The organism is Rhodococcus olei (assembly GCF_039540555.1).
Taxonomy (GTDB): Bacteria; Actinomycetota; Actinomycetes; order Mycobacteriales; family Mycobacteriaceae; genus Rhodococcus_G; species Rhodococcus_G olei.
Genome location: NZ_BAABFB010000070.1, coordinates 1 through 56648, shown reverse-complemented (window position 1 = coordinate 56648; position 56648 = coordinate 1). Strand labels below are relative to the sequence as shown.

Here is a 56648-nt window from a genome sequence, read left to right as displayed (position 1 = left end):
TCGGTGGGGCGCGAAACGGATCTCGCGGCGTGATTATCTCATCTGCGGACGCCGCCCAGCAGAGCCGGTCTACGGCTCCCGGCTGACCGACCACCCCGTGGTCAGGTCGCGGACGAGGGCCGGCGCACGCGCCACCACCCGCTGCCGGGCGGCGAACTCCGGGAACGGTTGCCCGAGCAGCGCCCGGACGTCGCCGGGCCGGTCCTCGGCGAGACGCCGATACGCGGGTGCGGTGTCGCCGGCGATGTAGCGCCAGCGCGGGCCTCGATCGGCCCAGTTGAAGTCGGGCAGCGGGGTCCCGACGCGGAGCCGGGTGCCGTCCGGCGTCCCCGCCGTCACGGTCAGCGGCGACACGACACCGGGGGCACGGGTGCCGGGGACCGACGGCTGCGCGGCCACCGTCGTCACGTAGCTCAGGATGCGGCCCGCGCCGGCGCGACCACGCGCGGTCGCGTCCCACTGGTCGGCGACGATCTGATTCTGCTCGCGGTCGGCCATCCGGACGACGGCCTCCGCACGACCGGCGTCGGTACCGGCGAAGATGGCCCGCCAGGCGGCGTCCGCGTTGTCGTCGAGCAGACCAGCGGCGCGCATCTCCTCGATCGCCGGCCGCCCGTCGCTGACGTACGCCTCGTGCATCGGAACCATGTCGAAGTAGATGTGCTTCTGCATCACCAACAGTCGCTGCTGGTACCAGTCGAGGTCGTCCGCGGTCAGGGCCGGCCCCGCGGACGCGAGCGCGCGCACGTCGGCGGGGAGCGCCGCCGCGGCCTCTTCCGGGAGCGCGGCGACGGCCGACGCGACGGCCAGGCCGATCCGGTGCACCGCGTCCACGGTCAGCGCCGCGCGGCCGGTGTCGATGTCCCAGAACCCGGCCGTGAACGACGCCCCGGCCATCCCGGCCATGCCCGCCCAGTTCAGCTCGGGTCGCTCCAGTTGGTACCGCCCGTAGTTGGCGTACACCCGGTCGACCAGGGTCGCGTTCGCGGCGAACCCGGCGTGCGGGTCCCAGGTCGCGAGGTCCAGTCCCGACGCCTCGGCGCCCCGAGCCAGCCAGTACTGGTGCAGCAGCGCCGCGTACCGGACGGGCGGGACCCGGTCGGCTCGCGCGGCGGTCAGCGCCGCGCCGAGGGACGCGGTGTCGGTGGGCAGCCGCGGGTCGAGCCCGCCGGGACCCTCGGCGTCGGCGTTCGCGGGAGCGATGTCGAGGAGACCGTGGTACGTCATCGGCGCGGCGACCGCCTGCACCGGCACGGCGGACAGGGCCAGGGCGGCGCCGACGAGCGCAAGGACCAGCGGTCCCAGCGGTTTCCGCCGTGCGCGACTGCGGGAAGTCATGACCGCGAACTAACCACATATGTGTAACCCGGTGTCGCGGATTCGGGCCCGGCGATACCGATCGGCACCACCAACGGCGTGGCTGGGATACTGGACGGCGTGGCTGGCGACAAACCCCGGATTCTTCAGAACAACCGCGACATCATCTGGTCGCTGATCCCGCTCGTGCTGTTCGCGATCGTGATCGCGGGAATCGCCCGGTCGTGCTCGTTCAGCCCCGGTGGCCCGACCGCCGGGCCGGTCCCCCAGTTCGACGTCGCCGCAGCGCTGAACTTCGACGCCGCCGAAATGGGCTTCCCGATCCGCAACCCGGTCGTCCCCGAAGGGTGGCAGCCGAACTCCGGCAGCCGCGGCACCGTCGCCGGCGACGGCGGTGGGGACGTCAGCACGGTCGGCTACATCACGGACGCCGGTCGCTACCTGCAGCTGAGCCAGTCCAACGCCACCGAGGACGCGTTGGTGCGCTGGGTCGCGGGCGAACCCCGCGCGTCCACCGGCGTCGAGCAGTTCGGCCCCGCCTCCTGGGTGCAGTACACCCAGGAGGGCAGCGAACCGATCTGGGTCGCCGACCTGGGCACCGTCCGCGTACTGCTCACCGGCAGCGGCTCCACCGAGGAGTTCGGCACCCTCGCGACCGCGGTCGGCGAGGCCCAGCCGCTGTCCTAGTCCTCGTCGGCGTGGGAGAGGGCGTTCTCGACCCGCGCCCGTGCCCCGGCGAGGTGCTCCTCGCACCGCTTGGCCAGGGCCTCGCCGCGCTCCCACAGTGCCAGTGAATGATCCAGATCGAGCCCACCCTGCTCGAGCAGCTTGACGACCTCCGCCAGCTGGTCGCGGGCGGCCTCGTAGCCGAGCTCGGACACCGGTTCGTTCACTTCGTCTCTCCTGACTTGTCCCTGCCCATGACCGCCGCGACCAGCGCACCGTCGGCGACCCGCACCCGCAATTGGGTGCCCGGCGGCGCGTCCTCCACCGACCGCAGCACCTCCGGATCCGAGCCCGGCACGACCCGCTGCACCACCGCGTACCCGCGGGCGAGCGTCGCCGCCGGGCCGAGTGTCGTCAGCCGGGCCGCCAGGTGCTCGAGCACCGTCGACTGACCGTCGACCAGTCGACGGACGTCCCGCCGCGCCGCGTCCCGCAGTCGCGTCACCTCCTCGGCGCGACGTTCCACCGCGGCGAGCGGGTCGGCCAGCACCGGCCGGCTGCGCAGGTCGGTCAGCGCCCGAGCCTCCCGCGCCACCCAGTTCCGCAACGCCGCGGCGCCCCGAGCCCGGAATTCCGCGACCAGGGCCTGCTCGGCAACCGCGTCGGGCACCACCTTCTTCGCGGCGTCGGTCGGTGTCGCGGCGCGCACGTCCGCGACGAGGTCGCACAACGGGTTGTCCGGTTCGTGGCCGATCGCGCTGACCACCGGGGTCGTGCACGCGGAGATCGCGCGACACAGGGTCTCGTCGGAGAACGGCAGCAGGTCCTCGACGCTGCCGCCGCCGCGGGCCAGGACGATCACCTCGACCTCGGGGTCCGCGTCGAGCGCGGCGAGGGCCTCGACGATCTGCGCGGTCGCGGTCGGACCCTGCACCGCGGTGTTGCGGATCTCGAACCGCACCGCCGGCCAGCGGGCACCGGCGACGCTGAGCACGTCGCGTTCCGCGGCGCTGGCCCGGCCGGTGATCAGGCCGACCGTGCGCGGCAGGAACGGCAGCGGACGCTTGAGGCGGGGGTCGAAGAGCCCCTCGGCCGCCAGCAGTCCGCGCAGCCGTTCGATGCGGGCCAGCAGTTCACCGATCCCGACCGGCCGGATCTCGCTGACCCGCAGCGAGACGGTGCCGCGGCCGGTGTAGAACGACAGCTTGCCGAACATCACGACCCGGCTGCCCTCGGTCAGCGGGACCGGGCTGTCGCGGAGCAGGGTGGGGGAGCACGTCACCGACAGCGACATGTCCGCGGACGGGTCGCGCAGCACCAGGAAGGCGGTCCGGGTGCCGGGCCGCACGTTGATCTGCGTGATCTGGCCCTCGACCCAGATGCTGCCGAGCCGCTCGATCCACGCCGCGACCTTCGTCGCCACCGAGCGCACCGGCCACGGGTTCTCGGCCGAGTTCGACGTCTGCGCGGAGGGGCGTGGGTTGGCCGTGGTCACTTGGCGCTGGCGGAGGTGATCCGGTTGCCCAGCATGGTCTGGAACGGGGCTCGGCCCCGGCTGCCGTTCTCGTAGTCGAGCAGCGCCGTCAGCTCCGCGACGGACAGCGTCCGCAACCGCGCCCGCAACTGCGCGAGCGTGAGATTGTCGTAGTCGAGGTAGTCCGCGATCTCGGGCCGATCGGTGGTCGTGGCGGTCGACGCGTCGGCCGGCTCCGCCGCCGCGTCGTCGGCGGCCGGGGACATCGAGTAGAGCTCGAACCGGCCCTGGTTCGCGGACGGGGTCGGCGCCGCCCCGTCGCTGCCGTTGTGCGGCGCCGGGTCGAGATCCTCGTCGAACGTCGCCCACGACGGCTGTTCCTCGTCCAGCGGGAAGAACGCGGCCAGCGCCTCGTCACCCTTGATCGCCAATGCGGTGACGGCCTGCTGGACGTGCATCGTCGTCTGCAGCACCTGGCTGACCGCGGTCATCGGCAGCGTGACCGCCGTGCTCGGCAGCTTCTGCACCTCTTCGACGATCGTGACCGCGATTCCGGCAGCCACCCGGGCCGCGAAAGGGGGACGGAACATGGTCCTAAGAGTGCACTACGACGGCGTCATTTGGTAGCCGACACCGACCCGGCCGCCTGCGCGGGTCGACCGGTACCGGGCCCCAGTACCCTGAAGGCATGTCATCCGCTGTCCCCCTGAACCTGGGAATCACCGGCTCCGGTGCGTCGAACGCGGCCACCGGGAGGCGGGTTCTGCTCGCCGAACCGCGCGGCTACTGCGCCGGGGTGGACCGTGCGGTCGAAACCGTCGAGCGTGCCCTCGAGAAGCACGGTGCCCCGATCTACGTCCGCAAGGAGATCGTGCACAACCGGCACGTCGTCGACACGCTGTCCGAGCGCGGCGTCGTCTTCGTCGACGAGACCGACGAGGTGCCCGAGGGTTCCGTGCTGGTGTTCTCCGCGCACGGTGTGTCCCCGGCGGTGCACGAGGCGGCCGCCGAGCGCAGCCTGCACACGATCGACGCGACCTGCCCGCTGGTGACGAAGGTCCACCAGGAGGCCAAGCGCTTCGCCCGCGACGACTACGACATCCTGCTGATCGGTCACGAGGGCCACGAGGAGGTCGAGGGCACCGCCGGTGAGGCTCCCGACCACGTGCAGCTCGTCGACGGGCCGGAGTCGGTCGAGGCGGTCACGGTCCGCGACGAGAACAAGGTGATCTGGCTGTCGCAGACCACCCTCAGCGTCGACGAGACGATGGCGACCGTCGCCCGCCTGCGCGAGAAGTTCCCCAAGCTGCAGGATCCGCCCAGCGACGACATCTGCTACGCCACCCAGAACCGCCAGGTGGCGGTCAAGGCGATGGCTCCGGAATGCGACCTCGTCGTCGTGGTCGGTTCCCGGAACTCGTCGAACTCGGTGCGGCTCGTGGAGGTGGCGCTCGGTGCCGGCGCGAAGACCGCGCACCTGGTCGACTACGCCCGCGAGATCGATCCGGCCTGGCTCGACGGGGTGCGGACGGTCGGCGTCACATCCGGTGCGTCGGTGCCCGAGATCCTGGTCAGTGGCGTCCTCGACCTGCTCGCCGAGCACGGTTTCGGCGACGTGCAGACGGTGACGACCGCGAACGAGACGCTCGTGTTCTCGCTGCCGCGCGAACTGCGCAAGCCGAACCCGCAGCGCTAGCGGGGGCGGGGTCCGGCGCAGGTCGGGCCCCGCTCAGCGGTAGCGGTGGGGCGGATCCTGCGGGGCCTCGCCCCGGTCGCGGTACCGAACCCGGGGGACCGGGTGCATCGGGACCTCGGAGTCGGCGCGGTACTCGTGGCGGCTCGTCCGGGAGGCCGGCTGGCCGCCGGTGTACGCCGGGCCGGTGTGCCGCGGTGCCGGGTCGTACTGGTGCACCTGGGTGTGATCGAGGGCGTCCCGGGGATCGTGGACCGGACGTGCGTGGGATGCGGCCGCGCCGTGCCGCTCGGCGACGCCGTACAGGTCGCCGGCCTCGCGGGGCGGACGCTGGTCGCCGCGCCGGCGCTCGTCGGCCGGGTACCGGTCCTGGGGCCGGGACCGGGGGGCCGGCTGCGGCCGGTCGAACGACTCGGTTCGTTCGGCGGCCGGCTCGTCGTGCGACCCCGAGACCGGGTAGCGGCCGGTGGCGAAGTTGGCCGGCGCATGCGCCGGCCGCGAGTGCGGCGTGTCCGCGGGGTGGGCGGCCGCCCGGCGGACGGGTCGCTCCGGCCGGCGCGTCCGCTCGGGCTCGGACGGCGACACCGGTTCGTCCGATCCGGCTGCCGCGTCGGTTCCCGAGTCGGAACGCGATCCGGCATCGGTGCGCCGCCGGGTGTCGCTCCGGCGTGCCGGACGCGCGATGACGCCGGCCGCCTGGCGCCGGATGTACATCCGGCCGGCGCCGAGCGCGACGACGACGAGCGTCGTGGTCAGCATCAGCGGGAACCGGTTGACCAGCGGGATCGCGACGTTGAGCAGCAGATCTTTCAGGCCCCCACCGGAGCCGGAGGAGAACTGCTGGTAGGCGAGCGGGACCGCGATGACGAGCAGCAGCGGCGGCTGCACCATCGCGGTGAACACCGCGCGGTTGCGGACCGCAAGGACGGCGGCGACGCACCCGAGGAAGTAGAAGACGGCGAACGCGGACGTCAGTTCGCTGCCGCGGACGGCATCGATCACGAACCCGAGGAACGTCGCGGCCGCGGCAATCGCGACGGCGCCCCAAGCGGGCACGCCGGGGATTGTGGGAACCGCCGATCGCTGCGCGAGCGGCACCCCGGAACGGGCGCGTTGGGTTGCGGACACGCCTAAACATTAGCGGCTCAGGGCGCGATCCCCTCGTTGGCAGGACCGTTCGCCGGGACGATCCCGGCAAGCCGGGCAGCCGACGGTCCGGCCGATCGGGGCCAGCTGTCGACCCGTCCGATCTCGAGCACCTCCGCGTCCCCGACCTCGAGATCGTGCAGCTTGCGTGCGGTGACGGTCACCCGCGACTCCATCGACGCGGCCGTGAGGTTGAACGACTCGACGGCCTTGCCGAGCTGGGCACCGAGGCGGTCGAGGTGCCCGCTGACGATCCCGATCCGGGTGTACAGCTCGCGGCCGAGACGGTGGATGGTGTCGGCCTCCTGCGAGAGGGTCTCCTGGCGCCAGGTGTGGGCGATCGTGCGCAGCAGTGCGACCAGGGTGGTCGGCGTAGCGAGGATCACGTTCTTCGCGAACGCGTGCTCGAGCAGCGTGGCGTCGGCGGTGAGTGCGGCATCGAGGAACGGGTCTCCGGGGACGAACAGCACCACGAATTCGGGACTCGGGTCGAACGCCGCCCAGTAGGTCTTGCCGGACAGCTGGTCGACGTGGGTGCGCAGCTGACGCGCGTGCCGGACGAGGAGGCCGTCCCGGACCGCGACGTCCTCCTCCTGCGCCGCGTCGAGATATGCGGCGAGCGGGACCTTCGCGTCCACGACGACGTTCTTGCCACCCGGCAGCCGGACGACGAGATCCGGGCGCACGCCCTCCCCGGTGACCTGCGTGTCGAAGTCGCAGTGTTTGACCATGCCCGCCAGCTCCACGACCCGTTCGAGTTGGATCTCGCCCCATCGGCCGCGCACCTGCGGGGCGCGCAGGGCGGTGACGAGCCGGCCGGTCCGGTCCGACAACTGCTGGGAGGTCCGATGCATGCCCGCGACCTGTTCGGCGAGCCCGGCGTACGCATGGACGCGCTGCCGCTCGACCTCCTTGACCTGGTACGCGAGCGCGTCGACGGCCTGGTGCAGGGGGCCGACCAGGTGCGCGACCTGTTCGCCTACGGCCCCGGAGGTGCGGCGCGCCGAATCCTCGTTGACCGCGGACAGGGACTGCCGAAGCAGCTTCTCGTTGTCCTGCAGCGCCGCGAGCCTGGCCTCCGCCCGGGCGGTGCGCCGGCCGGTGCGGGCGGCATGCGCCAGCCACCCGACGGCGGCGCCCAGCGCGAGTGCGACCAGCAGTCCCAGTGCGGTGGCGGCGTTCATGGTGCAGATCGTGCCGGACGGCACCGACACGAACGGTGAACCGGCCGACGGCTCGTGTCGGCGGGGCCGTCTACCGTGTCGGCTCATGCGAATCCTGCACACCTCCGACTGGCACGTCGGCCGCACCTTCCACGGCGTGGACCTGCTCGCGGACCAGGCCACGGTGCTGGACGCGATCGCACGGACGGTGGCCGAGCACGAGGTCGACGTCGTGGTGGTGCCGGGTGACGTCTACGACCGCGCGGTTCCCAGCGCGGACGCGGTGCGGGTGTGCAATCGGGGTTTCGAGGCGATCCGGGCCGCCGGTGCGGTGATCGTCGCCACCTCGGGCAATCACGACTCCCCGGTCCGGCTCGGTGCGGGCGCCGCGTTCGCCGCGGCGGGCGGCCTGCACCTGATGACGCGCGTGTCCGAGGTCGCGACACCGGTGCTGCTGACCGACGAGCACGGGCCGGTGGCCTTCTACGGAATCCCGTACCTCGAGCCGGAGACCACACGGGTGGAGTTGGGGGTCCCCGCGGCGCGCACCCACGCCGACATCCTCGCCGCCGCGATGGGCCGGATCCGCGCCGACCTGGCCGGACGTGGCGCGGGCGGTCGGCCGCCGCGGTCGGTGCTTCTGGCACATGCGTTCGTGGTCGGCGCGGAGGCGACCGGCTCGGAGCGGTCGATCTCGGTCGGTGGCGTGGAGACGGTGTCGGCGTCGGCGTTCGACGGCGTCGACTACGTCGCGCTGGGGCACCTGCACTCGCCGCAGACCCTGACCGAGACCGTCCGGTACAGCGGTTCGCCGCTGCCGTACTCGTTCGGGGAGCGCACACATCGCAAGGCGGTGTGGATCGTCGACCTCGACGCGGACGGCGTGCGCGCGGTCGACCGGCACGATCTACCGGTCGTGCGGGGTCTGAGCGAGCTGCGGGGCACCGTGGAGGACCTGCTCGGCGACCCCGCGTTCGAGCCCGCGGTCGGGGACTACGTGTCGGCGGTGCTGACCGACCCGGTCCGGCCGGTGGACGCGATGCGCACCCTGCGGGACCGGTTCCCGCACCTGGTTCACCTGGAATGGGAACGGCCCGAAGGGGATTCGGATCTGAAGTATCGGGACAAGGTGCGGGGGCGCAGCGACGTCGAGATCGTGACGAGTTTCGTCACCGACGTCCGCGCAGAGCCGACGCCCGGCGAACTGCGCTGGATCGAACGGGCACTCGGCGCTGCGGCGCGGGAAACCGACGGTGCCGCAGCCGGGGTCGGCGACCAGGAGTCCGTCGCATGAGACTGCACCACCTGGAGGTCACGGCGTTCGGCCCGTTCGGCGGGACGGTCGCGGTGGACTTCGACGCCCTCGGCGCGGACGGACTGTTCCTGCTGCACGGGCAGACGGGCGCCGGCAAGACCACGGTCCTCGACGCGGTCGCGTTCGCGCTGTACGGGCGGGTGCCCGGCGCGCGGCAGGAGGGCAAGCGCCTGCTGTCCGACCACGCGGCCCCCGGCACGCCCCCGAAAGTGGTGCTGGAGGCCACGATCGGAGGCCGGCGGCTGCGGATCACCCGGAGTCCGGAGTACCAGCGGCCCAAGCTGCGCGGCACGGGCACCACCAAGGAGAACGCCAAGGCGACCCTCGAGTGGCTCGACGGTCGGGGGGAGAACCTGACCCGTCTCGACGAGATCGGGGAGGCGGTCGGACGCCTCCTCGGGATGAGCGCCGACCAGTTCTTCCAGGTGGTACTGCTCCCGCAGGGCGACTTCGCGCGGTTCCTGCGGGCCGACACCGAGGAGCGCGGCGCGCTGCTCGAGCGGCTGTTCGACACCGGTCGGTTCGCCACCGTCGAGGAGTGGTTCGCGCAGCGGCGACGCGAGAACGAGGCCGCGGTGTCCGAGAAGAAGGCCGCCGTCGGCCGGCTGGCCGCGCAGGTGTCGGCGGCGGCCGGCATCGAGGCCGGAGCGGACGCCGATCCGGTCGCGTGGGCGCGGCGGCTCGTGGACGAGGCGAGGGAGGCGTCCGAGGTCGCGGCGGTCGCCTTCACCGCGGCCCAGGACACCGCCGAGCGGACCGACGGCGCCCTGCGCCGGACCCGCGAGGTGCGGCAGCTGCAGGACCGCGCGGCCGCGGCCCGGGATCGGCTCGCCGAGGTGGCCGCGGGACGGGGCGCCCGCGAGGTCCTCGTCGCGGAGCGGGACCGGGCGGTCCGGGCAGTTCCGGTGGCCACGGCCGAGGAACTCGCCGCGGCCGCCGCGGGCGCCGCCACCCGGGAACTGGCGCGCGTCGAGCGCCTTGCCGGCGCCGTCGCGCGCGATCCGGACGGGGCCCTGCTGCTGCGCCGGGTGAGCCGGCCGGACGCTCCGGACGACGCGCGGATCCTCGCCGATGCGGTGCGGGACTGGGGATTCGAGGTGGCGCGGCTGGCCGAGCTGATCGCCCGGGACGCGCAGCGCCGCTCGGCCCGCGCCGCCCTCGATGCCGCGCGGGCGCGGCGGACCGACCTGTCCGACGCTGCCGCGCGGGTCGCCGCGCGCCGCACCGAGGTGCCGAACGAGCTCGAGCGCGCCGACGCCGAGCTGACGAGCGTGCGGTCGGTGGCGGCGACGCTGCCCGCGCTCGCCGACCGGTGCGCTGGCGCTCGTGAACGAGTCTCGGCGGCAACGGAACTCGACCTGGTCCGGGCGGATCGGGAGACCGGGGTCGAACGGCACCGCCGGGCCCGGGACGCCCATCTCGACGCGCGCGAGGCGCTGGCGCGGGTGCGTGAGCAGCGGATCGCGGGGATGGCGGCGGAGCTGGCCGCCGGCCTCGCGGCCGGGGACCCGTGCCCGGTGTGTGGGTCCGCCGACCACCCCGAACTCGCCCGCCCCGCCTCGGGTGCCGTCTCCAAGGACGACGAGGACGCTGCACGCACCGTCGAGCAGACCCGCGCCCGGGAGCTCGACGCCGCGGGCGTCGCGCTGGCCGAGTTGGACCGGCGGCTCGGAGTGCTCGCCGACCGGGTCGGTGCGGCGGACCGGGACGAGGTGGCCGCGGCCCTGGCCGCCGCCGAGGCGGCCCACGCGGCGGCCGCGGCGGCCGCGGCCACCGAACCGGTCGCGGCGGGCGCGCTCTCGCGTCTGCGTGCGGAGGGCGACGCCCTCGGCCGCCGGGCGGAGGAACTGTCCGCCGACCTCGCGGCCCTGGACCAGCGGATCGCCGACGACACCGCACGCCTCGCCGAACTCGACGAGGCGATCACCCGCGCCGTCGGCGACGAGACCGATCTGCGGTCCCGCCACGACCGGCTCGACGCGCTGGCCGCGGCGACCACCGCGCTGCGGGATCAGCGGGCATCGGCGTCGGCGGCCGCGGTCGCGGCGACCGCCGCCGCGGAACGGGCGGCACGGGCGGCGATTGACGCGGGATTCGCGGATGCGGCCGAGGCCGGGGCCGCGGCACGCTCGCAGTCGAGGATCGCGGAGATCGACGCGATCGTCGCCGCGGCCGCGGAGGAGAAGGTGCGGGCCGACGCCGTGCTCGCCGACCCGGCGGTGATCGAGGCAATCGCGTCCGCGCCGGCGGACGTCCCGGCCGCCGAGGCGGCGCACGCGGTGGCAGCCGACGCCCGGGACCAGGCGATGCGGGTGGCGACCGCGGCGGAGGAACGCGCCGCGAAGGTCGAGCACTACGCGGACGCGCTGACCGCGAAGGTCGAGGAGCTCGGCCCGGTCCTGGCCCGCTACGAGGAACTCGCCGCACTGGCGGACGTCGTCGCCGGTCGCGGGCAGAACGCCCGGAAGATGTCACTGCGCTCCTACGTGCTCGCCGCGCGGCTCGAGGAGGTGGCGCTGTCGGCGTCGGCACGGCTGCGCCGGATGTCCGGTGGCCGTTACGAGTTCGTGCACGAGGACGGCGCCGGCCCGCGTGGCAAGCGCGGCGGTCTGGGCCTGGACATCCGCGACGACCACACCGGGGTCGTGCGGTCCGCGAAGACGCTCTCCGGCGGAGAGTCGTTCCTCGCGTCGCTGTCGCTGGCGCTCGGTCTCGCCGACGTCGTCGCCGCCGAGTCCGGGGGAGTGGTCCTCGACACCATGTTCATCGACGAGGGGTTCGGCACCCTCGACGCCGAAACGCTCGAATCGGTGATGGGGGTGCTCGACGAGTTGCGCGAGGGCGGCCGCGTCGTCGGTGTCGTCAGCCACGTCGACGAGATGCGCCAGCGGATCCCGAGCCGGCTGCACGTGGTGCGCGGCCGGGCCGGGTCGACTCTCGAGGCGGTCGCCGGGTGATCCGGCGCGCGCGCTGAGGCGCGCGGCCGCTACGCGGGGCCGCCCACCGGATCGGCGGCGGGATCGGCGGCGGGTTCGGCCCCGTCGGTCGACGTTCCGTCGCCGATCGCCGTGTCCAGGTCGGCCGCTTCCTGCTCGAGGATGTCCTGCGCTTCGAGTTTGTGGTCGATCTGTTCGCCGATGTAGCGGATCACCACCGCGACGCACGCGGCCACCGGGACGGCGAGGAACGCGCCCACGATGCCGTACAGGGAGCTGCCGCCGGTGACGGCGAGCAGCACGATCGCGGCGTGCAGGTTCATGCTGCGGCTCTGCAGCACCGGCTGCAGCACGTTGCCCTCGAGCTGCTGCACGGCGAGCACGATGATCAGGATGATCAGCGCTGTCGTCCACCCCTTCGCGACGAGCGCGACGAGCACGGCGAGGGCGCCGGCAACGAACGCGCCGACGATCGGGATGAACCCGCCGAGGAACGTCAACACCGCGAGGACCGGGGCGAGAGGGACCCCGAGGATCACCAGTCCGAGCCCGATGAAGAACGCGTCGACGAAGCTGACCAGCGCCTGCGTGCGAATGAACCCGCCGAGGGTGTCCCACACCCGCACGGCGACCGCCTCGAAGTGCCGGCCCGCGCGGCCACCGCTGACCGAGTGCAGCCAGGGCAGGAACCGGGGGCCGTCCTTGATGAAGAAGAACGCGAGCACGAGCACCAGGAACGCGGTGATCAGCAGCGAGCCGGCGGCACTGACACCGCTGAACACGCCGGTGGCGATCGACTGCGCGCTGGACTGCAGCTTCGAGGTGATCGCCTGGACCGCGGAGTCGATCTGGTCGTCGCGCAGGTTCACCGGCGGGCCCTGCAGCCAGTGCTGCACGGTCCGCAGACCCTCGCTGGCCTTGTTCGCCAGCTCGGGGGCCTGGTCGACCACCGACGGCACGATCAGCGCGACGATGCCGGACAGCACGGCGAAGAAGCCGGCGAGGGTGATGCCCGCCGCGGCCGCCGCGGGGACGCCCCGTTTCATCATCGCGCGGGTCGGCGGCCACAGGACGGTGGCGACCACGATCGCCATCAGCACCGGCAGCACCACGACCCACAGCCGGCCGAGGACCGTCCACACCACCCAGGCGCCCGCCGCGATCGCGACCAGGCACAGCGACCACTTGGCAAGCCACAGCCCGCCGTTGCCGATCACCTCGCCGCGGTCGCGGAAGCGTCGCCGCCGGGGCGTCGGGTCTGCGGTGGTGGGCGTGTCGCTCACGTTCGATCCTTCCAAGCTGGGCAGTCCGGGCGAATCTACCCCGAGGACCGCTCGTGCGAGAGGAGCCAGCGTTTCGTCGGCAATCCCCACCGGAACCCGCCGAGCCCGCCGCCGACCCGCACCACGCGGTGGCACGGCACGAACAGGGCGGCCGCGTTGCGGGCGCAGGCCGACGCCGCGCCACGCACCGCGGCGGGTCGCCCGGCGAGCGCCGCGAACTCGGTGTACGTGACCGGTTCCCCGGCCGGGACCTTCCGCAGCACCTCCCACGCGTGTTCCAGGAACTCGCCCGAGTGTTGTTTCACGGGAATCGAGTCGATGCACGTCAGGTCGCCGTCGTGGTAGGCGACGACCGCGCGGGTGACGGGCCCGAGGTCCGGGCGCGGAGCCGTCGCGCCGGGGCGCAGCGTCGGGTGGACCAGGGTGAGGAGGATGTCGGGGTCGGGGGTCCAGCCGGACGCGAGGACGACCCCGCTCTCGTCGACGACGGTGGTGAACGGTCCGGCGGGAGTGATCGTGGTCGAGTGGTGGGCGGTCATCGGATGTCCTCCGGTTCGGTGACGGGGCGGGCGGTGCGCGTGTCCACACGGCCGCGGTCCGCCGCGGTGAGTGCGGTGCGCCACAGGTGCATCGAGGCGTAGGAACGCCACGGTGTCCAGCGCGACTGGTCGGTCGGGTTCACCCCGAGCAGGCGGGCGCCCTGCTTCAGGACCAGGTCGGTGCCGAGCAGGACGTCGGGGTCGGCGAGGGTGCGCATCACGACGTAGTCGGCGGTCCAGACGCCGATTCCGCGGTGCGCGAGCAGATCCGCGCGCAGGTCGGCGGCGGTGCGTCCGGCGTGCACGGTCAGCGTGCCCTCGGCGAGGGCGGCCGCGACCGCCACGATCGCGTCGACGCGCCGGGCGGGGCCGGTGAGCACCTCGTGTCCGCGGGCCGCGACGGTGGCCGGGGTGGGGAAGGCGTGGGTCAGGTACGGGTCCGCGACCGGGTCGCCGAGTGCCGCGACCAGTCGTGCGGTGTGCGTCGCGGCCGCTGCGACGGAGATCTGCTGCCCGATCATGGTCCGCAGCAACAGCTCTCCCGGATCGACGCATCCGGGAACCCGAATACCCGGGGTGGCGGCGACGGCGGGAGCGAGATCGGGGTCGGCGCGCAACGCGTCGTCCACGGCCTGCGGGTCGGCGTCGAGATCGAGCAGGTGCCGGACGCGTGCGACGGCCGGCGCGAGGTCGCGCATGTCACCGAGCGTCAGGTCGGCGCGAACGTGGGTGTCGGCGAACCGCAGCACCGCGACACCGACCCCGTGCGGCAGCCGCAGCGTCCGCCGGTACTCGCCGTCGGACCACCGTTCGAGACCCTCGGCGGCGTGGGCGGACAGGAACCAGCCCAGCCAGTCCCGGTCGAGGGGCGGCCGGTAGGGCAGCCGCAGCGACACCGTGCCCGCGGCGGGTGGGGCGTCGGGCACGCGGCGGGCGGCGTCCGCCCGCATCCGGGACGGGGTCGCGGCGAACACGTCGCGCACGGTGTCGTTGAACTGCCGGATGCTCGCGAAGCCCGCGGCGAACGCGATGTCGGCCATCGGCATCGGGGTGGTCTCGACGAGCAGGCGGGCGGTGTGGGCGCGGTGTGCCCGGGCCAGCGCGAGGGGACCGGCACCGAGCTCGGCGGTCAGGGTGCGGGTGAGCTGGCGGGTCGAGTAGCCGAGGGCGGCGGACAGTGCATCGACGCCGCCACGGTCGACGACGCCGTCCGAGATCAGGCGCATCGCCCGGGCGGCGAGGTCGGAGCGGACGTTCCACTGCGGGGACCCGGGCGCCGCGTCCGGCAGGCAGCGGCGGCAGGCGCGGTAGCCGGACTGCTGGGCGGCGGCCGCGGTCGGCAGGAAGGTCACGTTGGCGCGCTTCGGTGTGATCGCCGGGCAGGACGGGCGACAGTAGATGCCGGTCGTGCGGACGGCGGTGACGAACTGCCCGTCGAATCGCGCGTCCCGGGACGACACGGCCCGGTAGCAGCGGTCGAAGTCCAGGTTCATGCCGTCCACTCTGGCAGCGGACCACCGGACCGCGCTAGCGGGAATCGGCCATCACCGTCCGGGCGCTCCGGACGTGTCAGAAGCGGTCGGTGCGGGCGTCGATCCAGTCGCCCGCCCAGCTCGACGGCGGGTCGTCGAGCAGTTCGCCGTCCTGCAGCCACTCGTACAGCTCGGCGTAGGTCCGCGTGGTGTGGGAGTTGACCCGTCGGTTCAGCATCGACGGATCGAGTTCGGCGAAGCTGTCCAGTCCCATCGACGCGACCATCTGCGCAGCGCTCGACACGGTCGATCTCTGGAAGTTGTGCACCCGCGTCGCCTTGTCCGGAACCACCAACGCCCGGGACCGCGCCGGATCCTGTGTGGCCACGCCGGCCGGGCAGCGGTTGGTGTGGCAGGCCTGCGCCTGGATGCAGCCGACCGCGAACATCATCGCCCGGGCGGCCAGCGTGAAATCGGCACCCTGGATGACCCGCTTGACGATGTCGCTGCCGCTCGCAACCTTGCCGGACGCGCCGATCCGGATCCGCTCGCGCAGGCCCGTGCCGACGAGCGCGTTGTGCACCAACATCAGCCCCTCGGTCAGCGGCATGCCCATGTGGTCCTCGAATTCGACCGGGGCGGCGCCGGTTCCGCCCTCGGAACCGTCGACGATGATGAAGTCCGGAGTGATGTCGCGCTCGATCATCGCCTTGCAGATGCCGAGGAACTCGCTGCGTGAACCGATGCAGAGCTTGAACCCGACGGGCTTGCCGCCCGACAGAGAGCGCAGCGTCGCGATGAAATCGACCAGCTCGATCGGGGTCTCGAACGCGCTGTGCGCGGGCGGGGAGATGACGGTGCGACCGACCGGGACGCCGCGGGTCTCGGCGATCTCCGCGGAGACCTTCGGGCCCGGAAGGACGCCGCCGAGACCGGGTTTCGCGCCCTGCGACAATTTGATCGAGATCGCCTTGACCTGCGGGTCGACGGCCTTCGCTGCGAACAGGTCGGCGTCGAAGTGGCCGTCCTCGGTGCGGCAGCCGAAGTAGCCGGACCCGATCTCCCAGATCAGGTCGCCGCGGTGCTTGCGGTGGTACGGGCTGATCCCGCCCTCGCCGGTGTCGTGCGCGAATCCGCCGCGTGCCGCACCGGCGTTCAGCGCTTCGACCGCGTTCGGGGAGAGCGCCCCGAAGCTCATCGCCGAGATGTTCAGCAGCGCAATGTCGTACGGCTGCGTGCAGTGCGGACCGCCCAGCCGCACGGTCGGCGCGCGATCGGTGGCCTGCCGGGCGCGCAGCGAGTGCGCCATGAACTCGTACCCCGGTGCGTGCACGTCGCGTTCGGTCCCGAACGGTTCGTCGTCCTTCGTTCCCTTCGCCCGCTCGTACACCAGGTCACGGGTCTCCCGGTCGAACGGCATTCCGTCCGTGGATGATTCGATGAAGTACTGCTGGATCTCCGGGCGGATTCGTTCCATGAGGAATCGCGCGTGCCCGAGGACGGGATAGTTGCGCAGGATGCTGTGCCGAACCTGGGTCAGATCCCAGGTGCCGAGCAGGGCGAGGCCCAGCAGGACCACCGCCGGGATCCACCAGCCCCACCCCGCAGCAACCGCCAGTGCGGCCAGCGCGACGCCGGCCGACCACAGTCCGCCGACGATCAGGCCTCTCGTCATGTCTGCCTCCCGGGCACGCGCATCGGATGTCGGATACCGAAACGGCCCCGACCCGGATCGGGTGCGGGGCCGCTCGCTGGATGAGATCAGGCCGGGATGGTCAGGACCTGGCCGGGGTTGATCAGATCCGGGTTCGCGACGCCGTTGGCGTCGGCGATCCGCTGGTACTGGGTGCCGTCGCCGTAGTACTGCTCGGCGATGACCCACAGGCTCTCGCCGGAGGCGACGGTGTGGGTGCGCGGCGCCGGCGGGGCGGGGACCGGCTCCGGAGCCGGGGCCGGTTCCGGGGCGGCGGCGGGCGCCGGGGCGGCCTCGATCGCGGTGCCACTCGACCACACGGCGTTGTCACCGGCGTAGAGGACGACGTTGCGGTCGTCCTGGACCACGAGGCGGACGCCGGAGTTGCCGGAGGTCTGCGAGGCCCACACGGGAGCGTCGTCGGCGGTGTACAGCACGAAGTTGCCGTCGTCCTGCACGGCGGCCTTGGTGACGGACTTGCCGTTGGTCATCGTGGCCCACACCGCCTTGCCGCCCTCGCCGAGCACGAGGTTGCCGTCGTCCTGCAACGTGAGGGTGTACGCGCCGTTGCTCGACGTCAGCGACTGACCGGTCGTCAGAGTCGAACCGGCCTGCAAGGTGTCCGCCACTGTGGCCCCTTTCAAGGTGATGTCCCCGTGACACGTCGGTGTGTCACGGCATGTCGGCCTGCGGGTTCCGCTCGGGCTCCCCGCATCCCGCCGAACCCTACGGTCCGCGATCGGGTCCCGGCGGGTGCCACGCCGGGGGCGTCGGAGTGGCGAGAACTACGGTGGGGTGGTGACGAGATGGCAGGACGAGCGCAGCGCGGACGACTCACACGCATACGTGCGCCGGTTCGCCGAGCTGGACGCGTCGGGTGCCGACACGCACGGCGAGGCGCGCATGGTCGACGTGCTGCTCGAGCGGGGCTCGACGGTCCTGGACGCCGGGTGCGGCACCGGCCGGGTCGGCGCCGAGCTCGCCCGCCGCGGTCACACCGTCACCGCGGTCGACCTCGATCCGGTGCTGTTGGACGCCGCCCGTGCGACCGGCGTGCTCACCGTCGTCCGCGCGGACCTCGCCGAGCTGGACCTGCCGGGGCAGCGGTTCGACGCCGTCGTCGTGGCCGGCAACGTGATGATCTTCCTCGCCCCCGGCACCGAGGCCGCGGTGTGCCGCCGGCTCGCCGATCACCTCGCCCCGGGCGGGGTGCTGGTGGCCGGGTTCGCCACCGACTACCGGTACTCGGTGGACGACTTCGATGCCGACCTCGCGGCCGCCGGTCTGGTGCGCGAACACCGCTTCGCGACGTGGGATCTGCGGCCGTGGCGGCCCGACGCGGGCTGGGCGGTGACCGTCGCGCGCAAGCCCGTGGAGTAGGCGACCGCGACCGGCGTGACCAGCGGCGGGACGCAGTCCGTAGAATCTGCTGATTGTGAGCCTTACCCTCGGAATCGTCGGACTGCCCAACGTCGGCAAGTCGACCCTGTTCAACGCCCTGACCAAGAACGACGTGCTCGCCGCGAACTACCCGTTCGCGACGATCGAGCCGAACGTCGGCCTGGTCGAGCTGCCCGATCCGCGGCTCGCCGAGCTCGCCGGGATCTTCGGGTCCGAGCGGCTCCTGCCCGCCACGGTGTCGTTCGTCGACATCGCCGGCATCGTCAAGGGCGCCTCCGAGGGCGCGGGCCTGGGCAACAAGTTCCTCGCCAACATCCGCGAGGCCGACGCGATCTGCCAGGTGGTTCGCGTGTTCGCCGACGACGACGTGGTGCACGTCGACGGTCGTGTCGACCCGGCCTCGGACATCGAGATCATCGAGACCGAGCTGGTCCTCGCCGACATGCAGACCCTCGAGAAGGCGCTGCCGCGTCTCGAGAAGGAAGCCAAGAAGAACAAGGAGCTCAAGCCCCAGCACGAGGAGGCCGTCAAGGCTCAGGCCGTCCTCGAAGAGGGCAAGACACTGTTCTCCGTCAAGGACACGCTGGACTTCGGTCTGCTGCGCGAGCTGCACCTGCTGACCACCAAGCCGTTCCTGTACGTGTTCAACGCCGACGAGGCGGTGCTCACCGACGAGGCGAAGGTCGCCGAGTTGCGCGCCTCCGTCGAGCCGGCCGACTCGGTGTTCCTCGACGCGAAGGTCGAGCAGGAGCTGCTCGAGCTGGACGAGGAGGACCGCCAGGAGATGCTCGAGTCGATCGGCCAGTCCGAGCCGGGCCTGCACGCCCTCGCCCGCACCGGCTTCCACACCCTCGGCCTGCAGACCTACCTGACGGCCGGTCCCAAGGAAGCCCGCGCCTGGACGATCCACAAGGGCGACACCGCCCCGCAGGCCGCCGGCGTCATCCACACCGACTTCGAGCGCGGCTTCATCAAGGCCGAGATCGTCTCCTTCGACGACCTCATCGAGGCCGGCTCCATGAACGCCGCCAAGTCCGCAGGCAAGGTGCGCATGGAGGGCAAGGACTACGTCATGCAGGACGGCGACGTGGTGGAGTTCCGCTTCAACGTCTAGAACACACGAACGGGCGGTTACCGGGAAAAACGCCGAGTGCGCGTCCCGGTAACCGCCCGTTCGTCGTCGGTCCCGCTGCGACTCGTCCTACGACAGCCACTGCGGGAGTTGGAACGTATAACCGAACATGTGGCAGGTCATGGGCGGTAGAGGGTACGACATGCCTCTGCCGCAGTAGAACCCACTCTCCATTGACCCGGCAAAGGACGTGCTGTCTGCGGCGGCGGTACCGGCCCCGGTGACGAGGCCGGCGGCCACCAGGGCGGTGGCAGCGACGGCGGATGCGACGCGACGGTTCGTGGCACGAGGCACGGTTGAACCCGCACCATTCTGTGACGCCCGGCGACGCTTCCGATTCCTCTGCCGGGAGGGCGATTCGACCGCGCGGACACCGTAGCGTGGCGGCACGAATGCGGAGGCGGATTCGGTTCGGGTTCATCTGTGGCAGTTGATGATTCGTAGTACGCTACAGATGTCTTGTGTGTGGGTGATACGAGGACGCTGACACCGGACTCGGCGTTTGGCGCCCCATCAAGGCCGATATCGTCGTCCTTCGCCGACTCGCCCCGGCTGCTTCATGAACGCCGACAGGTCGCAGGCGAGGTGCGCAGGTTGGCATGGGCTACGTCATGCAGGACGGCGGCGAGTGCACGAAGGGCGGGTTCCAGGATTGAGTGCGATCGTCTTCCGCACCGTGTTCGGCGGGCCGGATCCTGATGTGGTGGGGGCGGCGACCGCGGTCAAGCAGGAGTTACGGGACGTCGACCTCGTGTACGAGCTAGACATCCTCCTGCATGTCGGCGGGGTCATCTCCTCGATCGAGGACCCGACCGGACTGTACGCGCCGCGCGTGTCGGTGGCGCAGCGCAGGATGACCGCGCAGATTCGCGTCAACCGCGCAGATGTCCTCGATGCGCCGGACCTGAGTGGCTTCCTGCGGCAGACGATCCGAGTGGCGCTGCAGCAGATGATCGAGCGGATCGCCGCCAGGGACAGGACCGTCGACGCGGACGCCGAGATCCGCAAGCTCGCGTTCCTCGTGCAGCGATAGAGGCGCGAGTCCGCCGCTCACACCCGAAGCCGGCGGTGTCGTTCGCGACGTCGTCGCGGGGTTCATCGACTTCTGAGGAACATCGTCGGCGCCTTCATCGACCACCTCGTGGCGGCCGGATGGACGTTCTACCCTCGCGTCATGGACGCAGCCGAGTACCGCGCGGAACTGAGACGAATCCTGGACGCGGCGTCGGCCGGCGTGGCCGGCAGGCTCCTGAAGATCGGCGATGCCGCGACCGACCGGACCGAGGCCGTCGAGATCGACGTCTTCGTCGACCAGGACGGCGAAGGCCCGTTCGACGTCTGGGCGCGGTTCGTGGGTGCCGACGCGTTCACGCTCGACCGTCGGCTCGACGACGAGCTACAGCTCTTCGAGGTGACTTGGGGCGAGCGGGGCTGGGCGCCCGCGGTACCGCCTTGCCCGCGCGGATGGACCCGTGACGAGTTCGAGGAGGTCATCGTCGAGGTCGTCGCCGAGTGGCTCGCCCCGCTCATTCCGACGGGGTCTCCCGGACTTCGGTGGGAGGTCACATCGCCCGAAGGCACGGTCGACCCTCGTCCACTCGGAGTGCGCGACTGACCGACGTGACAAAGCCACCTGCGTCGTTCACCGTCACGCGACCGCCGGTGTCGGCGCCGGGGGAGCGAGGCTGTGGTGGATGTGTCCGGTGGGGGTGGTGATCCGGACGCGGTGCGTGCCGCCCGGAGTCGAGGGCCTCGCCACGCCATCCCGGGGCCTCTTCGGCGTAGTTGCACGCTTCGCACAGCCCCTGACCGTTCTCGAATGTGGTCGGTCCGCCGTCGGCGGCGGGGCGGATGTGGTCGATGTGCCGGACGGGTGCATCGCACCAGGGCGTGCGGCAGACCTGGTCGCGGACCTGAACCAGTTCGGCCAGTGAGGCGGGAGCAGGCGAGTGGTTCGGGTCATGGCGAATGCCGCAACTCTTCGGTGAGTTGCCGCGTCCCCTTGACGCGATGTCAGTAAGTGGTTACTTTCATCGTGTGTCGACGAGGGATCGGATCATGGCAACGGCGTTGCGGCTGTTCGGGGAGCAGGGCTTCGCGCGGACGTCGGTGGCGCAGATCGAGTCCGAAGCGGGGCTGACGGGAGGATCGGGCGCCCTCTACCGGCATTTCCGCTCGAAGAACGCCCTGTTGGTCGCGGCGGTCGCGAGCCGTCTGGAACAGAAGGAGGAGTGGGCCCAGTACCTCGAGCCCGACTTCTCGATCGTTCGGATGCTCGACGCCGTCGCGCCGGACGCAAACATGGCCGACCGCCTGACCCTGCTGTGTGGGATCGGGCTGGCCCGGCTCGAACACAATCGCGATGTCACACGAATCCTGTTTCGGGACAACACCATCGACAAGGAGGTCCTCGAGACCTTTCGCCGCGAGGAGTACGAGGTGTCGATGCCCGTGTTCACTCGCGGGCTGGCTGAACTCTCGGGCGATGCCGACACCGATTGGCGGCCGGTGGCCGCAGTGCTGATCGGTGCCGTCGCGCACTTCTGGATGATCAGCGACATCTTCGACGGCGAGCATCCGGCCGAAGTCGACGCACAACAGTATCTGCGTGCCACCGCAGAACTCGTCGCCGCACGACTGTCCTGGTCGGGCAGTGGAGATGCACATCCTTAATCCGCTTCAACACAAAGGGGGCCAATTGTGAAGATCGTCGTGGTGGGTGCCGGCTATGCGGGAACGATCGCCGCGAACCGGCTCGCGAAGAAGCTCGAGGACGCCGAGATCACGGTCGTCAACCCGCGGTCCGACTTCGTCGAACGGGTGCGACTGCACCAACAGATCGCCGGAAGCGGTACCGCGGCAACACCGCTGACCGAGATGTTGCGTGAGGGCGTCGCCGTGCACGTGGGCTCGGTCGACAAGATCGGTGACGGCACCGTGAGCCTGGACGACGGCACCGGTATCGGCTTCGACTACCTGATCGTTGCCGTCGGCAGCACGGTCACGCCGCTGCCCGGCGCCGTCCCGGTCGGCACCTGGGAAGGTGCGCAACAAGCACGCGCCGCATTGGCGGACCTGCCCAGCGGCGCCGTCGTCACCGTCGTCGGCGGCGGGCTGACCGGGATCGAGACTGCAACCGAAGTCGCCGAGGCACGCCCGGACCTGCAGGTGCAGCTCGTGGGCGAGACGATCGGCGCGACCCTCTCGCCCGGCGCCCAGCGACGGGTGAACGCCGACCTCGAGCGGATGAGCGTGCAAGTCGTCGAGGGCGCGGTCGGCGAGGTGCGCGCGGCGGACTCGGGCGGCGGCGACACCGTGGTGCTGCGGTCGGGGCAGGCGTTGCACTCCGATCTCACGTTGTGGGCGATCGTCGCGGGTGTGCCGGATCTCGTCGCGAGCAGCGGCCTGGAGGTCAACGCCGAAGGCCGTGCCGTGGTCGACGAGCACCTGCGCAGCGTGACGGATTCACGCATCTTCGTCGTCGGCGACTGCGCGGCCGTTCCGGGTGCACGTTTCGCCTGTGCCACGGCCACCCCGCAAGGCGCGCACGCAGCGGGCACGCTCATCCGGATGGCCAAGGGACGCAAGCTCAAGCGGTTCTCCATGGGCTACACCGGGCAAGCGCTGAGCCTCGGGCGACGTAACGGCCTGGTGCAGGCCTGCCGCCGGGACGACACCCCTAGGCGAATCTTTGTCAGCGGGCGCGTCGGCGCCGTGAGCAAGGAACGGATCAACCGCTACGCCAAGTACGGATCGCGCACCGCCAACTACGCGTGGCTCCCGGGCTCGAAGTGACCAGGCGGCAATGGAACCGGCCGGAATGATCGACCATGAAGTAGTGATCGTGGGCGCGGGGTTCTCCGGTATCGGACTCGGTATCGAGCTCCGGAAGGCCGGCATCACCGACTTCGCGATCCTCGAGGCCGCCGACGACGTCGGGGGCGTGTGGCATCACAACAGGTATCCGGGGGTGGCCGTCGACATTCCCTCGACTACCTACTCGTATTCCTTCGAACCGAACCCGTACTGGTCACGACTGTTCGCCCCCGGCGACGAGCTCGCCGCCTATGCCAACCATTGCGCCGACAAGTACGGCGTCAGCCCCCATGTGCATCCGCGGACACGCGTCGAGGCCGCCAGATACGACGGTCGGAATCACCGGTGGGTCGTCGAGACGAGCAGGGGGATCCTGACGGCCCGGTTCCTCGTGTCGGCAGTGGGGCCGCTCGATCAGCCGAAGTACCCGGATATCCCCGGCCTCGGAACCTTCGACGGTCCCACCGTCCACACCGCGCGCTGGGACCCCCACGTTGCGCTGGCCGGTAAACGAATCGGCGTCATCGGGACAGGCGCATCATCTCTGCAGCTGATACCGGAAATCGCGCCCGCGGCGGAGCGGCTGACGGTGTTCCAGCGGACACCGATCTGGGTGATTCCGAAACCGAACACCGATATCTCCCCGCGGATGCGGGAACTGTTCGCACATGCTCCGGTCACCCAACGCGTGTTGCGCGCCGTCACCTCTCTGCTGGCCGAGTTCGTCATGACCGTGGGCATCGCGTATCACATGCGGGTACCACTGTTTGTTCGCAGCATGGAGAGGACGTGTCTGCGGCACTTACGCAAGCAAGTGGCGGATCCCGAGGTGCGCGCGAAGCTGACGCCCGCGTATGCACTCGGCTGCAAACGCCCGTCCTTCTCGAACACATACCTGCCGGCCTTCGACCGCGCGAACGTCGAGCTGGTCACCGAACGGATCCTTCGGGTCACCACGGAGGGGATCGTCACCGCCGTGGCGGACACCGCTGCGGGCACGGTGACCGAGACTCACCGTGAGCTCGATGTCCTGGTGCTGGCAACGGGGTTCAAGACCATGCAGCTCGGAGTGGTTCCGCCCTTCCCCGTCCGCGGCACCGCCGGCGTCGATGCCGGGCAATGGTGGGACGAGCACGGCTACCAGACCTATGAGGGCATCTCCACGCCCCTGCTGCCGAACTTCTGGCTCATGAACGGGCCCTGGTCAGCGGCAGGGCCGTCCTGGTTCAGCGTGATCGAGTCGGGGAGCCGCCACATCGCGCGGTGCCTGAACGAGGCTCGCCGCCGCGGCGCAACCCAAGTCGTCGTAAGGCAATCGGCACACGACGCCTACATGCGGAGCATGCGCGCGAAAGCGCGCCACACCGCGTTCGCGCAGCCCAGCTGCATCGACTCGAACAGCTACTACTTCGATCGCCGCGGCGAAGCCCCCTTCGTTCGCCCCGTCTCGGGGCCCGGTCTCCGCCGCGCCAGCCGCACATTCGACCTCGACCACTACGAATACACTCGATCCGAGCCGGCGAGTTCAACCACCAGTCGATATACCGGTCGTACCCGCGCGTCGAACCTCTGGTTCCAGACACTCTCACCCGGCACCGCATGCAATGACTGAGGCCGGTCTGCGCCAGACGAGACGGCATTTCCGCGATATCGATGGTCATGGTCGTTCGATGACGGACCGTCGCTGTCGACCACCCCGGTGTTCGACGCTTCGGGCACGCCGCGGTCGGAGTTGCAGATCGGCCCACCGCGGTCAGCGGTCACCCCGGACGAACGGCGCACCCGTGTCGACGAGTTGACCGCCACGGCACAAGCCATGTCGCAGCCGTGACTGTGACGCGTGACTGCGAAGGCGGCCCCTCGCAGTCACGCGACCGCCGGCGTCGGTGCCGGGGGAGCGAGGCTGTGGTGGGTGTGTCCGGTGGGGGTGGTGATCCGGACTCGATGTCTCCCATTCGGGGAGTCGAGCGTCTCGGCGCGCCACCCTGGGGCCTGTTTGGCGTGGTTGCAGGCCTCGCACAGTCCCTGGCCGTTCTCGAACGTGGTCGGTCCGCCGTCGGCGGCGGGGTGGACGTGGTCGATGTGCCGCACCGGCGCATCGCACCAGGGGGTGCGGCAGACGGGGTCGCGGAGTCGGATCAATTCGGCCAGGGCGGCGGGGAACAGGCGGGTGCCGCGGTCCATCGCGACCACCGCGGCGGCGTCCGGCCGCGTGTACACCCGGCGAAGTTCGGCGAGACCGGCCGTCGCCGCAGTGTGGACGAGTTCCCGTGCCACATCTGCGGGGATCGGTCCGTAGCCGCGGACACGTGCAGCCTCGTCGCCGCCGCCGAACAGCGTGCGATCGGACACCGTCAGATGCACTCGAACCCGTGTCGCCGGCGCGGCGGTGTCGTCGGTCGACGCGGCGACGATGCGGGCGACGAGGGTGTCCGCCATGACCTGACCGCGGGTCCGCTGGTCGCCGGTGGCGGTTGCCGACGCGGCCGCCGCTGCGAGGGCCGCGTGGCAGGCGACGCCCTCGGCCATCGGGAGCAGTGCCGTCACGTAGGCCATGGTGTCCGGTGCGGGGCGGATCGACACACGCCGCTCGGTGTGTGCCTTGGCTTTCCGTCGAACCCAGACCCGCTTGTCCGCCTCGTATGCCAGCTGGCGTGCGGCGGCGACGGTGTCCTGGTCGCTCATCTTCTCGAGCCGTTCGGGATCGGCGGCGAGTTTCCGGTCGATCTCGGCCCGGTCTTCGATTGAGAGGCAAGCGGTTTCACGTGCGATCTGGGTGGCACGCCACTCGGTGATCCATCCTCCGCGTAGTGCACCGAGGGTGTGGGGAAGTTCCGACGTGAGTGCGGTGGCCAGTCCGAGATGGATGCCGCCGCGGTGCGGGGACTCGCGGCGGGCCAGCGCGATCTGTGCGGCGATGCCCCGATTCCGACGTTCGCGTGCCACGCCGGCATCGGTGGCCGTGCGGCGTTGCTGCGCCGCGAAGTCGGAGGTGATCTGGGCCTGAAGGCCGGCGGCGGCGCCGGTGAGTCGTTCGAGAGCGCGGAGGAGATCGATGCGGTCGGCTTGACGGTCGGGGCCGGTTGTGGCGGCGAGGGACTGTATCCAGTGTTCGACATCGGTGGTGGTCACCGTGTCGATCAAGCGCCCCTGTTCGCTCATGTGTTCGATAGTATCGAGGGGGTCTGACAAGTTACGGGCGCGTGGCGCTGGTTGTGATTGCGTCGACGGCAGTGGATAACGATCGGGTGCGCCTGCGGCCCTGGCTGTGCGTGCCGCGCATGCCGAGCGTGGATACTGCACCGGTGACGCCGACGAAGCGAACCAACGTTTCCGCCCTGTCGATGGTGATGCTCGCTGTCGCGGGTCTGCTGGTCGCGGCCTCGGGGAGCAGTGGCGCGGCACCGCCGCCAGACTGGCGATACACGATGGTGGCGTTCAGCAACACCAGCGACCGCGACATGGATGTGTACGAGTCGGGGGACGGCACCGGATTCCAACTCGTCCAGCGGTCGGCGTTTCGGCCCCCGTCAGGGCTTGTGCGTGACCCGAGCATCTTCCGGCACACGGACGGGATGTACTACGTCACCTACACAACCGCCGACGGTGCGAACATCGGCTTCGCGCGCAGCAGTGACCGCCTCAACTGGACGTACTTGGAGTCTTGGCCGGTCCCGTTCTGCTGCGCCTTCATGCCGGGCACGGGGGACGGCACGGGTTCCGCGAGCCCGCCGGGTTTCTCGGGGTCGGCCGGGTTCAAGGACGGCCCGTCGCTGTCGCCGTTCGTCACCAAGGCCTGGGCGCCGGAGTGGTTCGTGGACGGCGACCGCGTCAACGTCATCCTGTCGCTGTCGACCGGTGGCGGATTCGTGCCGTATCTGATGACGGCGCTCGAGCCATCGCTCCGGCTGTGGAGCCTGCCCGTTCCCCTCGACGGGATCGGCGCGGACCACATCGACACCACCGTGGTCAAGGTCGGATCGACCTATCACGCGTTCACCAAGAACGAGACGAGGAAGGTCATCGAGCACGCGGTGGCGCCGTCGGTGACGGGACCCTATTCGTTCGTCCCGCCCGGAAACTGGGGTTCGCTGGTGGAGGGCCCGGCCGTGGTCCAGCTGCCGAACGGCGCCTGGCGGATGTACCTGGACGCCTACACCGAAGGAAAGTACCTCTATTCCGACAGCACGGATGGGATGCGCACCTGGTCGCCCGTGGAAGAGCTTCCGGGCCTCTCCGGGACGGTCCGCCATCTCGGTGTGATGAGACTGCCGGCATGACGCCGACTCGGTGACGGTCACGTCGAAGTGCCGAGGTTGCTTCCTCGGTCGGGCGCAACGCGCGCCGCTCAGCTCCCCGACCCGGGCGCTTCGCCCAAGGTTCGGCGGGTGACGAACCGCCGCGGCGTCCCCGACAGCGGATCGGTGAATTCCAGCTCCCGCGCGAGCAATTGGAGGGGGAGGGAATGATCGTCCGGCGCCTCGGGCAGCAGGTCGGGGTACCACCGGTCGCCGAGGATCCCGACCCCGAGCGCAGCCAGGTGCACCCGCAACTGGTGCATCCGTCCGGTGCGCGGACGCAGGACCGTGTGCAGCACAGCACGTCCGGAGGCGCTCACGCCGGCCGCGCGCACGTCGACCACCGTCTCGGCGTTCGGCTCACGCACGCCGTCGACGACGACCCGCAACTCGCCGCGGCGCGCCGCGATGTGGTTGCGGTAGACGACGGGAACGGCGCGTCCGGCAAGCGCCGGTGCGTCCGGGTCCCACCCGGGTGGCAGCGCCGACACCGCCTCGTACACCTTCGTGACCTGCCGCTTCTCGAAGAGCGACTGGTATGCGCCGCGCGTCGCGGGGCGGGCCGAGAACATCACCAGGCCGGCGGTCGCGCGGTCGAGTCGATGGATCGGTGTCAGGTCCGGGTTGCCCAGGCGGGTCCGCAATCGGACCAGTGCGGACTCGCGCAGGTATCGCCCGCCCGGGGTGGTCGGGAGGAAGTGCGGCTTGTCGATCACGACGAGGTCGTCGTCGACGTGCAGGATCTCCTCGTGAAACGGCACCGGGTCCTCCGCCGGCAGATCGCGGTGGTACCAGACGAACTGGTGCGCGCCCAACACCGTGCCGCGACCGATCGGACTGCCGTCGGCGCCGACGATCTCGCCGGCGTCGAACCTCCGGTGCAGGTCGCCGGCGTCCAGGTGGTCGAATCTCGCGACGACGTACTCGGCGATCGTCGCCCACGGCCCGGACGTCGGGACGCGCAGCCGCGTCGGTCCGACCCCGTTCTTCACGGGCAGGGGCGAGGGCATCGGCACGAGGCTCATCATCCCATCGGCGTGCAGGCCACCCACGAGCGGGCGGTTCCCGGGACACCCGCAGGGTGCGTGTCCCGGGAACCGCCCGTTCGTGGTGTCAGGCGAACGACACTGTCAGGCAGCCCCGTTCCAGAAGTCGACGAGCACCGTCGTCAGCTCCTCGGGCTTCTCCTCGTTCGGCGTGTGCGCGGCCCCCGCGATGATCTCGAACTGCACGCCGAGGCGCGAGGCGGCGTCGGCCTGCACGTCCACCGGGATGATGTCGTGCTCGCCCGCGACCACGAGGATCGGCAGGCCGGTCGCGGCCAGTTCCTCGACGCGGTCCGGCTCGGCGTTCATGGTGAGGGCGATGCCGGCGATGTTCGCGGTCTTGGTGGCCAGGATCCGGCCCCGCAGGAACTCCTTGACCGGGGCCGGGAAGATCTCCTCGAAGGCGCCGAACATGGCCTTCCACAGTGCCTCGTTGCCGCCCGCCCACAGCAGCTCCGGGACCTGGCTCATGTCCACGGACGTGCCCACGTCCCGGCCGCTCGGCGGCGAGTCGAGGATCACGTAGTCCAGGAAGCGGGCCGGGTCGTTCAGCACGGCGGCCCGGGTGACGAGACCGCCGAAGCTGTGGCCGAGGAGGTGGACCTTCTCGTCGGGCACGAGCGTGTCGAGCACCTCGGCGAGGTCGAGGGCGAACTTCGCGATCGTGTACTCGCCGACCGCGTCCCGCCCCTCGGGGCCGTCCGAGTCGTACTGGCCGAGCTGCGAATACGAGATCAGGCGGTAGCCGGCCGCGGTGACGAAGGGCGCCATCGGGAGGAAATCCTCCCGGGATCCGGTGAAGCCCGGGACCATGACGACGGTGCCCTTGACCTCGCCGTCGGGCATCGCGTCGAAACAGGACAGCTCGCCGCGCGAGATCGGGACGCGGGACAGGGTGACGGTCATGACGGTGTTCTCCTGGTCGGGGTGGTGGGTCGAGGGGTGGGGGTGCTCAGAGGTCCCAGGCGCACGCGGCCGAGTCCTTCACGTCGATCTGGGTGGTCAGCCTGCGGTCGGTCGCGGAGCGCGCGGCGACCAGCGTCCGCGGACCGCCGACCACCCGCCACTGCGACGCCGACTCGTCCCAGCGGGCCAGGGTCCGGCGGTCCACGGTGATCCGCGCGGTCGCGGTGTCACCCGCCCCCGCGGTCACCGAGGCGAAACCGACGAGCCGCAGCGGGTCCTCGCCCTCGCCGCCGACGTAGAGCTGGACGACCTCGCGTGACGTGCGAACGCCGGTGTTGCGGACCGACACGTCGACGGTCACCGCGCCCGAGTCGGTCTCCGCGGCGGCGATGTCCTCGTAGGCCCAGGTGCCGTAGCCGAGTCCGTGCCCGAACGGATAGGCCGGGACGATCGAGGACTTCTCGTACGCGCGGTACCCGAACGTCGAGCCCTCGGCGTAGTCGATGACGCCGTCGACCGGCCGCGTCGACAGCACCGGCGAGTCGGCGCCGACCACGGGGAAGGTGGTGGGCAGCCTGCCGCCGGGCTCGACGACGCCGGTCAGCGCGTCGGCGATGGCGTGGCCGCCCTCCTGGCCCGGCAGCCACGCCCACAGCACCGCCGCGACCTCGTCCCGCCACGGCATCTCCACCGGCGCACCGGCGTTGACGACCACGACCGTCCTCGGGTTCACCGCGGCGACCGCCGACACCAGCTCGTCCTGGCGACCGGGCAGCAGCAGGTCGGTGCGGTCGAAGCCCTCGCTCTCCACCTCGTCGGTGGTGCCGACGAAGACCAGTGCCACGTCGGCGCTCCGCGCGGCCTCGACGGCGGCGGCGAACGCGTCGTCCGCGGCCGGGCGCGGGGCCTGGTGGTTCAGGCCGAACATCGCCATCGGGAAAGCCGGTGTGGCCGAGCGCATCTCGACCCGGACCGTCCCGACCCCGAGATCGGCCGAGACCCGGTGCTCCGGCGGCTTGACCAGGTTCTCGATCAGGTCGTTGTCGGCGCTGGTGAGGGTGATCGCGTGGGGCTCGTCCGCGCCGATCGCCAGCGAGTACTGCCCGGCTCCCGACACCGAGAACTGGTGCGTGCCCGCCTCGCTGACGGTGAGGTCGGTCCGCACCCGGACCTCGGCGGTGCCCGCCGGGAGGGTGCCCATGTACACCAGGCGGGACGCGAGTCGGAGCTCCGTGCCGAGCACGACGCCGGCGTCGGAGAGGAAGTCGACGCGGAAGCCCGGCTCGCCGGTCTCCGGGTCGCGGGCGACGTCCGCCGGAATGGCGGGGAGGATGCGCTGCGTCGACACCCCCTCCTGGTGGTCGATCTCGACCGAGTCGCCGAACGCCGCACGTAGCCCGGCCAGCGGGCTGACGACGTGCGGGGGATTGACGTGCGCGGAGCCGCCACCCTGCGCGGTCAGCAGGGCGGCGTTCGGACCGAGGACGGCGATGCGGCCCAGCGACGCCGGAACCAGCGGCAGCACGCCGCCCTCGTTGCGCAGCACGACCATCGCGCGCGCCGCGATGTCCCGCAACTGCTCTCCGGCGTCGGCCGGGGTGGTCGCCGGGGCGGGTCCCGGGAAGCCGTCCAGGTGGCCGGTGCGGGCGGCGAGCCGGAGCACGCGCAGCACCTTGTCGTCGACGACGCTCGGGGCGACCTCGCCGGCGCGGACCGCGGCGACCAGCGCCTCGTTCCACGGGCTGTGCGGCCCCGGCATCGCGACGTCGAGGCCCGCGTTCGCGGACGCGGCCGTCGAGCGTGTGGCGAACCAGTCGGACACGACCGCGCCGTCGAAGCCCAGCTCGTCCTTGAGGACGTCGGTGAGCAGGCGGCGGTTGTCGGTCAGGCTGGCCCCGTTGACCGAGTTGTACGAGGCCATGACCGACCAGGCGCCCGCGCGGACCCCGGCCTCGAAGGGCACCAGGTAGACCTCGCGCAGGGTCTTCTCGGGGATCCGCGCGTCGTATGTCATGCGGTCCGTCTCGGACTCGTTCCCGATGTAGTGCTTGACGGTCACGGCCACGGCGTTGCCCTGCACGCCCGAGACGAAGCCCGCCACGCTCGCGGCGGTCAGCACCGGGTCCTCGGAGTAGCACTCGAAGTGCCGGCCGCCGAGCGGCGAGCGGTGCAGGTTGATGTTCGGGGCGAGGAACCAAGCAATGCCCTTGTCCCGTGCCTGGGCGCCCATCAGGGCTCCCGCGCGCTCGACCTGCTCCGGGTCCCAGGTGGCGGACAGCGCCGAGGGGTTCGGGAACAGGAGGCTGGTGTCGCGCTCGTCCCAGGTCGTGCCCCGGACGCCGTTGGGGCCGTCCGAGAGCAGGATCGTGCGCAGACCGATCTTCTCGATCGGGTGCAGGGACCAGAAGTCCGCGCCGGTGAGCAGGCCGACCTTCTCCTCCAGCGTCAGTTCCGCGAGGAGCGCGCCCAGCGCCTCCTCGTCCACCGCGGTCGCAATTCCTCCGGGGTTGTTCACAACCAACACTCCTTCGTGCCGTCACGCTGACCGGGCCATCTCGGCCACCGAGGTCGAGGCTAGCCGCAAATACCGAGTGATCAGTAGGTTTTGTGCTCCCGACGGTACGCCTACCTCCTACAGTGGGTGCGTGACCAGCGGAGATGAGGGCAGCAGCGCGACCATCCGACCCCGGCGGGGTGGCAGCTACGCCGTCGGTCGGGCCCGGCGGACCCGGATCCTGCACATCGCGATGGAGGAGTTCGCCGAGAACGGCTACCGCGGTGCCTCGCTCGCCCGGATCGCCGAGCGTGCCGAGCTCTCCCAGCCGGGCCTGCTGCACCATTTCCACACCAAGGAGGAGTTGCTCGCCGCCACGCTGGACCTGCGCGACGAGATGGACGCCGCCCGTTTCACCGGCGCCGACGGCACGCCGCTGACCGGCGTCGCTGCGCTGGCGGCGCTGGCGGATCTGGTCGAGCGCAATCAGCGCGTCCCCGGACTCGTCCAGCTCTTCACGGTCCTCAGCGCCGAGGCCGTCACGACCGATCACCCCGCGCACGACTGGGCCCGCAGCCGCTACCGGCGGATCCGGGCGTTCATCGCGGACGGCATCCGCGCCGGGGTCGCCTCCGGCGAGTTCCGGCCCGGGGTCGACCCAGTGGCGCACGCCTTCCGGCTGGTCGCCCTCATGGACGGCCTCCAGCAGCAGTGGCTGGTGGACGAGGACGCGGTCGACATGGCGGCGCTGTTCGGGGGGTATCTGCGCGAGACGCTGGACGCGATCCGAGCCAGGCCCGTCCCTTAGCCCCTGGCCGGCACCGTCTCACCAGCGCAGGGCGGCCGGAGCGTCCGGCCCGGCCGCGACGAGCCGCGGGGATCGCTCGCCCTCCGGCAGGCGAGGGCACGCCGCATCTCCGAGCTCGACGACTGCCCCGTCGCGGGATCGCACCTCCCCGGGCGGGGGTACACCGTCCGAACGACGCACCTTCAGGAGGGTGCGAGTGTCCTGCTGGCTATGTCGCAGCTAAGGCCGCTGTCGATCGTTTGACGGGAAGTCCAGGACGCTAGGCTCCGGCCCGAAAGAATCCTGTTCGTCGGGTATGCGCATTTTCGAACTGGCATATCCGCATCTACGAGGTCGAGCGACTCGATCGGAGCCGGAAGGTTGTGCCGTGGGTGATGTCCTGAGTGTGGAGCCTCGCGAATGTGGGGCGAATTCTGCCGTCGCCGAGGTCTCGTGGGGATCGGGGAGCTACACCGTCGAGGATTCGGCGAACGTCACGCTGACCAACACGCCGACGGCGTGGCTCGCGTCGGGTCTGGCGTTGGCGATGTCGAAGGGGTCGCCGCTGCACATCGCCGGTGCGGTCGACCCGGTGGCACTCGCGGGGGCGGGGAAGGCCCAGGACCTGCTGGCCTCCTGGTGGCCCGACACGATCCACAAGGTCGACGTCGTCTCGGACGTGGCCCCGGTCCCCGGACCGGACGGTCGAGGGGTCGGGTGCTTCTTCAGCGGTGGTCTCGACTCGTTCTACTCGGCGATCAAGAACCAGGACGAGATCACCCACCTCATCCACGTGTACGGGTTCGACATCTTCCTGAACGCCGAGGCGTACTACGCGAAGGTCATCGAGGGGTTGCGTGAGGCGGCCGCCGAGATGGGCAAGGCCCTGATCGAGATCCGCACCAACATCCGCTTCCTGCACGAGAAGCGTTGGGGTGGTTGGGACATGGGGCACGGAGTGGCCATGGCCCACATGGCGCACCTGCTGTCGGGTCATCTGTACAAGGTTCTCGTTCCGGCCTCGGACCACGTGAGCAGCCTCCAGCCGTATCCGACACATCCCGAGCTCGACCCGCTGTGGTCCAGCAGCGCGGTGGAGATCGTCTACGACGGTCTCGAGGCGACGCGGGTCGACAAGGCGCGGCTGGTCAAGGACAGCGCCGCCGCGATGAAGCACATGCGGGTGTGCTTCTGGAACCGCGAGGACCGCCAGAACTGCGGACGGTGCGAGAAGTGCGTCCGCACGATGGTCAACATGCGCATCGCGGGTGCCGGCGATCGATGTGTGGCGTTCCCTCCGGTGGATCCGGTCACGCTGCTGCCGCGGGTGGCGCTGAACGACAGTCATCGCGCCTACGTCCGGGAGAACCTGAGCGCCCTTCGCGAAGCGGGCCTCGACGACCCCGATCTCGAGGCGGCGCTGGTCCGTGCGCTGAACCGTGGACCACTGGAGAACCTCAGGGGTCAGCTTTCCTGGAAGTGGGAGATCGCCAAGCAGGCCGGCCACGCGGCCCGGAATCGAGTGCGAGGCTGACGCGCGAGCTCCTCCGGTGAGACAGGGGACGAGGTCCGGTCGCCGGCCATCACCTGCAATTCCCCCTCCGGCAGGTGGAAAGGCTCCGACGATCGGGTGTGGAAGTGCGGCGCGGCGCCGTCACCCGGGCCCGAACGCCGAGCGGCGAGATCAGGTGGCAGTGGCGTCTTGATCGAGTGTCGAACTGTTGACCGGACGGACCGCCGGGAAGGTCCACGATCCGTTCAGGACTTCCTGGTGTGGCTGATACAGCCGGATCATGTAGTTCCAGCCGTCGCTGATCGACAAGCGGTTCGGATGCTCTTCGGGGCCGCCGAACCTGATCACGGTGGTGCCGTCGGATTCCGGTACGGCGGTAACGCTGTTGATGTTGACCGCGCCATCGGCGTCCACGTCGAAGTAGCCGTCGGCGTTGTAGACGGAGATCGACCAGAATCCGTCCACGGGGACGTGACCGACAGTCAATTCGTAGGCACCGACGGGGAGGCCCGGGTTGACGTTGAGGTACAGCGCTTCCTCATCGGGGAGCCCGCCCCAGGCCGCGGCGCAACCGAGCAGGTGGCGAACCGGATCCACCTCGCCGCGTCGGCCGAATGCACGACGCATGTCGGGCAGCCCGGATGCCAGCTTCAGCAGGGAATCGCGGGTGGCGGCGAGGCTTTCGGGGTCGTAGTCGGGCAGGACGAACGGCCGCGCCGAGCCGGCCCGTACCACCAGCTCGTCCTGGAGTGTGTTCACGGCGGTCACGTCGGTCGCATCGTTGGGGTCGACCAGAATCCGCACGGCGAGAAAGACATGCGGCGTGACGAGCTGATCCGCGGCGAGGTGGTGCTCACCGGGTTCGTGGATCACGGCGTCGACGTATCCGTCCTGGTCGATCACCATCGCCGTCAGGTAGCGGTCCCCGCTGTCGGGCAGTGTGATGGTCACACCCTGCGACACGTCGACCACGGCGCCGCTGTAGAGGGTGTCGCGGTTCTGTCGAATGACCGGCTGGTGATCCAACGGGGTCGGGACCCTGTTGTGAGTCCACGCGTTGACCTGCGTGCTGTCCCGCAACACCGCCGCCAGCATGCGATCACTCTCGACCCGCGCGAAGTTGTCCGTGGTCACCAACGTCGTCATGCCGCCGGACGCTACGGCCCCACCCGGCCGGCCACTTCACCCGAACTGGATGAACTCTTCCCGGTGCGGGTCAGGCCCAGAGCAGCACCGCGGCGAGAATCATTGCCGCGGCCGTGGCGCCGTGGATCGCGAATGCAGCCGTACGGCTGCCTCGGTTGGTCAGCACGATTCCCATGTCGCCGAGCGGAATGATCGCCAGGAGCAGCACCAACAGCGGCAGGGTTTCGCGTGCGGCGAAGATGAACACGATCACCAGCACACCCGTCGTGACGTCGCGAATCCCCTTGACCTGCCACCATCCGCGGGCCTCGGGTGCGGGTGCGACCGGCAGGCCGAAGCCGGCGGCGTTGCCGGCGTTCTTCGCGAGGTAGGCGAGGCCGATGCCGATGATGGCGAGTGCGCCGATCCAGCTGAGCGCGAGTCCGATCCAGGCGAGCATCCGTGATCCTTTCGTCAGCAGATCGCCTGCTGGTCTCGACGCGGACGGCGGGCGTGGGTGGACGTGGTGTGCACGCTGTTCGGTTGGGTTCGGCCGCGGCGCCGCCTACGGCACCGACAGGACCGCGAGCCCCGGGGTGATCGGACCAGCGGACGGAGTGACGGCGACGGCAACCGGTCCGGTTCCCGTGTGCAGCGTCACCTGCGCCGGCACCCCGTTCAGTCCGTCCGACAGTCGGGCGGAGCCGGACGTCCCGGTCGACAGATTCAGCCAGCGCACCTCGGAGGAGAGCGGGCATCCCCAGTGGCCGGGCTTGCCGCCGGTGATCGTCACGACGCCGGACTCGTCGCCGATCACGGCCGCGCACCGAACCGGCGGTGCGTCGAAGCTCCCGTTGGGATTACCGAACGGCGCGGGATCGATCTGGAACGGGACGGTCACCGCGGCCGTGGCCACCCCGGCGGCCGACAGTGCCGCAGCGGCGGCCACGGTCGCGCAGACACCGAGCCGGCGAACGAGATTCAGCACCATGACTCCTCCCCAGGGTCCGGCCGTGTTGGTGGATCGGTCCGCGGGGGCGGCGATCCGGCCGATCGCCAGCGTATCCGGGGTCGGGCCGACAGGGCGGGCCAACGACGAGGCCGGACATGCGGCCCGGATGCCGCCGAGGTGTCGGTGCCGCGCCCTATCGTGACGGGCATGAGTGAACCGGTGAAGGGACCCGCGTCGTACTTTCCGTCGATCGAGGCGAAGTACGGGCGTCCGATCGGAGAGTGGCAGGCGCTGATCCGCGGGTCGGACCTGACCAAGCACATGGAGCTGGTGGCCTGGCTCAAGTCGGAGTACGGACTCGGGCACGGCCACGCGAACGCCCTCGTCGCCCACACGCTGAAGGAGGACGCTGCCGGGTAGGCCCAGGCCGAGGCGGGGCCTGCGGTGGGTTTCGAGTTCCCTCGGTCAGACGAAGACCGTCGGTCAGACGAAGAAGGGGACGAGTGCCTTCCGGTCGGTGGGGTAGTCGGCGAACTTCTCCTGGTACCACCGGTGGGTGGCGAGCGCGCGGGGGACGAGATTGCCGGCGGTGATCAGCAGGATGACCACGCCGGGCAGGGCCCAGGTGAGCAGCGCGAAACCGGACCAGGCGATCAGTTCACCGAGGTAGGCGGGGCTGGTCACCAGCCGGAACCCGCCGCCGAACGGGATCCGGTACTCGGCGGCGCCGGGGTTGTGCTTGTCACGCAGGTTCCGCACGATCGACTCGGAGCTGACCAGCAACGCGAAACCGGACAGGTAGATCACGAGGCCGATCAGGAAACGGGGGTCGGTGAGCCAGGCCGTGGTGTACTGCCCGAAGTAGTCGTGGCTGAACAGGGCCCCGTTGAGGTAGCCGTGCATCGACGTGACGAGCATGCCCATCACGATCACCGAGACGTTGAAGGTGCTCCGCTTCCCGGGTACCTGGCGGATCGCGAGCGGGAAGAACCAGCCTCGATTCGCGTAGTGCAGCAACCAGATTCCGGCGAGCACGAGGGAGGTCGGTTCGAAGCGGTTCGGTCCGGACAGGTAGAAGACCAGGAACACCACGGTCGCCGGGATCTCCATCAGCCACCAGCCGAGCTTCGGGTTCAGGTTGAACCCGAGATTCGTCGACGAGAAGCGCCCGTACGAGCTCTGGGCGAAGAAGCCGCCGACGATCACGAACGCGGCGAACGCGAACGCCAGGGTCAGGACGGTGTCGTAGACGGTGTTCCCGGTGTACCAGTGCATCGTGATCCTTCGGAGGGCCGGCGGTCGTGCGGACGACGGCAGGGCGGTACGCCGCCGAACCGTCGATTTCTGAAACGTGTTCTACCACGGTCAGGGCCAGGTTGAGCCGCAAACAGGTCCAGATACTGACACCGGTTCGTGACGGGATCGGCGGTCGCGGAGCGCGGCACGACCCAGCCGCGGACGGCCGACTACCCCGGGCCGGTGAGTAGGGCGTCGAGGGCGGCGTAGCTGGCGTTCATGCCGTCCTCCATGCCGGAGCGCAGCATGCCGTCCCGATCCTCGCCCGTGAGGAACAGCGACTCGACGACCACCTTGGTGCGTCCGTCTCCGAGGTCGACGAAGTCGACGGCGTCGATGCTCGCGTGGGTGGGCATGCCGTCCCATTCGAACGAGTACACGAGCCGTTCCCGGGGGACGACCTCGCGGAAGCGGCCCTCGAACCCGTCGCTGCCGCCGTCGTGGTGCTCGACGAAGCGCCAGTGCCCGCCGACCTCGAGGTCCCATTTCTCGACGTCGAGGGGGTTGCCACGCCCCCACCACCGGGCGATCAGGTCCGGTTCGGTGTAGGCGGCCCACACCCGGGCGCGCGGGGCGTCGAACACGCGCTCGACGTGGCAGTCGCGGTCGCCGGACGTGGTGACGACTGCGGAGTGTGTGTTGGTCATCGGTCCTCCTCGAGAACCCGACACCGAACCGTCAGGTTCGGTGTGTGCCCACGCCGCACCCGCTGTCGACCCACGGGCCGGCAGCGGGCGGCGTCCGGCTCAGACCATCTCCGGCACGTGCAGGTGCGCGATCGCCAGATCGAACACGCACGAGTCGAGCACCGTGGCGCCCATCTCGCGGGTTCCGGCGGCGCGCATCGCGTCGGCCTTCTCCATGTCGCGGTCCATCGCCTCGCGGCTGTCGAACGTCACCGACACCACGGCACGGCCGGCGGCGTGGTCGACCATCATGCTGGCGCTGCAGAACCCGGCGAGTTCCTCCATGCCCGGCAGGGCCGTCAGCTTGAACACGTCGACCGCGCGGGACATGCGGCCCGGCTCGATCTTCAGCCACGTGACGCGGACGCAGGAGCCCCTGCCGGACCTGTGGTCGCGGTGCAGGGCGGCGATGTCCCAGCGTTCGACGGTCGCGGTGCCGTGGAACATCTCGGTCGCGCGATCGCGCAGCTCGCGCACCGGTCCCTCGCTCGCGCGGAGGGCGTCCTCGTCCATCCACGAGCTTGTCGCGATGCAGCGGCCGGTGTCGCGGTCGACGAGCAGCGACAGTCCCGCGCAGCCTTCGTAGTCGGCCAGTGCCGGCATGACGACGTCACTCATGTGTTTGATGCCGGCGTCGATGAAGGACGGGTGCGCCTGAATGGTGGTGGAACGTGCGTACACGGCCAACCCCTTCTGCTCGGGGCGGCGCCCCGGCGGCGCCACCGGTTTCCCCGCACTTCACCTTCCTCCGCGGCCATGGCCAAGGCAATGGGCGTGGACTCGCCAATTGCGCTACCGGGCAGTAGGTCTGCGGCCCGGGCATGCGACTTCCTCCGGCCCGGTCCGCGTCCCGGATTCCCGCCGTGGCCAGCGGCGTAAGATCCCGACGACATTGCCCGTCCGCTGTTCGAAGGGGAATCGGATTGAACGCGCACGCCGGAGAACGTGAGCAGTTGGAATTCCAGGCGGAGACCCGCCAGTTGCTGGACCTGATGATTCACTCGGTCTACTCGAACAAGGATTCCTTCCTGCGGGAGCTCGTCTCCAACGCCTCGGACGCACTCGACAAGCTGCGGCTCGCGGCCTTCCAGGACAAGGACCTCGACGCCGACACCGCCGACCTGCACATCGAGATCGCGGTCGACACGGACGCCCGGACCCTGACCGTCCGCGACAACGGCGTCGGCATGTCCCGCGACGAGGTGGTCGACCTGATCGGCACCCTCGCCAAGTCCGGCACCGCGGAACTGCGGCGAAAGCTGAAGGAGGCCAAGGACGCCGCCGCCAGCGAGGAACTGATCGGCCAGTTCGGCATCGGCTTCTACTCGACCTTCATGGTCGCCGACAAGGTGACCCTGCTGACCCGCAAGGCGGGAGCGGAGCAGGCCACCCGCTGGGAGTCGAGCGGTGAGGCGACGTACACGATCGAGACCGTCGACGGCGCCCCGCAGGGCACCTCGGTGACGCTGCACCTCAAGCCCGCCGACGCCGAGGACCACCTCCACGACTACACCGCGGAGTGGAAGATCAGGGAGCTGGTCAAGCGGTACTCGGACTTCATCGCCTGGCCGATCCGGATGGAGGTCGAACGCCGCACCCCGGCCACCGACGACGAACCGGAGACGGTGACCGTCGAAACCCAGACCCTCAACTCGATGAAGGCGCTGTGGGCGAAGTCGAAGGACGAGGTCACCGCCGAGGAGTACACCGAGTTCTACCGGCACGTCGCCCACGCCTGGGACGAGCCGCTCGAGACCATCCCGATGAAGGCCGAGGGCACCTTCGAGTACCAGGCGCTGCTGTTCATTCCCCAGCACGCGCCGTTCGACCTGTTCATGCGGGACGGCAAGACCGGCGTCCACCTGTACGTCAAGCGGGTGTTCATCATGGACGACGCCGACGAACTGCTCCCCGAGTACCTGCGGTTCGTCAAGGGTGTCGTCGACGCGCAGGACCTGTCACTGAACGTGTCCCGTGAGATCCTCCAGCAGGACCGGCAGATCCGCGCGATCCGGCGACGCCTGACCAAGAAGGTCCTCACCACGATCAAGGACATCCAGGCCTCCCGGCCCGACGACTACCGCACCCTGTGGTCGGAGTTCGGCCGCGCCCTCAAGGAAGGCCTGATCGCCGACACCGACAACCGCGATGTGCTGCTGCAGATCTCGTCGTTCCCGTCGACCGAGAGCGCCGAGGAACAGACGACCCTCGCCGAGTACGTCGCGCGGATGCGGGAGGGGCAGAAGCAGATCTACTACGCCGCCGGCGAGTCGCGTCAGCTGCTGGAGAACTCCCCGCACCTGGAGGCGTTCAAGGCCAAGGGGCTCGAGGTGCTGCTGCTCACCGACCCCGTCGACGAGGTGTGGACCGCGCAGGTCCCGGAGTTCGACGGCCTGACGTTCCAGTCCGTCGCGAAGGGCGAGGTCGACCTCGACACCGACGAGGACAAGAAGGCCGCCGAGACGGAGCGCGAGGAGCGGGACAAGGAGTTCGCGGACCTGCTGGGCTGGATGGCCGGGATCCTCGGCGAGCACGTCAAGTCGGTGCGGCTGTCCACCCGCCTGACCACCTCACCCGCCTGCATCGTCGGCGACGACTTCTCGATGTCCCCGGCGCTGGAACGGATGTACCGCGCGTCCGGGCAGCCGGTCCCGGTGACCAAGCGGATTCTCGAACTCAACCCCGACCATCCGCTGGTCGGGGCGTTGCGCACCGCGCACGACCAGCGGCCCGACGACGCGTCGGCCGCGGAGACCGCCGAGCTGCTGTACGGGATGGCGCTGCTCGCCGAGGGCGGCGAACTCGCCGACCCGGCGCGGTTCACGACACTGCTCGCGAACCGGCTGGCCGCGACCGTGTGACCGACCTCCACCGGACGGGCCGGGGCTGGGCAGGGCGGGTGTCGGGACCCTAGCGTTGAGGGCAGACCCGGCGCTGGGGTGACCGACCGGGGCGCCCCACCCGGCCCGTCCGTCCGGAGGAGCCATGAAGATCACGCGTGTCGGCGACGACGTCACGGTCCTCGCCGACCACCTGGAAGTGCCCGGCATCGGATTTCTTCCGGTCAACGCCTACGTCCTGCGCGCCGCCGCGCCGGTGGTCGTCGACACCGGGCTGAGTCTGCCCGACCGCCGGTTCGTCGACGAGCTGGCGGCGGTCCTCGACCCGGCGGACGTGGCATGGATCTGGCTCACCCACCCCGATCGCGACCACACCGGGGGACTGTTCGACCTGATCGAGGCCGCCCCGTCGGCCCGGGTCGTCACCACGTACCTCGCGGTCGGCATCATGTCCACCGAGCGGCCACTGCCGATGGACCGGGTCCACCTGCTCAACCCCGGCCAGGGTCTCGACGTCGGGGACCGGATCCTGAGCGCGTTCCGGCCTCCGCTGTTCGACAACCCGGCCACCGTCGGGTTCCACGACGGCCGCGGCACCTACTTCAGCTCCGACTGCTTCGGCGCACCGATGCCGAGTGCGGACCTGGCCACGTGCGACGACGTCCGTGCACTGCCCGCCGCGGAACTGCGTGCGGCACAGTTGTTGTGGGCCACCGTCGACAGTCCCTGGGTGCACCTCGTCGACCCCGGCCGCTACCTGTCCGGCGTCGAACCGGTGCGTGCGCTGCACCCCGACGTGATCCTCAGCTCCCACCTGCCGCCGGCCGCGGGCGAGTGCGACGCGTTCGTCGACATGCTCTCCGCCGCACCGGGTTCGGACCCGTTCGTCGGTCCCGACCAGCGCGCGCTCGAGGAGATGCTCGCCGGCTTCGAGCGGGGCGGCGGAGTCGGCTGACGCGGCGCTGCTATCGTCGGCCGGTGCCGCGGATGAGCGCCCCCGATGCGCAGTCGTACTGGATCTCCCGTCAGATACCCACCGACCAGTTCCTGCTGTACTGCTTCGACGACGCCGGGGCGCCGCTGGCGTCGATCCGGGAGCAGGTCCTGGCGCGGGCGGCGGTGATCGCGGACCTGAGGACACGGATCCGGGAGGTCCCCGGCGGCGTCGACCACCCGCACTGGGCGCCGATGGTCCCCGACGCGTCGCTGGTGCGCCTGCACGAGGGTCCGACGACCTGGCCCGCGTGTCTGCGGTCCGTCGCAGCGCTGCTCACCGAACGTCTCGACCCGATCGAATCACCGTGGCGCCTGCATCTTTTCGGTCCGGTCGCCGATGCACCCGAGGGTGGGGACACCGGCGCCGTGGTCGCCGTGCTGCAGGTGGCGCACGCGCTCGGTGACGGTCGTCGGGCGTCGGGGATCGCCCGCGAGTTGTTCGGGTCGGCGCCGGCGACACCGGCGCGCGCGATCCCGGCGTGGCGTCCGGGGGTCGCCCTGGCCGCGGCGGTGGTCCGGCTGCCCGTCCAGGTCGCGCGGATGGTGCTGCGGGCGCGGCCCGCGCACCTCGCCCACCGGCAGCGCGAGCGCGACAGCGCCGCCGGCGTCATTCCGCCGAAACCGCCGAGCCGGCCGAAACTGCCGACCAACGCCGCCCCCGACCATCGGCGCGAACTGCGCACCGTGGTGGTCCCCGCCGCGACCCTGCGCGGCACCGGGGTCACCGTGACGGTGGGGGCGACGACCGCGATCTCGCTGGCCCTGTCCCGGTACCTGCGCGCACACGGGGTCGGGCCGGGCGTCGGGATCGCCGCCGAGGTGACCGTCGCCAAGCCGGGAAAGCCGCTGGCACGAAACCACTTCCGAAACGTCACCGTGGACCTGCATCCGGAGATCGAGGACGTCGCCGCGCGCGCCGGCGCGATCGCCGAGTCGCTGCGCCGGGGTCGGCTGCGCGCCGATCACCCGGCCGGCGCCGCGGAGGACCGGGCGACGGCCGTCGTTCCGGCGCCGCTGCTGCGCCACGGAATCGATCACTTCGACTTCACCGCGGTGCCCGACGAGGTCACGGGCAACACCGTGGTGTCCAGCGTCGACCGTGGTCCCGCCGACCTCGTCCTCGGTGGTGGGCGGGTGCGCTTCACCGCCGGTTTCCCGGCCCTGTCCCAGTTCATGGGCCTGACGCACGGCGTCCACGGCATCGGCGACCGGGTCACCGTGTCGATCGCCACCTCGCCCGCGGTCGTGCCGGACGTCGACGAGTACGAGCGACTGCTGCGCGACGCGATCGACGAGCTCCGGGCGGCCGCGCCGTTGCCCCAGCGTGAAGGCGATTCGTAGCGAACTCGTCACCCCACCCGTTACTGTGGCCGTGCCGGGCGTTGGTCCGGTGACTGCAGCAACCGAACGGAGTACGCCCATGTCGACCCTGATCTTCGACGCACTGCTTCCCTACGTCGGCCAGAAGAACGCCACCGAGCTGGCGCAGCTGCTGGCGGTCGGGCCGTAATCCGGTCACCTCACCCCGATCTTTCGACACGGGCCCGGCGGAGCGAAACGCTCCGCCGGGCCCGTGTGCTGTGCGCCTACTCCGTCACACCGCCGGGTTCGACTCCCCGGAACGCGGCGAGTGCCACCGCCTGCTCCTCGACCCCGGCGCGCACCGGCTTCGGGATCCGCACCCACGGCGTGACCTCGATCGTCAGCTTCCTGCGCGCCGTGCGCGGGCGCCACACCCCGACGATCTCGCCGCCGACCGCGACCGCCCCGGGCCTGCCCAGCGTCGGCCACAGAGCCTTCCGGTGTGCCTCGTCGGGAACGAGAAGGTCCCGATCCCTGAGCTGCAGATAGGGGTCGAACGGCCCGAGCAGGCGGACGGATCGGTCGTCCGGCGGATCGAGGAGGTCGTCCAGGTGGTCGGCCGGGATCGTGCGGGCCGCACCCTCCACCAGAACCTCCACCGTGTCCGTCGGCCAGTGCCGTTCGACGTCCTTCACCGGGGCGTCGACGTAGGCGGCGACGGCCTTCGGGGCGCTCGGACCGAAGAAGCGCAGGTAGCCGCGGACGACGTCGACGCGGGCGTCGGCATCGGCGCCGGATCGGGCGTACGGCTTCGCCCGCCACCCCGGGATGCGTTCGAGGACCGGTGGTGACGTGCCGGGACGCAGTTCCAGGCCGGCCTGGAGCGCCGCCAGCCGGAACGGCATCTCGTACAGGTGGGTGGCGTTGCAGGGACGGCAGAACCGCAGGTACGGCGCGTCCATCCGCTCGGCCAACCGCGCCGACATCTCACCTTTGACGGTCGGTTCGCGGACGATGTCACGCATCGCCGTGGCGACGGTGCGCAGTGCGTCGAGGGTCGGGATCCCGGCCGCCTTCAACGGCCGATTGGCGTCGAAGATGCGCTTGGCGGCATCCGCATCCGAGAGCGGGGCGGTGGCCACCGCGACCTTCGCCAGATCGGTGCGGCGATAGCAGTGCGGCGCCCCGCGCAACGTCCACGCGAGCGCGAGCTCGTCGGCGGCCGCGGACGGCGCGGCCGGTGTGCCCCGCAGCCGCAGCGCCCACGCCGCACCGTCCGGCCCGGTGTCCTGGATCCCGAGATCGAGCAGGTCGCAGTCCGTCGGCCCGGTGGCCCGGCCGGCCGGCCGATCGAGCTGCTGGGCATGCCATCGGTAGGAAAGCACTTGCGCGCGAGACACTTCGGCGGTCATGGCGCGAGTCTAGGTGGATGGACCGACACCCCGCGTTCCCCGGCGTCAGCGGTTGTCGACCTGGTACGACTCGATCCGGCGGATCCGGCCGTCCCGGAAGTGGAAGTAGTCGCTGAAGATCCCGTCCAGCTCCCCGCCGTCCGCGAATCGGGCCCGGACCGTGCCGAGGAGGACGACGACGTCGCCCTCCTCGACGAGCCGGATCACCGTCAACGTCGGCCGCCCCGTGAACGCCTCGTTCTCGATCTCCCGGTCGAACGCCGCCTTGCCCACGATCGAGAAGTCACCCGGCATCTCCCAGGTCACGTCGTCGGTGAGCAGCGACAGGATCGCCTCGTGATCACCGGTGCGGAAACCGTCCACGTACGCGAGGACGGTGCGCTTGTTGGCGGACAGCGACGGATCGGATTCCGACAGTTCCGGTTCCACGACACTCCTTCGCCCGACGGGTGATGCGGTCCGTCCCATCGTGACACCCGGTCCGGCGTCACGCCTCCGTTGCGGCGAACACGATGTCCAGTCCCGCGATCGTCTCTGGGTCGGCGACCACACCGAGTTCGACGATCCGGTCCCCGACGATCGTGAAGGTGAACACCGAGCGAGGGCGGCCTCCGGGCGCCCACGCCGCAGCCGGACGGCCGTCGACGGTGACGACCTGCGCCTCCCGGGCCCGTCCGCTGAACGCCTCGGCGATCGTGCGGGCGCCGTGGGCCTCGGCCGCCAGCACCGGCGCCCCGTGTGCCAGCGCCGCGGTCGCTGCCGTGACCGCGGTCTCGTCCGCGCGCAGCACGACGTCGGGATCGAGCAGGGCGAGCAGATCCTCGAATCGGCCCTCGCGCGACGCGGCCAGGAACGCCTCGACCACCCGGCGTCCGCGGTGATGGTCGCGTTCGGGTGCGTTCGCGCCCTGCACGCGGCGCCGGGCACGGCTGGCGAGCTGTCGCGTGGCGGCGGGGGAGCGGTCCACGATCGGGGCGATCTCTTCGAACGGCACCGCGAACAGGTCGTGCAGCACGAAGGCGAGACGCTCGGCGGGCGAGAGGGTGTCGAGGACGACCAGCATCGCGACACCGATCGAATCGGCGAGCACCGCCTGATGCTCGGGTGCCGACTCCGGCCGGGGCTCGGGCAGGTCCGGGTGCGCGGGCTCCTCCAGCGGGATCTCGCGCCGGGACCCACGTGAGCGCAGCATGTCCAGGCACACCCGGCTCAGAACGGTCGTGAGCCAGCCCGCGAGGTTGTTCACGTCGTCCGCGTCGACGCGGCTGAGCCGCAGCCAGGTCTCCTGTACCGCGTCGTCGGCCTCGGTGGTCGAGCCGAGCATGCGGAAACCCACCGCCCGCAAGTGGTCGCGGTGTTCCTCGAAGTGCCGCGCCAGAATCTCGTTGTCGTTCATCGGTGTCACATTCTCTCGTCGCGATCCGTCAGGTTGATGACGGACACGCCACAACCGATGTGACAGGAGCGAAGACGATGAAGGCACGCATGAACAACCCGGCCATGGTTCTCCCGGGCGCGGTGGCCGCGCTGCAGGCGGTCGGCGGCACGACCGCGGACGCGGGCCTGCCTGCCGGCACCGTGCATCTCGTGCACATCCGCGCCAGCCAGATCAACGGCTGCAGCGTCTGCCTCGAGATGCACTCGAAGGAGGCCCTGCGCGACGGCGACAGCGTCGAGCGGCTGCTCGCGGTCGCCGCGTGGCGGGAGTCGCCGCACTTCACCGACGCCGAACGCGCGGCGCTGGCGCTCACCGAAGCGGTCACCCGGATCGCGGATCAGCCGGACGCGGTGCCGGACGACGTGTGGGACGACGCCGCCGACCACTACGACGAGCCGCAGTTGGCCGCGCTGACGCTGCAGATCGCGCTGATCAACGTGTGGAACCGTCTCAACGTGACCGTCCGGCAGCCCGCCGGCCAGTCGTGGTGACGACGCGACCGTGATCACGCGGCGGTGACGACGCGACGAGGGCCCGGCGGGTGATCCCGCCGGGCCCTCGTCGCGTCGTGTCCACCCAGCCCACAGGCCGGGTGGACCTGGCCTCACAGGCCGGGGCGCTTGCCGACCGTCAGGGTGACCTCGCCGGTGTGGGCGAAGAAGTCGTTGCCCTTGTCGTCGACGACGATGAACGCCGGGAAGTCCTCGACGTCGATCTTCCAGACCGCCTCCATGCCGAGCTCTTCGTACTCGATGATCTCGACGTTCTTGATGCAGTCCAGGGCCAGGCGCGCGGCCGGCCCGCCGATCGAGCCCAGGTAGAAGCCGCCGTGCGTGTTGCACGCGTCGGTGACCTGCTTGGACCGGTTGCCCTTCGCGAGCATGATCATCGAACCGCCCGCGGCCTGGAACTGCTCGACGTAGGAGTCCATGCGGCCCGCGGTGGTCGGACCGAACGAACCGGACGCCAGGCCCTCGGGAGTCTTCGCCGGACCGGCGTAGTAGACCGGGTGGTCCTTGAGGTACTGCGGCATCTCCTCGCCGGCGTCGAGGCGCTCCTTGATCTTCGCGTGCGCGATGTCGCGCGCGACGACCAGCGGACCCGTCAGCGACAGCCGTGTCTTGACCGGGTGCTTGGACAGCTCGGCGAGGATCTCCGGCATCGGCTTGGTCAGATCGATCTTCACCGCGGCGCCCTTGCCGGTGCCCGAGACGCCCGAGGTCTCGGCGTCGAGCTGCGTGTCGGTGACCTCCGGCAGGAACTGGCCCGGGTTGAACTCGAGCTGCTCGAGGAAGACACCCTCGGGGGTGATCTTCGCCTTCGCCTGACGGTCCGCCGAGCACGACACGGCGATCGCGACGGGCAGCGACGCACCGTGGCGGGGGAGGCGGATGACCCGGACGTCGTGGCAGAAGTACTTGCCGCCGAACTGCGCGCCGATGCCGATCTTCTGGGTGAGCTCGAAGACCTTCTTCTCGAGCTCGTGGTCGCGGAAGCCGCGGCCGGTCATCGCGCCCTCGGTGGGCAGCTCGTCCAGGTAGTGCGCCGACGCGTACTTCGCGGTCTTGAGAGCGAACTCGGCGGATGTGCCGCCGACGACGATCGCCAGGTGGTACGGCGGGCAGGCCGCGGTGCCGAGCGAGCGGATCTTGGCCTCGAGGAACTGCATCATCGAGTCCGGGTTCAGGATCGCCTTCGTCTCCTGGTACAGGTACGACTTGTTGGCCGACCCGCCGCCCTTCGCCATGAACAGGAACTTGTAGGCGTTCTCGTGGCCCTTCGCGGTGTCCGCGTACAGCTCGATCTGAGCAGGCAGGTTGTTGCCGGTGTTCTTCTCGTCCCACATCGTGATCGGAGCGTTCTGCGAATAACGCAGGTTCAGCCGCGTGTACGCGTCGTACACACCGCGGGCGATGGACTCCTCGTCGTCGCCCGGGGTGAGCACCTGCTGGCCGCGCTTGCCCATCACGATCGCGGTGCCGGTGTCCTGGCACATCGGCAGCACACCCGCCGCGGCGATGTTCGCGTTCTTCAGCAGGTCCAGCGCGACGAACTTGTCGTTGTTCGACGCCTCGGGATCGTCGAGGATGCTCGCCAGCTGCTTCAGGTGGTCGGTCCGCAGGTAGTGGGAGATGTCGTGCAGTGCGGTCTCGGTCAGCAGCCGCAGCGCCTCCGGCTCGACCTGTAGGAAGGTGCGGCCGTCGGGGCCCTCGACGGTGGACACCCCCTCGGTGGTCAGCAGCCGGTACTCGGTGGGATCTTCACCGATCGGCAGCAGGTCCTCATAGAGGAAGTCGGCCATCATCTCTCCTGGGAATGGGCGTGTGAAGTCGAGAACCAGGCTAAACCTGCCGTGGCGGCGGGCCGAAGGCGGGGATCATACGGCCAGTTCCACTCGTGTGGGGTCCGTACACTCGGTGTGGTGCCCGAAACGCTCTCCGTGCCCGTCCCGCACGAAACGGCCGAACCGCGGCCCCGGTTCCACGCCTACGTCGACCTCGCGGTCGTCGTCGCGGTACTGGTCTGCACCAACCTGATCGCCCACTTCACCACCGTGTGGGCGTCGATCGCGGCGGTGCCGATCGCCGCGGGCGTGCTCCTCGGGCTCGGCCGTGGCCGCGGACTCGGCTGGGCCGAACTCGGCCTGTCCCCGCGGCACTGGCGCCCCGGCTCCCTGTACGCGCTCGCCGCCGTCGCCCTCGTGCTGGCGGTCGTCGCGGTCGGGGTGGCGGTGCCGTTCACGCGGCAGTTCTTCCTCAGCAACCGGTACGCGACGGTGTCCGGCGCGTTGATCGCGTCGATGATCATCATTCCGCTGCAGACGGTCATCCCCGAGGAACTCGCGTTCCGCGGGGTCCTGCACGGCACGCTCGAACGGGTCTGGGGCGCCCGCGGGGTGTTCGCGGCCGGATCGGTGCTGTTCGGGCTCTGGCACATTGCGTCGTCGCTGGGGCTGACCAGCGGCAACCGCGGACTCGCCGGGGTGCTCGGCGGCGGGGTCGTCGGTCAGGTGCTCGGCATCGCGGGCGCGGTCGCCGCGACCGCCGCTGCCGGGGTCGCATTCACGTGGCTACGCCGCCGCAGCGGCAGCCTGCTGGCGCCGATCGCCCTGCACTGGTCGCTCAACGGTGTCGGCGCGCTCGCCGCCGCTCTGGTGTGGCACGTGTCGTTGAACTGAGCGACCGTGCCCGGTCGGATGTGACCACGAGAGGGGTGCGATGACCGCCACCGCCGTCACCGTCTTCCATCGGACCGCCGACCGGGACGTCTTCCTGAGGTGGGCCGTCGACACCGTCGGCTCGGCGGCGCGGGAGTTCCCCGGGTTCCGTGAGGTCCGTGCCGCGGCACCGGAGGCGCCGTCGCTGGACTGGGCGGCCTCGGTCGCCTTCGACACCGAGCAGCATCTGCACGCTTGGCTGGACAGCGCCACCGGGGCGCTGGTGGGGTCATCGGGGGAGACGATGGGGCTCCGGCGCGCCAGCCCGCCGCTGATCCTGCTGCCGGGACGGCTGCCGCCGGGAACGGTGGTGTTCGAGCATCCCGTCGCGCCCGGCCGGGAGGCGAACTTCGAGGACGCGCAGGCGCGACTGGCCGCGACGATCTCGGCGTATCCCGGGTTCGAGGGTTCGGCCGTTCTCGGTCCACAGACGGCCGGCAGCTGGATCGCCGTGTTGCGGTTCCGGACCGAGCACCACCTCGAGGACTGGATGCGCTCGGCGCAGCGGGCCGAGGCGCTCCCCGACCTCCGCTCCCAGCTGGCCGGGGACTTCACCGTGGCGGTTCGCAGCGTCCCGTTCGGATCGGTGCTGCGCGTGCAGGACGGTGAAACCCGGGTGACGCCCACCTGGAAGACCGCGATGCTCGTGCTGCTCGTCCTGTACCCGACGGTGATGACGCTGTCCCGGTTCGTCACGCCCCGGGTCGCCGACCTCGGTGCCCCGCCGTGGCTGTCCATCTGGATCGGTCAGATCGGCAGTGTCGCGCTGCTGTCCTGGCTGCTCATGCCGACGATCACCCGGCGGTTCCGACGTTGGCTCGACCCCGTCGAGGGGGCCGGACGGCGCGTCGGTGTGGTCGGCGCCGCCGTCGTTGCGCTGGGATACGCCGCGACCCTCGCCGTGTTCGCGACCGTGCCGTGGTTGCAGTTCTGGACCCACCAGCCCTGACGCGTCAGACGCTGTCGCCCTCCGGTTCGCGGATACTCAGGTACAGCTGCTGCATCCTGGCGGCCTCGCGTTGTTCGGCCGCGCGTTCGCTGCACCGGCGCCGGAACTCGGCCTCCGCGTCGCGGGCGGCGGCCCGCTCGCGTTCGAGCGCGAAGTGCACCGCCGGGTGCACGCGCTGCTCCGGTAGCGGAATCGGACCCCACGGCCGGCCGAGCGCCAGCCACAGCACCGCCCCGATCACCGGAATCGCCGCCACGATCGGGATCCACGCGCTCCGGCGCAGCGTCCTGACCTGCCAGTCCGCCCGGCGAACCACGTCGAGCAGTGTGCCGATCCAGAACGACACGACGAGCAGTGCGAACACCGCCATGCCGAATCACCTCCCCGTGTGCGCGGCGCAGCGCGCCTGTCAACGTGGCCCGACCGTTCGGTCGGGCCAGTGTGACCCCCGCGGGAAGGGTATGCGTTTAACGGGTGTCGCGGGCCGGTTGTACGCAGAACTCAGGGATACCTCAGAAAAGCCTCAGAAACCCGCCCGGTTCGTCACCCCTCGTCGAGTCGCACCCAGCGTCCGAACGGCGGCGGCCCCTCGCCGTGGACCTTGATCCGGTGTCCGGGGTCGTCCGGCCGGACGTGCATCCACTCGTAGCCGTGGAGGACGTGCTCCTCGGCGGCATCACGGTCGGCGACGACGAGATCGCCGTTGGGACGCTGTTCGAACGTGAACGGGCTCTCGGGTGCGATGACCCACCATGCCTCTTTTGCCATGACGCCTAGTCCTCCTCGTGGAGACTGTGCGGTCGGACTGCCGTTCGGGTACGTCCCGAGCCTACCGCCGTTTCTCGGGGCAGGAGCCCGCTCCACGTGAAACCAGTGATGCCCGATGGCATCACTGTGATTGGCGTGAACCACTGTGCTGTGGTGCAATTCACGAAACGGCTGTGTCCGAGCGGGTGCCGACACGGCTCGCGTGTCGCGAATCCGTCCGGACGAATCGAGGGGACCGTGCAGATATCACGTCGGGAACTGTTCAAATACGCGGCCGTCGGGTCCGCCGCGCTGGGCGTGACCGCGCTCGGGTCGAACTCGATGGTCGCGCAGGCGGCGCCCGCCGCGGGCACCCTGGTCGACTACGCGGGCGGAGTGCCCTCCGCCGAGGCGATCGCCGCGGCCGGCCACCTCGGTGCGATCCGCTACGTCTCCGACCGCCGCCCGGGCGCCGAGTGGATGACCGGCAAGCCGATGCTGGCCGACGAGGCCGACGCGCTGGCCGAGGCCGGACTCGAGGTGGTCTCCTGCTACCAGTTCGGCAAGGCCGACACCGCCGACTGGCGGGGCGGACTCGAGGCGGGCAAGCGGCACGCCGAGCGCGGGCTCGAACTCCACCTCGCGGCCGGCGGCCCCGAGAACCGGCCGATCTACGCGTCGATCGACGACAACCCGAGTCCGGTCGACTTCGCCACGATGATCGCGCCGTACATCCTCGGCTGGGAGTCGGTCGTCGGGCACGCGAACACCGGTGTCTACGCGAACTCGAAGACCATCGACCTGCTGACCGCGGCCGGGCTCGGGTCCTTCTACTGGCAGCACAACTGGGGAACGCCGAAGGGATACGTACACCCTTCGGCGCACCTGCACCAGTTCGAGATCGACAAGCGCGCCATCGACGGCGTCGGTGTCGACCTCAACTCCGTGCTGAAGTCCGACTACGGCCAGTGGTCGCTGGCCTGATCGCGGATCGGCACGCCGGCGGGCCGGTACGTCGGCACACCGGCGGGCCGGTACGTCAGCACACCGGCGGGCCGGTACGTCAGCAGAGCGGCTTGGCGATGTTGTAGACCCGCTGCGCCTGGTCCTGCGTGGCGTTGGTCCCGTTGTTGCCGGCGCGGACCTCGAGATCCGACACGACCTGCGCCTCGTCCTTGCCGTCGTCGATCGCCGCGCAGGTCTGCGTGTAGATGTCCTCGATCGCGGCGTCGGTGCGCCCCTCGGCCAGCTGGGGAACGGCGGCCTTGAACGCGATCGTGAAGCTGGACACCTTCGCGGTGTCCACGGCACTGCCCGCGGCGGACTTCGCGGACGAGACCGCGCCCTGCGCCGAGGAGATCGCACCCTCCGCGGCGTTGGCGGCGGAGCTCACGGCCGACCCGGCCCGGTCGAGGAGGTTGGGTGACGTGGTGGTCGCGGTGTTGTTCGCGTTGTCGTTGCTCGACGAGCAGCCGGTCACGGCGAGCGCAATGGCAGAGGCGGCGAGTACTGCTGCTGCGATTCTCATCTGTCGAGCCTAGCCCGGACGTAACGGAGCAACCGGGTCAATACGACGTACGAATCGAACGTGTCGAGCACGAGGAGCCGCCGAAGATGGACATCGTCATCAACCTTCTGTACGCCGTCGCCGCCAACATCTACGACGGGATCTCCGCCGGGTCGAGCGGGGGCCACGGCACCGAGAAGCCCTGACCCGCCGCACGCTGTCGGGGCCTCCCGGTGGCGCGAGCGGCACCCCCGGGTATCACCCCCGCGGGGTGCCCAGCACCAGATCGGCCGCCTTCTCGCCGATCACGACGCACGGCGCGTGGGTGTGTCCGCGGATGATCGTCGGCATGATCGACGCATCCGCCACCCGCAGCCGATCCACCCCGCGCACCCTCAGGTCCGGCGCCACGACGCTGTCGGCGTCCGATCCCATCCGGCACGTACCCACCGGGTGGTACAGCGTGTGCGAGTTCCGTTGCAGCGCGAGCTCGATCACCTCGTCCACGCCGAGCCGATCCGCGTTCGCCGGTCGGATGGTCCGGCCGAGACGCCCCTTCAACGCCGGCGACGTCGCCAGCGCGTCGGCCCGCCGCAGTCCGGACAGCATCGCGGTGCGGTCGGCGCCGCCGGCGTCGGTCAGATAGCGCGGATCGATGATCGGCTTGTCCTTCGGGTCGGCCGACCGCAACGACACCTCGCCCCGGCTGGCGGGCTTGAGCAGGATCGTGCCGATCACGGCGCCGTGCTCGGCCGCCGGGACCAGTCCCTCGTCGAAGAACGGCGCGGGGGCGAAGATCATCTCGAGGTCCGGCAGGTCCAGTTCGGCGCGGCTGCGCACGAATCCGTACGCCTCACCGACGTTCGAGGTCAGCATCCCCCGGCGGCGGACCAGGTAGTCGACCAGTTGGGGGAGCTTCTCCGCGGCGAACAGTGAGTCGGATTCGACGCTGTAACCGAGCATCGACACCAGATGGTCCGACAGGTTGCGGCCCACCTCGGGTCGGTGCTGCCGGACCTCGATGCCGTGCCGTTCGAGCTGCCGTTTGTCGCCGATACCCGACAGCATCAGCAGTTGCGGCGAATTGACCGCGCCGCCACAGAGGATCACCTCCCGGGCCGCCCGGACGGTGCGCCGCACGCCGCCCTGCAGATACTCGACGCCCACCGCGACCGAGCCCTCGAACAGCACCCGGGTCGCGTGCGCCTCGGTGAGCACCGTCAGGTTGCGTCGCCGGCGGGCGGGCCGCAGGTAGGCGTCGGCGGTGCTCCAGCGGGCGCCGCGGTTCTGGGTGACCATCGTCTGTGAGAAGCCTTCGGGCGCCGCGGTGTTCGCTCGCTCGATCGGGAAGCCCTGTTCCCGTGCCGCGTCCAGGAACGCCGCGGTCAGTGGCCGCGGGCTGCGCTGGTTGCTGATCCGCAGCGGCCCCGAATCGCCGGTGTCGGTGTCGGCGGCGCCCTCGACACGCTCGATCCGGCGGAAGTAACGCAGCACGTTGGCGAACGACCACGACTCGTCGGCCAGCCGCGCCCAGTCGTCGTAGTCGGCGGCGTACCCGCGCACCCACATCATCGCGTTCATCGACGACGATCCGCCGAGCGTCTTGCCGCGGGGCCAGTAGATCCGACGCCCGCCGAGGCCCGACTGCGGCTCGGTCAGGTAGTCCCAGTCCCGTTCACTGCGGAACAGTTTCGAGAACGCGGCCGGGATGTGCACGAACTTGTCCGTGTCGGCGGGGCCGGCCTCGAGCGCGACCACCGTGGTGTGGGGGTCGGCGCTGAGCCGGTTCGCCAGCACCGCGCCCGACGACCCGGTGCCCACGACGACGTAGTCGGCGACGGCCCGCTGCTCGTTCATCGCTCTCCTCACCCCCGCAACGCCGAGGCGAACAGCGCCGGCAGGCGCATCCAGGACGGATCCCCCGCGAAGCCGGTCAGCAGTCGGCCGGTGGTCGACGCCGTCCGGTTGGTCACGAACCACGGCGGCTTGGGCGAGATCGACATCTCGCCGTGCAGCAGCGACCGGGGCGACGGACGGAACGGGCCCCGCACGACCGTGCGCTCGCTCCGGTCGATCAGCAACGCGTTGTGCACGATGCCGATACCGCTCTGCACGTCTTCGAGGGTGTGGCCCGGGAAGGCGCCCCAGGTGGCGGCCGCGGAGAGGTAGCCGACCCCGGTCCACGCGTTCACCGCGATCGTGCCGTACCGCAGGTTCTCGAGCATCGCGTCGAAGTCGCCGCCCAGGTCGCGGATCGTGTGCGGATGGGCGATCACGTTGACGCCGAGCGTGCCCACGAACTGCTCGTTGGCGACCGCCGCGGCCTGGGTCGCGAATTCCGCTCCGGTGGAGGGCAGTTCGATGACACCGAGGACGGGTGCGAAGTACTCGGTCTCGAGCAGCGGCGGGAACTGCTCGGGCCGCAGACCGCTGACCAGGACCCGCGCCCCGCCGCCGAGCCGCTCGGCGTCCGGGTAGGTGGTGGTGGCCTTCGCGACCCGGTCGTCACTGCCGGGGTAGTAGGCGGGCCGGGCCGGTGCGCGGTCGATCGCCGCGCGGAGCGCCGCGAGGAACTCCTCCCGCTGCGGCCACTGCGCGGACAACACCACCACCTGCGAGGCGACGCAGTTGTAGCCGTTGTTGTGCAGCCGCTGGGTGGCCAGGTGCTCGGCCTGGAACTCGATGTCGGCCCGGCTCCACTCTCCCGGCAACACGACGGTGGGGGAGACGCCGCCGAGTTCGCTGCTGATCTCCTTGTCCAGGATCGGATCTCCGGCGGCCTTGCGCCGCGCGCCCTCCTCGCCGGTGCCGAAGACGATGGCGTCGTGGGTCAGTGCGCTGCCGGTCATGTGCACGTGGTCGACCAGGTCGTGCTGCACCAGGTACGACCCGACGTCCGCGCCGCCGGTGAGGATCCGCACCGCACCGATCGCGATGAACGGGTCCAGGACCTTGGTCAGCACCGGCAACAGCGGGTCGGTGATCGGGTTGAGCTTGAGCGCGACCACCCGGTTGTGTGCGATCAGTTCGTAGAGGGTGTCCAGCGGCGCGATGGAGGTGATGTTGCCCGCACCGAGCACCGCACCGACGCCGGCCGTGCGGGACGGGTCCCGCTGGGCCAGCCCCGCCTCCCGGCGCGCCGTTGCGCCGTCCACCCCCGGCTCCAGCCACACCTCGGCGCTGAAGCCGCTGAGCAGCAGGCGGTCGTAAACGCTGAGCGGCAACACCTGCACCGTGGTGCGACCCCCCGGTGCGGTGCCGAAATCGGCTCCCGCCAACGGGCTCTCGCCCCGGGCGAGCTTGGCCACGCTCGCGGACAGCAGGGCAGTGGCGGTCGCGACCGCGTACGGCCCGGACATCCATTCCTCGCCGCGCAGCGGCGAGGCGGCGCTCAGTCCCTTGATCCCGGCCGCGGCGTCGACCCATTCCTGTGCGTGCGCGACGGTCAGCTCGTGCACGCGGTCGAGCAGGCGTCCGCGCTCGGCGAGGGACAGTCCGGCCCAGACCTTCTCGCCCTCGGACAGGTCCGCCAGGGCCTGGTCGACGGCGGCGGTGCCGACGGATCGTGATTGTGATTCGGTCATCTCGGTGCCTCCTCGGGCGAGATCGGGGTGTCGGCCGGTCACAGGCGGACGATGTCGAGCGTGCCGTCGTGGTACGCGGCGCGCAGTCGCTTCTTGTCGAACTTGCCGACGCTGGTCTTGGGGACCTCCGGCACGATCACCCAGTTCTCCGGGACCTGCCAGCGGGCGACCTTGTCGGTGAGGTGGTCGCGCAACTCCTCGACCGCGGCGCCGCTGTTCGCCCTCAGCACCACCGCCACCAGCGGCCGCTCGTCCCACTTCTCGTCCGGGATGCCGATCACCACGGCCTCGACGACGTCCGGGTGCCCCATCACGGCGTTCTCCAGATCCACCGACGAGATCCACTCGCCGCCGGACTTGATGATGTCCTTGGTCCGGTCCGTCAGCGAGAGGTAACCGTCCGGGCTGATCGTGCCGACGTCACCGGTGCGCAGCCAGCCGTCGTCGAACTTGTCCGGCGCGTCGACGCCGTAGTAGGCGCCGGTGATCCACGGGCCCCGCACCTCC

Annotated in this window: 53 protein-coding genes and 1 pseudogene; 22 read left to right on the top strand and 32 right to left on the bottom strand. The window is 70.7% G+C overall.

From position 1 onward, the window contains the following. Nucleotides 1-69: 69 nt before the first annotated feature. Entirely contained in the window at nt 70-1338 is a 1269-nt protein-coding gene (locus ABD951_RS23715; RefSeq protein WP_345351222.1) for a hypothetical protein, read from the bottom strand. A gap of 99 nt (nt 1339-1437) precedes the next feature. On the opposite strand from ABD951_RS23715, the gene ABD951_RS23710 reads away from it, so the two are divergent. Continuing rightward, nucleotides 1438-2004 carry a DUF4245 domain-containing protein gene (locus ABD951_RS23710; protein ID WP_345351219.1) on the top strand — a complete coding sequence of 189 codons (567 nt, stop codon included), beginning with the start codon at nt 1438-1440 and terminating at the stop codon, nt 2002-2004. On the opposite strand, the gene ABD951_RS23705 is transcribed toward ABD951_RS23710, so the two are convergent. The 3 genes from ABD951_RS23705 to ABD951_RS23695 are packed head-to-tail and all read right to left on the bottom strand — an operon-like array spanning nt 2001 to nt 4047. Continuing rightward, the gene (locus ABD951_RS23705) at nt 2001-2210 is read right to left on the bottom strand and encodes an exodeoxyribonuclease VII small subunit (RefSeq protein ID WP_345351216.1); all 210 of its coding nucleotides are present in this window, start codon (nt 2208-2210) and stop codon (nt 2001-2003) included. The genes ABD951_RS23710 and ABD951_RS23705 overlap by 4 nt on opposite strands. Continuing rightward, complete coding sequence (gene xseA, locus ABD951_RS23700; RefSeq protein WP_345351213.1) at nt 2207-3478, bottom strand: exodeoxyribonuclease VII large subunit; 1272 nt, start codon at nt 3476-3478, stop codon at nt 2207-2209. The genes ABD951_RS23705 and xseA overlap by 4 nt, the downstream gene beginning before the upstream one ends. After that, the gene (locus ABD951_RS23695; RefSeq protein WP_345351210.1) at nt 3475-4047 is read right to left on the bottom strand and encodes a lipid droplet-associated protein; all 573 of its coding nucleotides are present in this window, start codon (nt 4045-4047) and stop codon (nt 3475-3477) included. The genes xseA and ABD951_RS23695 overlap by 4 nt, the downstream gene beginning before the upstream one ends. 98 nt (nt 4048-4145) lie before the next feature. Between ABD951_RS23695 and ABD951_RS23690 the strand changes: the two genes are divergently transcribed. Next, complete coding sequence (locus tag ABD951_RS23690) at nt 4146-5153, top strand: 4-hydroxy-3-methylbut-2-enyl diphosphate reductase (protein ID WP_345351207.1); 1008 nt, start codon at nt 4146-4148, stop codon at nt 5151-5153. A gap of 33 nt (nt 5154-5186) precedes the next feature. Here the strand turns inward: ABD951_RS23690 and ABD951_RS23685 are convergent, their stop codons facing one another. Both ABD951_RS23685 and ABD951_RS23680 read right to left on the bottom strand, forming a co-directional pair. Next, on the bottom strand, nt 5187-6206 hold the full coding sequence (locus tag ABD951_RS23685; protein WP_345351204.1) for a DUF6542 domain-containing protein: 1020 nt from the start codon (nt 6204-6206) through the stop codon (nt 5187-5189). 89 nt (nt 6207-6295) lie between these two features. Next, nucleotides 6296-7480: a DNA recombination protein RmuC gene (locus tag ABD951_RS23680; protein ID WP_345351201.1), complete on the bottom strand. Its 1185-nt coding sequence runs from the start codon at nt 7478-7480 to the stop codon at nt 6296-6298. Nucleotides 7481-7565: 85 nt separating this feature from the next. On the opposite strand from ABD951_RS23680, the gene ABD951_RS23675 reads away from it, so the two are divergent. Next, on the top strand, nt 7566-8753 hold the full coding sequence (locus ABD951_RS23675; protein ID WP_345351199.1) for a metallophosphoesterase family protein: 1188 nt from the start codon (nt 7566-7568) through the stop codon (nt 8751-8753). After that, nucleotides 8750-11731, top strand: a complete 2982-nt coding sequence (locus ABD951_RS23670) for an AAA family ATPase (RefSeq protein WP_345351196.1) — start codon at nt 8750-8752, stop codon at nt 11729-11731. Before ABD951_RS23675 ends, ABD951_RS23670 begins: the two co-directional genes overlap by 4 nt. 29 nt (nt 11732-11760) lie before the next feature. Here the strand turns inward: ABD951_RS23670 and ABD951_RS23665 are convergent, their stop codons facing one another. From ABD951_RS23665 to ABD951_RS23645, 5 genes are all read right to left on the bottom strand, one after another. Next, nucleotides 11761-12993: an AI-2E family transporter gene (locus ABD951_RS23665; protein ID WP_345351193.1), complete on the bottom strand. Its 1233-nt coding sequence runs from the start codon at nt 12991-12993 to the stop codon at nt 11761-11763. 35 nt (nt 12994-13028) lie between these two features. Further along, nucleotides 13029-13532 carry a methylated-DNA--[protein]-cysteine S-methyltransferase gene (locus tag ABD951_RS23660; RefSeq protein ID WP_345351190.1) on the bottom strand — a complete coding sequence of 168 codons (504 nt, stop codon included), beginning with the start codon at nt 13530-13532 and terminating at the stop codon, nt 13029-13031. Next, nucleotides 13529-15025 carry a DNA-3-methyladenine glycosylase 2 family protein gene (locus tag ABD951_RS23655; RefSeq protein ID WP_345351187.1) on the bottom strand — a complete coding sequence of 499 codons (1497 nt, stop codon included), beginning with the start codon at nt 15023-15025 and terminating at the stop codon, nt 13529-13531. The genes ABD951_RS23660 and ABD951_RS23655 overlap by 4 nt, the downstream gene beginning before the upstream one ends. A 76-nt stretch (nt 15026-15101) precedes the next feature. After that, nucleotides 15102-16679, bottom strand: coding sequence for an FMN-binding glutamate synthase family protein (locus ABD951_RS23650; RefSeq protein WP_345351184.1), 1578 nt, complete (start codon nt 16677-16679; stop codon nt 15102-15104). 86 nt (nt 16680-16765) lie between these two features. Continuing rightward, the gene (locus ABD951_RS23645; protein ID WP_345351181.1) at nt 16766-17326 is read right to left on the bottom strand and encodes a LysM peptidoglycan-binding domain-containing protein; all 561 of its coding nucleotides are present in this window, start codon (nt 17324-17326) and stop codon (nt 16766-16768) included. 169 nt (nt 17327-17495) lie between these two features. On the opposite strand from ABD951_RS23645, the gene ABD951_RS23640 reads away from it, so the two are divergent. The 4 genes from ABD951_RS23640 (at nt 17496) to ABD951_RS23625 (ending at nt 20845) form a co-directional block, all read left to right on the top strand. Further along, nucleotides 17496-18077: a class I SAM-dependent methyltransferase gene (locus tag ABD951_RS23640; protein WP_345351178.1), complete on the top strand. Its 582-nt coding sequence runs from the start codon at nt 17496-17498 to the stop codon at nt 18075-18077. Nucleotides 18078-18132: 55 nt separating this feature from the next. Next, the gene (gene ychF, locus ABD951_RS23635; RefSeq protein ID WP_345351175.1) at nt 18133-19212 is read left to right on the top strand and encodes a redox-regulated ATPase YchF; all 1080 of its coding nucleotides are present in this window, start codon (nt 18133-18135) and stop codon (nt 19210-19212) included. Nucleotides 19213-19882: 670 nt separating this feature from the next. Then, nucleotides 19883-20263, top strand: coding sequence for a hypothetical protein (locus ABD951_RS23630; protein ID WP_345351172.1), 381 nt, complete (start codon nt 19883-19885; stop codon nt 20261-20263). A gap of 141 nt (nt 20264-20404) precedes the next feature. Then, nucleotides 20405-20845: a DUF6389 family protein gene (locus ABD951_RS23625; RefSeq protein WP_345351169.1), complete on the top strand. Its 441-nt coding sequence runs from the start codon at nt 20405-20407 to the stop codon at nt 20843-20845. Nucleotides 20846-20878: 33 nt separating this feature from the next. Here the strand turns inward: ABD951_RS23625 and ABD951_RS23620 are convergent. After that, a pseudogene (locus ABD951_RS23620) lies at nt 20879-21170 on the bottom strand (HNH endonuclease); the annotation flags it as partial. Between the two features lie 28 nt (nt 21171-21198). On the opposite strand from ABD951_RS23620, the gene ABD951_RS23615 reads away from it, so the two are divergent. From ABD951_RS23615 to ABD951_RS23605, 3 genes are read left to right on the top strand one after another with little or no spacing between them, the layout of a single operon-like run. Beyond that, nucleotides 21199-21903 carry a TetR/AcrR family transcriptional regulator gene (locus ABD951_RS23615; RefSeq protein WP_345351166.1) on the top strand — a complete coding sequence of 235 codons (705 nt, stop codon included), beginning with the start codon at nt 21199-21201 and terminating at the stop codon, nt 21901-21903. A 27-nt stretch (nt 21904-21930) separates the two neighbouring features. Further along, entirely contained in the window at nt 21931-23025 is a 1095-nt protein-coding gene (locus tag ABD951_RS23610; RefSeq protein WP_345351163.1) for an NAD(P)/FAD-dependent oxidoreductase, read from the top strand. A 43-nt stretch (nt 23026-23068) separates the two neighbouring features. Continuing rightward, nucleotides 23069-24658 (top strand): flavin-containing monooxygenase, encoded by a 1590-nt coding sequence (locus tag ABD951_RS23605; protein WP_345351160.1) that lies wholly within the window; start codon nt 23069-23071, stop codon nt 24656-24658. 254 nt (nt 24659-24912) lie between these two features. Here the strand turns inward: ABD951_RS23605 and ABD951_RS23600 are convergent, their stop codons facing one another. Continuing rightward, nucleotides 24913-26208, bottom strand: a complete 1296-nt coding sequence (locus ABD951_RS23600; protein ID WP_345351157.1) for an HNH endonuclease — start codon at nt 26206-26208, stop codon at nt 24913-24915. Between the two features lie 182 nt (nt 26209-26390). Between ABD951_RS23600 and ABD951_RS23595 the strand changes: the two genes are divergently transcribed. Beyond that, a complete protein-coding gene (locus ABD951_RS23595; RefSeq protein WP_345351282.1) occupies nt 26391-27326 on the top strand; it encodes a glycoside hydrolase family protein in 936 nt (311 codons plus the stop codon). A 68-nt stretch (nt 27327-27394) separates the two neighbouring features. Here ABD951_RS23595 and ABD951_RS23590 read toward each other — a convergent pair whose 3' ends face one another. The 3 genes from ABD951_RS23590 to ABD951_RS23580 all read right to left on the bottom strand — a co-directional run bounded on the left by ABD951_RS23590 (nt 27395) and on the right by ABD951_RS23580 (nt 31811). Continuing rightward, nucleotides 27395-28372 carry a pseudouridine synthase gene (locus ABD951_RS23590; RefSeq protein WP_345351154.1) on the bottom strand — a complete coding sequence of 326 codons (978 nt, stop codon included), beginning with the start codon at nt 28370-28372 and terminating at the stop codon, nt 27395-27397. A gap of 102 nt (nt 28373-28474) precedes the next feature. After that, nucleotides 28475-29296: an alpha/beta fold hydrolase gene (locus ABD951_RS23585; protein ID WP_345351151.1), complete on the bottom strand. Its 822-nt coding sequence runs from the start codon at nt 29294-29296 to the stop codon at nt 28475-28477. A gap of 46 nt (nt 29297-29342) precedes the next feature. Then, nucleotides 29343-31811 carry a beta-glucosidase family protein gene (locus tag ABD951_RS23580; protein ID WP_345351149.1) on the bottom strand — a complete coding sequence of 823 codons (2469 nt, stop codon included), beginning with the start codon at nt 31809-31811 and terminating at the stop codon, nt 29343-29345. Between the two features lie 130 nt (nt 31812-31941). Between ABD951_RS23580 and ABD951_RS23575 the strand changes: the two genes are divergently transcribed. Beyond that, nucleotides 31942-32598: a TetR/AcrR family transcriptional regulator gene (locus ABD951_RS23575; protein ID WP_345351147.1), complete on the top strand. Its 657-nt coding sequence runs from the start codon at nt 31942-31944 to the stop codon at nt 32596-32598. Between the two features lie 367 nt (nt 32599-32965). Continuing rightward, nucleotides 32966-34111 (top strand): adenine nucleotide alpha hydrolase family protein, encoded by a 1146-nt coding sequence (locus ABD951_RS23570; protein WP_345351144.1) that lies wholly within the window; start codon nt 32966-32968, stop codon nt 34109-34111. A gap of 150 nt (nt 34112-34261) precedes the next feature. Here ABD951_RS23570 and ABD951_RS23565 read toward each other — a convergent pair whose 3' ends face one another. The 3 genes from ABD951_RS23565 to ABD951_RS23555 all read right to left on the bottom strand — a co-directional run bounded on the left by ABD951_RS23565 (nt 34262) and on the right by ABD951_RS23555 (nt 36206). After that, complete coding sequence (locus ABD951_RS23565) at nt 34262-35236, bottom strand: DUF1254 domain-containing protein (protein WP_345351141.1); 975 nt, start codon at nt 35234-35236, stop codon at nt 34262-34264. Between the two features lie 70 nt (nt 35237-35306). Continuing rightward, nucleotides 35307-35675, bottom strand: coding sequence for a DUF4267 domain-containing protein (locus ABD951_RS23560; RefSeq protein ID WP_345351138.1), 369 nt, complete (start codon nt 35673-35675; stop codon nt 35307-35309). A 105-nt stretch (nt 35676-35780) separates the two neighbouring features. Further along, on the bottom strand, nt 35781-36206 hold the full coding sequence (locus ABD951_RS23555; RefSeq protein WP_345351135.1) for a hypothetical protein: 426 nt from the start codon (nt 36204-36206) through the stop codon (nt 35781-35783). Between the two features lie 168 nt (nt 36207-36374). Here ABD951_RS23555 and ABD951_RS23550 point away from each other — a divergent pair, with 168 nt between their 5' ends. Continuing rightward, entirely contained in the window at nt 36375-36587 is a 213-nt protein-coding gene (locus ABD951_RS23550) for a DUF4287 domain-containing protein (protein WP_345351132.1), read from the top strand. Between the two features lie 63 nt (nt 36588-36650). Here the strand turns inward: ABD951_RS23550 and ABD951_RS23545 are convergent, their stop codons facing one another. From ABD951_RS23545 to ABD951_RS23535, 3 genes are all read right to left on the bottom strand, one after another. Further along, nucleotides 36651-37442: a phosphatidylethanolamine N-methyltransferase family domain-containing protein gene (locus tag ABD951_RS23545; RefSeq protein WP_345351129.1), complete on the bottom strand. Its 792-nt coding sequence runs from the start codon at nt 37440-37442 to the stop codon at nt 36651-36653. Nucleotides 37443-37633: 191 nt separating this feature from the next. After that, nucleotides 37634-38110 (bottom strand): SRPBCC family protein, encoded by a 477-nt coding sequence (locus ABD951_RS23540; RefSeq protein ID WP_345351126.1) that lies wholly within the window; start codon nt 38108-38110, stop codon nt 37634-37636. Nucleotides 38111-38209: 99 nt separating this feature from the next. Then, the gene (locus ABD951_RS23535; protein WP_345351123.1) at nt 38210-38830 is read right to left on the bottom strand and encodes a hypothetical protein; all 621 of its coding nucleotides are present in this window, start codon (nt 38828-38830) and stop codon (nt 38210-38212) included. 242 nt (nt 38831-39072) lie between these two features. On the opposite strand from ABD951_RS23535, the gene htpG reads away from it, so the two are divergent. From htpG to ABD951_RS23520, 3 genes are all read left to right on the top strand, one after another. Continuing rightward, complete coding sequence (gene htpG, locus ABD951_RS23530; protein ID WP_345351120.1) at nt 39073-41010, top strand: molecular chaperone HtpG; 1938 nt, start codon at nt 39073-39075, stop codon at nt 41008-41010. A gap of 124 nt (nt 41011-41134) precedes the next feature. Then, a complete protein-coding gene (locus ABD951_RS23525; RefSeq protein ID WP_345351117.1) occupies nt 41135-41944 on the top strand; it encodes an MBL fold metallo-hydrolase in 810 nt (269 codons plus the stop codon). Between the two features lie 32 nt (nt 41945-41976). Continuing rightward, nucleotides 41977-43326 (top strand): WS/DGAT domain-containing protein, encoded by a 1350-nt coding sequence (locus ABD951_RS23520; RefSeq protein WP_345351114.1) that lies wholly within the window; start codon nt 41977-41979, stop codon nt 43324-43326. Between the two features lie 245 nt (nt 43327-43571). Here the strand turns inward: ABD951_RS23520 and ABD951_RS23515 are convergent, their stop codons facing one another. From ABD951_RS23515 to ABD951_RS23505, 3 genes are read right to left on the bottom strand one after another with little or no spacing between them, the layout of a single operon-like run. Then, nucleotides 43572-44699 carry a DNA glycosylase AlkZ-like family protein gene (locus tag ABD951_RS23515; protein ID WP_345351111.1) on the bottom strand — a complete coding sequence of 376 codons (1128 nt, stop codon included), beginning with the start codon at nt 44697-44699 and terminating at the stop codon, nt 43572-43574. Nucleotides 44700-44744: 45 nt separating this feature from the next. Next, complete coding sequence (locus tag ABD951_RS23510; RefSeq protein WP_345351108.1) at nt 44745-45128, bottom strand: nuclear transport factor 2 family protein; 384 nt, start codon at nt 45126-45128, stop codon at nt 44745-44747. Between the two features lie 58 nt (nt 45129-45186). Then, nucleotides 45187-46095 carry a sigma-70 family RNA polymerase sigma factor gene (locus tag ABD951_RS23505; RefSeq protein ID WP_345351105.1) on the bottom strand — a complete coding sequence of 303 codons (909 nt, stop codon included), beginning with the start codon at nt 46093-46095 and terminating at the stop codon, nt 45187-45189. Nucleotides 46096-46172: 77 nt separating this feature from the next. On the opposite strand from ABD951_RS23505, the gene ABD951_RS23500 reads away from it, so the two are divergent. After that, nucleotides 46173-46628, top strand: a complete 456-nt coding sequence (locus ABD951_RS23500) for a carboxymuconolactone decarboxylase family protein (protein ID WP_345351102.1) — start codon at nt 46173-46175, stop codon at nt 46626-46628. Nucleotides 46629-46741: 113 nt separating this feature from the next. On the opposite strand, the gene ABD951_RS23495 is transcribed toward ABD951_RS23500, so the two are convergent. Further along, nucleotides 46742-48439, bottom strand: coding sequence for a fumarate hydratase (locus ABD951_RS23495; RefSeq protein ID WP_345351099.1), 1698 nt, complete (start codon nt 48437-48439; stop codon nt 46742-46744). A gap of 120 nt (nt 48440-48559) precedes the next feature. Between ABD951_RS23495 and ABD951_RS23490 the strand changes: the two genes are divergently transcribed. Continuing rightward, nucleotides 48560-49315 carry a CPBP family intramembrane glutamic endopeptidase gene (locus ABD951_RS23490; RefSeq protein WP_425569932.1) on the top strand — a complete coding sequence of 252 codons (756 nt, stop codon included), beginning with the start codon at nt 48560-48562 and terminating at the stop codon, nt 49313-49315. Between the two features lie 40 nt (nt 49316-49355). After that, complete coding sequence (locus tag ABD951_RS23485; protein WP_345351096.1) at nt 49356-50303, top strand: antibiotic biosynthesis monooxygenase; 948 nt, start codon at nt 49356-49358, stop codon at nt 50301-50303. A 4-nt stretch (nt 50304-50307) separates the two neighbouring features. Here the strand turns inward: ABD951_RS23485 and ABD951_RS23480 are convergent, their stop codons facing one another. Beyond that, on the bottom strand, nt 50308-50673 hold the full coding sequence (locus ABD951_RS23480) for a PLD nuclease N-terminal domain-containing protein (RefSeq protein WP_345351093.1): 366 nt from the start codon (nt 50671-50673) through the stop codon (nt 50308-50310). A 173-nt stretch (nt 50674-50846) separates the two neighbouring features. Beyond that, complete coding sequence (locus ABD951_RS23475; RefSeq protein WP_345351090.1) at nt 50847-51071, bottom strand: maltose regulon activator MalT; 225 nt, start codon at nt 51069-51071, stop codon at nt 50847-50849. Between the two features lie 237 nt (nt 51072-51308). Here ABD951_RS23475 and ABD951_RS23470 point away from each other — a divergent pair, with 237 nt between their 5' ends. Further along, nucleotides 51309-52034, top strand: a complete 726-nt coding sequence (locus ABD951_RS23470; protein WP_345351088.1) for a DUF1906 domain-containing protein — start codon at nt 51309-51311, stop codon at nt 52032-52034. A 79-nt stretch (nt 52035-52113) separates the two neighbouring features. Here ABD951_RS23470 and ABD951_RS23465 read toward each other — a convergent pair whose 3' ends face one another. The 4 genes from ABD951_RS23465 to ABD951_RS23450 form a co-directional block, all read right to left on the bottom strand. Beyond that, nucleotides 52114-52578, bottom strand: coding sequence for a hypothetical protein (locus ABD951_RS23465; RefSeq protein ID WP_345351085.1), 465 nt, complete (start codon nt 52576-52578; stop codon nt 52114-52116). Between the two features lie 237 nt (nt 52579-52815). Beyond that, nucleotides 52816-54414 carry a GMC family oxidoreductase gene (locus ABD951_RS23460; protein ID WP_345351082.1) on the bottom strand — a complete coding sequence of 533 codons (1599 nt, stop codon included), beginning with the start codon at nt 54412-54414 and terminating at the stop codon, nt 52816-52818. 8 nt (nt 54415-54422) lie between these two features. Continuing rightward, complete coding sequence (locus ABD951_RS23455; protein WP_345351079.1) at nt 54423-56141, bottom strand: aldehyde dehydrogenase family protein; 1719 nt, start codon at nt 56139-56141, stop codon at nt 54423-54425. Nucleotides 56142-56179: 38 nt separating this feature from the next. Then, nucleotides 56180-56648 (bottom strand): AMP-binding enzyme (locus ABD951_RS23450; RefSeq protein WP_425569931.1); only part of this gene is annotated, 469 nt, incomplete at its 5' end.

Excerpts from the sequence above, each read along its gene's own strand:
- ABD951_RS23715 (WP_345351222.1), bottom strand. The coding sequence starts at position 1,338 with ATGACTTCCCGCAGTCGCGCACGGCGGAAACCGCTGGGACCGCTGGTC.
- ABD951_RS23695 (WP_345351210.1), bottom strand. The coding sequence starts at position 4,047 with ATGTTCCGTCCCCCTTTCGCGGCCCGGGTGGCTGCCGGAATCGCGGTC.
- ABD951_RS23690 (WP_345351207.1), top strand. The coding sequence starts at position 4,146 with ATGTCATCCGCTGTCCCCCTGAACCTGGGAATCACCGGCTCCGGTGCG.
- ABD951_RS23680 (WP_345351201.1), bottom strand. The coding sequence starts at position 7,480 with ATGAACGCCGCCACCGCACTGGGACTGCTGGTCGCACTCGCGCTGGGC.
- ABD951_RS23675 (WP_345351199.1), top strand. The coding sequence starts at position 7,566 with ATGCGAATCCTGCACACCTCCGACTGGCACGTCGGCCGCACCTTCCAC.
- ABD951_RS23670 (WP_345351196.1), top strand. The coding sequence starts at position 8,750 with ATGAGACTGCACCACCTGGAGGTCACGGCGTTCGGCCCGTTCGGCGGG.
- ABD951_RS23660 (WP_345351190.1), bottom strand. The coding sequence starts at position 13,532 with ATGACCGCCCACCACTCGACCACGATCACTCCCGCCGGACCGTTCACC.
- ABD951_RS23655 (WP_345351187.1), bottom strand. The coding sequence starts at position 15,025 with ATGAACCTGGACTTCGACCGCTGCTACCGGGCCGTGTCGTCCCGGGAC.
- ABD951_RS23650 (WP_345351184.1), bottom strand. The coding sequence starts at position 16,679 with ATGACGAGAGGCCTGATCGTCGGCGGACTGTGGTCGGCCGGCGTCGCG.
- ABD951_RS23625 (WP_345351169.1), top strand. The coding sequence starts at position 20,405 with ATGGACGCAGCCGAGTACCGCGCGGAACTGAGACGAATCCTGGACGCG.
- ABD951_RS23615 (WP_345351166.1), top strand. The coding sequence starts at position 21,199 with ATGCCGCAACTCTTCGGTGAGTTGCCGCGTCCCCTTGACGCGATGTCA.
- ABD951_RS23600 (WP_345351157.1), bottom strand. The coding sequence starts at position 26,208 with ATGAGCGAACAGGGGCGCTTGATCGACACGGTGACCACCACCGATGTC.
- ABD951_RS23595 (WP_345351282.1), top strand. The coding sequence starts at position 26,391 with ATGGTGATGCTCGCTGTCGCGGGTCTGCTGGTCGCGGCCTCGGGGAGC.
- ABD951_RS23590 (WP_345351154.1), bottom strand. The coding sequence starts at position 28,372 with ATGATGAGCCTCGTGCCGATGCCCTCGCCCCTGCCCGTGAAGAACGGG.
- ABD951_RS23585 (WP_345351151.1), bottom strand. The coding sequence starts at position 29,296 with ATGACCGTCACCCTGTCCCGCGTCCCGATCTCGCGCGGCGAGCTGTCC.
- ABD951_RS23565 (WP_345351141.1), bottom strand. The coding sequence starts at position 35,236 with ATGACGACGTTGGTGACCACGGACAACTTCGCGCGGGTCGAGAGTGAT.
- ABD951_RS23560 (WP_345351138.1), bottom strand. The coding sequence starts at position 35,675 with ATGCTCGCCTGGATCGGACTCGCGCTCAGCTGGATCGGCGCACTCGCC.
- ABD951_RS23555 (WP_345351135.1), bottom strand. The coding sequence starts at position 36,206 with ATGGTGCTGAATCTCGTTCGCCGGCTCGGTGTCTGCGCGACCGTGGCC.
- ABD951_RS23550 (WP_345351132.1), top strand. The coding sequence starts at position 36,375 with ATGAGTGAACCGGTGAAGGGACCCGCGTCGTACTTTCCGTCGATCGAG.
- ABD951_RS23545 (WP_345351129.1), bottom strand. The coding sequence starts at position 37,442 with ATGCACTGGTACACCGGGAACACCGTCTACGACACCGTCCTGACCCTG.
- ABD951_RS23540 (WP_345351126.1), bottom strand. The coding sequence starts at position 38,110 with ATGACCAACACACACTCCGCAGTCGTCACCACGTCCGGCGACCGCGAC.
- ABD951_RS23525 (WP_345351117.1), top strand. The coding sequence starts at position 41,135 with ATGAAGATCACGCGTGTCGGCGACGACGTCACGGTCCTCGCCGACCAC.
- ABD951_RS23520 (WP_345351114.1), top strand. The coding sequence starts at position 41,977 with ATGAGCGCCCCCGATGCGCAGTCGTACTGGATCTCCCGTCAGATACCC.
- ABD951_RS23515 (WP_345351111.1), bottom strand. The coding sequence starts at position 44,699 with ATGACCGCCGAAGTGTCTCGCGCGCAAGTGCTTTCCTACCGATGGCAT.
- ABD951_RS23505 (WP_345351105.1), bottom strand. The coding sequence starts at position 46,095 with ATGAACGACAACGAGATTCTGGCGCGGCACTTCGAGGAACACCGCGAC.
- ABD951_RS23500 (WP_345351102.1), top strand. The coding sequence starts at position 46,173 with ATGAAGGCACGCATGAACAACCCGGCCATGGTTCTCCCGGGCGCGGTG.
- ABD951_RS23495 (WP_345351099.1), bottom strand. The coding sequence starts at position 48,439 with ATGGCCGACTTCCTCTATGAGGACCTGCTGCCGATCGGTGAAGATCCC.
- ABD951_RS23485 (WP_345351096.1), top strand. The coding sequence starts at position 49,356 with ATGACCGCCACCGCCGTCACCGTCTTCCATCGGACCGCCGACCGGGAC.
- ABD951_RS23480 (WP_345351093.1), bottom strand. The coding sequence starts at position 50,673 with ATGGCGGTGTTCGCACTGCTCGTCGTGTCGTTCTGGATCGGCACACTG.
- ABD951_RS23475 (WP_345351090.1), bottom strand. The coding sequence starts at position 51,071 with ATGGCAAAAGAGGCATGGTGGGTCATCGCACCCGAGAGCCCGTTCACG.
- ABD951_RS23465 (WP_345351085.1), bottom strand. The coding sequence starts at position 52,578 with ATGAGAATCGCAGCAGCAGTACTCGCCGCCTCTGCCATTGCGCTCGCC.
- ABD951_RS23460 (WP_345351082.1), bottom strand. The coding sequence starts at position 54,414 with ATGAACGAGCAGCGGGCCGTCGCCGACTACGTCGTCGTGGGCACCGGG.
- ABD951_RS23455 (WP_345351079.1), bottom strand. The coding sequence starts at position 56,141 with ATGACCGAATCACAATCACGATCCGTCGGCACCGCCGCCGTCGACCAG.